The following is a 56,806-nucleotide window of genomic DNA, read 5'->3' on the forward strand; positions in this document are numbered from 1 at the left end:
ATTTGATATCTCAATCCCGATCAATATCTTGCTGGATATCAGGACGCCAGCAGAGTTACGCGATGCGCTGCTGCCACAGCTGGAGAAGAGTTATGGGCCTCTATGATAAGTTCGCTCGCCTCGCTCGCCAGCGCGAACAGTTCCATCATTCGGGACTGACCCCATTCGGCACCTGTATTGATGAAATCTACTCCGCCACCGAGGGGCGAATTGGCACTAATAAGGTGCTTTTGGCAGGCACCAACAACTACCTTGGCCTGACGTTTAATCAGCAGGCCATAGCGGCCAGCCAGGCGGCAGTCGCCGCTCAGGGCACCGGCACCACCGGTTCACGCATGGCGAACGGCAGCTATGGCGCGCACCTTGCCCTGGAGCAGGAGCTGGCGCTATTTTTTGACCGCCCCACCGCCATCGTATTCTCCACTGGCTATACCGCCAATCTGGGCATCATCAGCACGCTGGCCACCCCGGACGCCGTGGTGCTGCTGGATGCCGATAGCCATGCCAGTATCTATGATGCTTGTGCCATGGGTGGCGCCACGATTATCCGCTTTCGCCATAACGATGCCAGCGATCTGGAGCGCCGCATGCTACGCCTTGGCGAGCGCGCGCGTGAAGCCATTATTATTGTTGAAGGTATTTATAGCATGCTGGGTGATGTGGCCCCGCTGGCAGAAATTGTCGACATCAAGCGGCGCCTTGGCGGCTACTTAGTGGTGGATGAAGCGCACTCTTTCGGCGTAATGGGCGCCAGCGGGCGCGGCCTGGCGCAGCAGCTCGGCGTTGAGCAGGATGTGGATATCATCGTAGGGACATTCAGTAAAAGCCTGGCATCCATCGGGGGATTTGCCGTCGGCGGCGCAGCCATGGAGGTTCTGCGCTATAGCAGCCGCCCATACATTTTCACCGCCTCGCCCTCACCCTCCAGTATTGCCTCGGTGCGCTCCTCATTACGCACTATTGCGCAAAAACCCGAGCTGCGCCAAACGCTGTGGAGTAACGCCCACCGCCTTTATCACGGTCTTGCCGGGCTGGGGTATGAAATGGGGCCGCACATCAGCCCGGTGGTACCGGTAATGATTGGTTCGAAAGAGGACGGTTTACGCTTCTGGCGCGGGCTGATTGCACGTGGCGTCTATGTCAACCTGGTGTTACCGCCTGCCGCCCCCGCAGATATCACCCTGCTGCGCTGCAGCGTGAATGCAGCCCACAGCGACGAACAGATTGATACCATCATTCAGGCCTTTGCTGAGCTGAAGCGCTAATTTCCCCGTCAAAGTGAGAGCAGATAAGCTGTTTGATCGCAGTCAGTGGCGTTTATCAAAGCGATAAATCAGCAGCAAAGCGCCCAGCATCAGCAGCCCTGGCACTGCCAGCGTGGTGAGCGGGGCATTCAGCGCCAGCAGCAGCCCCAGGTTAACGATTATCTGATAGCTGATGTAGGTGAGCAGCCCGACTATTACCCCCAAGGCTAATCGGCTGCCCAGCCCGGGCGAACGCGGCGCGCTAAACGTAAAGGGAACGGCGAGTAAAATCATGGCGAGGGTTAACAGCGGGCGCCCCAGCTTTTGCCAGAGCGCCATGCGGTACTCTGCCGAGGGCTGACCGCTATCATGCAGGTAGTGAATATACTGGCGCAGCTGGTGGATGGAAAAGCTGCCGCCCGGCAGCGTGAGTTCGGCCAGGCTCATACGGCTAAAGATCGAGCGCCAGCGCAGACTTTCTGTCGATGTCAGGGTCTCTTTGCCGTTCTGCCAGCTCTTTAGCCTCACGCCGTGCAGTATCCAGCTGCCGTCTTTCAGCACCGTGGCTTTCGCGGCAAAAATATAGCTCGCCAGCGACAGGTCAGGAAGATAGTAAAATATCTCCACGCCCACGGGTTGCTGCCGGGCATCGAGGGTTTTCACTGTGGCAAATTCATTATCTTTCCTCGCCCACAGCGCGTTTCTCACCCCTCCGCTGTCAGGATCTTCAGCCACGGCCGCCGCTTTCAGCTGCAAAGCACGCTGCTGTAGCGGTGAAGCCACCCACTCATCAAGCGCGGCCAAAGCCACCGTCAGCATGACGCCAGCGGCCAGCGCGGCGAGAGAAATTTTGAAAATTGACCAACCCGCCACCCTCATCGCGGTGAGCTCCAGACTTTTTGATAATTGCCCCAGCCCGACAATGCCACCGATCAGCGCGATAAACGGTCCTAAATCAATCAGGCTTCTCGGCGATGTCATCAACACCACCAGCAATGCCTGGGTCCAGCGGTAGCCACCCGGGCTGACGTCATCAAGCTCGTTAATCAGGTTAAACGTGGTGAACAACGGCATTAACATGCCTGCGGCGGCGGCGAATCCGATAAAGATATGGCGAATTAAATAGCGGGTTAACAGCGTCATGGTCGGTATCTCTGCCAGAGCGAAAAGTCGCGCGCCATCAGCAGCAGCAGCCCGAGAAACATCATAACGGAGAGGATCCAGACGCCGGGTATCAGGGCAAACGTACCGTTGGCAACCAGCGTGCGGCTGAGATTACCGCCGTAGAAGATCAGGGTAAACAGCACCGTTAACGGCAGCAGCGTGGCAAAACGCCCCTGCCGCGGCTTAATGCGGCTGAGTGGAATAGCCAGCAGCGCCATCAATAGCGTGTTAATGCCACGACTTTCGCGCCACTGCAGCTCGGCCCGGTCGGCAGGATCGCCGGAGCCTGACAGGGTCAGGCTCGGGGCGGATTTACGCTTCAGGCCGGGGTTTTGCCGCAGCGGCTTAAGCTGCAGCTTCATATGACGGTAAATCATCTGGTTATCCCCCGCCCCCTGGTACTCCAACACGTCAGAGGTGCCCACGTGCAGCATTACGGAAGGTGCGTTCGGTGACGGGTTCAGCACCCTCACCGTGTGGGCCCGATAGACACGGCTGCTATGAGCGGACGGGGTGTAAATCAGCACATCGCAGAGCATGCTGTTAGCGGAGTCGACCTCTCCTGCCAGGATCATCCGGCCATCATCATTGACGTTAAATTTATTGGCAATAAGGTGGTTAACATCCAGTTCCGATTGCGACTGCTGCTCCAGCCGATAGATCTGCCCGTAAGCCCAGGGTCTGACAAACAGGGAGAGCAGCATCACCAGCATTGCCAGCGGAATGGCAAAAATCATCACGGCTTTGTAGAGGCGCAGTGGACTGGCCCCCGCGGCTAAAATCGCCGTGATTTCCGAGTCATTCCAGAGCTGACCCAGCGTGACGCCAACGGCAACATACAGCGCAACCGGCAGCAGCATTTCCAGCGCAATCAGAACCTTATAGCAGATGATATCGAACACCACTTTCAGCGCCAGGGTACCGCTCGCCGCATCGGTCAGGTAGCGTTGCGCGGAGTAGCTGGCAAAAATAAAGATCAGAAAACCTGCCAGAGTCAGCACTAAGCGCTGGGTCACACTCACGATATAGCGTTCTATTAGCAGCATGGTTTACGCGCCTCAAGGAGTAGCGGGCAGCGGCGCCGGTTGAGCATGGCTTGGGTTCAGCAGGTCATGCACGCTGCGCAGCAGCTGGCAGACCTCCTGCTCAGTCAGCGCGCCATCTTTTGCCCACTGGATATGCCCGTCTTTATCCAGCAGCAGAATCGTGGAGCTTGCTGGCTTAAGATGCCAGGTCTTTCGCCCCAGCCCCTGGCTGTCGATAATAAATTGTGCCCAGGGGTACTTTCTTTTATTTTTCTCGACTTTTCTGCCGACAAAAAAACCCGAGCCGGGAATTTCATCGTCGGTATTGACGATGGTTGTGGGTTGAAACTGTTTATCTGGAAATTGTGCGCGCTTAATCGCTTTAATCAGTAACGCATTTTTGTCCTTGGCGGAGGTGCGCCCAGCAATATACTGTAACACGCGTACTTTGCCCGCCAGCTGCGGACTCGACCAGGGGCCATAGCGGATATTATCTTTATCGAGCACCAGCTCGCCCCGCTCGCTTATGGTCAGCGGCGCCATCTGCTCACCGACAATAAAATTGTGTGCGCAGGCCATGAGTGGGCATAACAATAGCGATGTGAGTAGCAATCTGCTTAACGTCATCACGCTGCGCTTATCGCTAAAATCCGCGCACCGATCTTCACCATGGATAACGTTCAAGCCATAATGCCAGGCGCTGGCGAATATCGTCATCTAATCGTGCCGGTGAATCGTAGGCATTGCGCCCGGTCAGACTATCCCGCACCATCTCATCATGTCGGTCTCCCATTAGCCCATTTATAGCGGCTAAATAACGGGAAACCTGACGGAGGTGCAGGCTTTGCGGATTAAGGGTTCTGAGCGTGTCAAACCAGGAGACCTGCTGACTGATAATCTTACGTACCGTATGGAACTCCTTTCCGCTCAGCAGAGGTTTGCGAATAAATGCTCTCAATGCGTGCATCTCCCCCTGGCAATACGCAATAAAATCCTGCTCTGTGTCTAATTTTATCTGGCGCAACGAATGATTGACCATCTTCCACACCGGGGGGCTGAGATAAAATCGCAGAATGCGGGCGTAAAAAATAAGGTTCTTCTTATCATCATGGCGAAAGGCATCCTGTAATTTACCCAAAAAAACCGTCGTTTTACTGAACCACAGACTGGAGGCATGATGTTGACAATAAAGGCGCTGGGCAAAACGCAAATGCTTATAGCGCGCACGGATCAATTTATATTTTAAGCGCTCAGCTTCAGATAAGTGACCTTCATTCAGAAGCTTATTAATAAGGTCGAGTAGCTCCTCACGCGTAAAGCCCTCTTCCCAGTACTGCAGGCACAAGGCGTAATTATCCTGAATATTTTTCTGCGAGCCGTGTAAATCGATAACATCGGGCAGGCTGATATTTTCATCAACCAAATCATCCTCATCCACTGCCGCCAGCAGCTGCTGTAGCGTCTCCGGCGGAAATTTCCGCCACTCAATGTTACCGCTCATTAATGACTCTCTTTAGGCTTGGTGAAGGGTAATAAATGGCGATAGTGCCAGGCCCGCAGAGTAGGAATGAACGACAGCAGCACGTCTAAACACTGCCCTGCAAGATAGGCGTAAGCCGCACCTGACACGCCAAAAAAATGGGACAAAACAATTAACAACGCAATGTAACTGGCTGAAGAGAGCGTTTGTGCCACGAGGAAAACGCGTTGTTTACCCGCCATAAACAGCAGCGACTCCTGTGGAAAACCCAGCATAGAGACAACGATCGCGCCGAGCATGATCTCTATTAAGTGATAGGCCTGCAGATATTGCTCGCCAAAAACGGAGGAGATAACGGGTTTACCGACCACCATCACCAGCAGCGCCACCAACACGCCAATGCTGCCGGCTAAGCAGGCAGATTTCAGCCCCAGTAGCCAGGGCTGGCTGCTGCGCGGATCCAACCGCATCACTTCGGGGTAGAAGCTCTTTTCCATTAGCTTGGCCGGGGAGCCTGTCGCATCAAAAAAGGTCGTGGCAATTTTAAACAAGCCGGCCGCTGCCGGCCCTAACACTATCCCCACTAACACCGTACTGCAGGAGTTGCGCGCTGACCAAATTGAGTGGGCGAAGTTGGTGGTCCAGACAAAATTCCAGGCCCCTGCCAACCTGCTGGCAGGGGCAAATAAGCGAGGGCGCAGTGCGTGATGAATGTTTCTACGCCGCAGTTCGCGGGCGGCAAACCACCAGTAGAGCACTCCCCCGATCAGATTAGAGGCATACCAGGTGATAATGAAACCGGCGAAGCCCAAATCCCCCAGGTAAGAGATGATGCTGCCAGCAGCGCGCAATAGCGGCCTGACCGCCTGCTGGATCGCAATCAAATCAAAGCGGCCAACGGCGCGCAAAATTCCCGTGGGCGTCGATGCCGCCAGCGAAGGGATCATCGTGCAGTAAAGTATTGCCAGCCACAAGCTCTGCCTGTCAAGCCCTAGCGAGTGTGCCAGCAGCGGCAACAGCAGCATGCCAGCCACCACGGCAATGGCACCACTGGCGATATCAAGGGCAAAGGAGAAAGAGATAACATCGCGAAACTGCCGAATATTTTTATTATCTACCGCAGTTGCGCCATATTTAACCACCAGCTGCCAGGTCTGGAACTTAATAACATCGCTAATGCCTTTCGCATAGGCCTGAATAACCACCAGCACGCCAAACATCTGCGTCGACATACCTTTGCCCGCGCAGGAGAGTGCAACCAGCCCCAACAAAGCGCTCAGCGCATTACTGGAAGCCAGATAAGCCGCATTACGAAGAATGGTACGAAACACACCATCAGAGAACCAATGTTTCATGGAAATAGACCCACGTGCGAACCATATAGCCAGTTCAGGAAGTCACTCGCTGAGCGCCTTTTTAAGGTGAGTATGTTGAGCCACGGAAGAAACCAGCTTAAGCGCTTCGCTCAATACGCTGTTATAGGGCGCGCGGGAGTCAAGCACAAAAATCCGCGCATGATTGTAATTAATCTTTTGCATCACGGAGATTTTATCCCGTAGCTCTTCATAATCATGGTCTGGCTTGCGGGCAAGCGCCGTCTCGATATCAATATCCAGGCGAATAACCAGTTCAGGACGGTAGTTCGCCATTTTCTGGTATAAACGGCGTTCGCGCTCGGCAAGATATGTCATCCACCCACTGCTCACCCTTTCAATACCAATCCCTGGCCCATCATAGTAAAACCCTGAAACTTCCGCCTGCGGATAGCGATCGCTAATCACCAATACTCCACGCTTTGTCAGGCGCCGTACTTTGCGTAAATTCGCCATGCGGCGTAGTGAAAAAGCATACATAATCAGCGCGGCCCATAAGGGAGGTGCCTTGCTGCTCATACGTTGAGTTTCTGAGGATTTTTTTGCCAGCCGTCGCTCCAGCCAGACACCAATAATCGGCAGGCGCTTAATTTTGTCGCCATCCTCACCGGACAGCACACCTAAGTAGCGGCGTTCGCTCATCCCACGGGCTTGCATATTTTTGACTAAATCGGCCGTGAGCGTTGATTTACCGGTGCCGTCACACCCCACCACGGCAACTAACCCGGCGATATAGCTGGCAGAGGCGTCTTTATTGACGGGGGTTCTATTTATCGCCATGGGTTTCTCTCAAAGATCGTTAAAAGGCTGAATGCCGGGCGAAGCCAGAGACGCGTTTATCACGCGCAGTGATTTAGCTAAGATCTTGTCGGCGGCCTCAAGGCCATTTAAGTCGCAAATCGTCGCGCCGTTGAAAGTCAGATGCGGAATAACCGCGCTCTTCTCGCGCAGTGAAGAGAGCGCGTGGTCGGGCTTGCGCGCATGCGCGGTCCCGGCATCCACATTCAAACGGATCAGCAGCAAAGGGGGATAGGAGGCCATCCACTGATAGATCTTTTTCTCGCGCTTTCTCAGTGCGCTTACCCACCAACTTCCGCCTGCTGTTTTGTCCAGCTGCGGACCGTCAAAACGAAACCCCGCCACTTCAGCCTGGGGATAGCGATCGGTAACCAGTAAACAGCCATTTTTACAGCGTGAAAGCATGCGCAGAAATTTATAAGCCCGCCAGCAGGAGAGTAAAAAAATCACCAATGCCGTTACTGCATCCGGTGGCTGAGCACGGCGATGGTGAACCTGGCTGGCTTTTTTTTGCAGATAATAGCCAAATGATGCGCCAATAATAGGAATTCGACTAATCCACTCGCTAATACGCCCGGAGGATTGCCCAAGATATAATAATTCTGTGGGTTCCTGTAACGAGAGATGACTCACCAGGCTTGCGGCTAGCGTTGATTTTCCTGCACCATCACAGCCAGTAATGGCAATAACCCTTACAGGAGCATGACGGCTAAAATGAGGCGCCTGACGATTCACATAAAAACCAATATCCAAAAAATTTGCCCAATGCTAATAGATCTTTTCACCTATCGATTTGCGTATAAGTGCGGTAGCAGAACTATTTATTTTTATCGCTATTTACACCGCGCTCGCTTGAAGCGAATGCAATTAGAGCGTATTTTTTCCAGGTGCAATTTAAGGAAGAAAGTTATGCAATCCAAAATGCCCCCGCTTATCGCGGTTATTGGCAGTGATGGTTCAGGGAAGTCCACCGTGTGCGAACATCTGATTAAGCATTTAAATAAATACGGGCCATCGGTCAGAGTTCATCTCGGTAAGCAGGCCGGTAATGTGGAGCGTGCCGTGATTAAACTTCCCCTGCTGGGGAAAATGCTGGCCACAACCATCCGTCGTAATAAAGTCAAAACCGCCAAAGTGCTGCCAGGAACATTGCCAGCGGCAGTGATAATGTTTTTTGTGCTGAGGCGACTATGGCGCTTCAGGCATATGCTGGCCTGTCGCCGCCGCGGATTGATCGTGGTCACCGACCGTTTTCCGCAGGTACAGTTGCCAAACACCTATGACACCACTGTTTTCCCCGCCGCTGCCTCGGGCAGCTGCGCTGTTAACTGGCTGGCCCGGCAGGAACGCCGCGCATTTCACTGGATGGCGCAGCAAAAACCGGATCTGGTGATTAAACTCCATGTTGACCTCGAGGTGGCCTGCGCCCGCAAGCCCGACCATCAGCCTGAATCGCTCGCGAAGAAAATTGCTGCCACGCCGCTGCTCACATTTGAAGGGGCACAGATTGTCGATATTGATGCGAATCAGCCGCTAAAAAAGGTGCTTGAAGCGGCAGTAAAAGCCGTCGCAGATTTTATGACAGCTCGCTCAATAGCCCTGGCCTGTGAACACCCGTCGGATAAACATTCGAGCACCTGAACCCTGTTGCGAACAAGCCTGGCCAGCAGCTAAGAAGAATCCCAGCCTGCGGCTAAAACCCACAGTAAGCAGAGTCAAATGCGTATAATGCCAGCCAGGAATCGTTCTCTAACAGCGGGTGGATCTTTTCATGTCAACACGATTATTTACTGTTTCTGCGGCAATCCTTGGTGGATGTGCCCTGTTTACCCCTTTGCTCACCTTCGCCGCTGATGACATTGCGCCAGCACCGATTGTAATTCAGGGAGCAATGCCCATTGAAGCCGAGCATTTTGCGGCCAGGCTCGACAACGCCAGGCTACAGCAAATCGGCGAGTGGCGTTTCTGGAAAGGCACCGTTGAGGGTTACCCGGTTATCGTTTCCGAAACCCTGAAAGGCATGTCGAATGCTGCTGCTGCCACCGCACTGGCGGCCGTGGAGTTCAAACCCGTCGCGATTATCAATCAGGGTACTGCAGGCGGCCACGACCCGGCGCTCAACGTCTACGATATTGTGGTCGGCAAATACTCGGTCAACCTGGGCGCGTTCAAAACCCCAGCCCAGGCAGCAGGCCAGGGCAGCCATGCCCTTGACTGGAAGCCAATGGATTTGCTGGCGTCAAAAGGCAGCGCGGGCGAGGATAAGAACGCGCACAGCATCCGTCAGTTTGCCGCCGACCCGCTGCTGCTGAAAGCCGCAGAACAGGCAATGCCAAAGTATAAAAACGGGAAAGTTGTCGAAGGCGTTATCGGCTCTGCCGACGTCTGGAACAGTGAACTAGACCGCATTCGCTTCTTCCATGAGCATTACCAGACGTCAGTTGAAGAGATGGAAACGGCCTCCGCCGCGCAGATCGCCTCCCTGTTCAATATTCCGTTTATCGGCATCCGGGTGCTGTCAAATAACATCACCAATAATGGCAAATACGATGCGAAAACCGGCCTGGTCTGCCAGGACTATGTTTACGAGGTGTTGAAAGCCTGGATCAAAGATAGTCACGCCCAGCAGTAACCCTTTACCACCACCAGTCGGGGACCAGCCCGCCTGGTGATGGTGGCCACGAGCGAAATCTTAATTAATAATCAGAGTTAATCAGCACTCTTTCGCCAAATGCACCGTTCCGCGGCAGCGGCAGGTTGGAGGAGTTCAACGCTCTGAGCACCCGGATCCCTTCTGCCCCAGCGGCGCGGGCATCGGTAATGTCGCTATCCGCATCACCGTAATAAATTTGAATATGGTGGCTGCGAATATCATTCACCTTCGCGCCTTTGCCTGGCGCGGTGAAAATCACCGGGTTCATCTTATCGGCTGCAATCCCAAAGTCTTTGGCAATCTGCGAGCTGATCGTTTCATGGCCGCTCTTCGGCTTGGGTCGCCCGGTGATAAACCAGATACGATCGCCGCGCTCAAGATGCAGTTTTATTAACGCTTGCGCAGATTTTTTTGGCACCGAAAACGCATCCCACCCGTTGCTCACCTGCTCCCAAAACTCATCATTTTTGAGAAAGTCATTGCTGCCGGGAGAAAACATCTGCTGGCCGTGATAGAAGGCAGGTGTTGAGTAGAACACCGTATCATCAATATCAAAGCCAACATCAATCGGCGCTTTACCCTGCAGCCCTTCGGCGATCTGAGCGGTGGTGATCCAATGAATCGCATACTGCTGATTAAGCTGTTGTAGCGTGGCTCCCGCCTCACTCACCTCTGGCACCTCTGCAGCGCTCCAGGCCGGGGCAGTTGAGAAGAGTGAAGCCAGCAGCAGCAAGGCCGGTTTATGACGTAAAAACAGGGACATCTCTCATCCTTATTGTGGCGTTAGAACAGGTTAAAAGCGTAGTCGATTTGGAAATCAATCGAATGATTTATCGCGCGTTTAGGTTTCCCTTCTGCGCTGAGAATCGGGCGATTTTTTTGATTCTGATAATTCCAAGATGGCCCACCAGAGAGTTGGAAACTGAGTTTTTTCATCGACGACGGCTGCCATTTTGAGAAGAGAATAGTTTCGCCGCGCCGGATAGCATGATCCCGATACTTAATGCCCCAGCCGAAGGCGCTCTGCAGCCCCAGCTTGATTTCCGGCGTCACGAGATATTCAGTCGTCCAGGCCACCATTTTCTCATTGTTGACGACATAGTCATTGCCCCAGGCATCGGCCATCGAAGAGAACCGCCCACGGCTGTTTTTCGCCATATGGCGCTCAAAATAGCCAAGGCGATCGCTGGATTTCGCTTTGGTATAAGAAGCGCCAATCTTATGTTTCCAGCTTTTCTCGCGCCACTCAACATAGACGGACGGATGCCAGGCATCATTGTTGAACGGCCGATAATCTGCACTCATCGCTTTCCAGTTTTTCAACGCATGATTGTAATACAGCATACCTAATACATTGACCTGATTGCCGGACAGCGCCGCAGGATGCCAGCCCAGTTCAAGCCCATGGCGTTGCAGGTACTGCTGGCTTTCGCCAAAGAAGTAGAGCGCACTGTACCCCGGCTGTTTGTACAGCAGCTCGCCGGTTGAGAGGTGGCCGATCTCTGTTTTGCGGTCCGCCGTGGTGAAGTGGATCTGCTGCGGTGCGCCTCTGTCGCTATAGCGCGTCAGCCAGGCGCCGCGCAGTACCCACGGCCCCGCGCCGCTGTCCATGCGCCAGCCCTGATAGGTGCTGGGAATAGTGCGACTGGAGTTAGTTATCGCCCCCCACTGATGGACGATTTGCCAGCCGGAATAGAGTTTTAAATAGCTGTCGTCGCCTTCCAGCTTCGCTTTAGCCAATAGCTGGCCCAACTTATGGAACCCGCTGGCGTGGCCGTTATGGTTATACAGCACACTGCGCCCGGCGAAGTCATCGCTGGCCGCCAGTTTATACACCTGATAATAAGAGGCATCAAGCCCGATAATATCGGCGAAATAGCCGGAGTTGTAGTCCAGCGATATTCCCTGCCCCCAGGCTGTCTGCACCGAGCTATCTCCAGAATCTGAAGTATTCAGATTCTTAAATTGATTCCTGAAGGAGATTTCCGCGTGACTGTCGGTGATAAAACGACTTAATGAGTCAGTTAACTGCAAGGAGGAAGTTTCGAAGGCGCAGAGTGGCAGCGGCGCCAGCGTGAATAGCGCAGCAGAAAACAGGAACGTAGGTTTACCGGATAGCGTCAATAACATGTGTGAAATCCTTTTCTTATTGATTAATGGCTGAACTCCTGTCAGCGGGCGGCACAATAATATCAAAACGTTCCGCAGGTAAAGTGATAAACCTCACAATTAACCATTATTACTGGAAAAATTCAGCACCATTAAACAACTATTAAAGCTATTATTATCGTTTGTCGTTACTTATTACGGCATGCTTGTGATATTTCTGGCGTAATAAATTGCGGGCGTACCGAAATAAAAGGTCCCTCCATTCGTTGTAGAGGTCGACCACTGAGGGATCCCCAGAAATGACTTCCATCGCTAAACGTCCGCTAACCGGTCTGAGCTCAGCCTGAGCACGCCGGAACGGCAAAAGACGCTCCCTGCGGGTTTTAAACCGCGACGCTGAGGCTTTGGGTGCAAGGAGGGAGGGCTGATTGCAGCAGGCCCACGGCCAGGGATGGCCGTGAGCCAGGCTACAGGGATGTATTCATGCCGGTGCGGTAAGCAGCCCTCCCTCCTGAAACCGGGCACCTGTCATCCCGCAACCATATTCAAATCAATTTTTATGGAGATTCCTCAGGGATCGACCCTCTGTACCGGTCGACCCGTCAGCGTCAGTGCAGGGTCGGAAACAGGGAGACCACATTGCTGCCGTCAGCCGCGGAAAATCGGGCGTTATAGCGCAGGCGGAAGTCATGCATCTCCTGCGCATCGGGTTCAATCTCACGCAAAAAATTCAGCGCCAGCCGCACATGTTCGGCGCCGATCTCGGTTGGCAGGTAGGCTTTGCGCAACACGCCGCGCCAGAAGGCGATGCTCTCGTCCGACTCATCGACAATAAACACCTGGTAGATAAACAGCACGCTGGCGGCATTGGCGAGGTGGCTCTCATTTTCCACCGTCAGATAGTCAACGAACTCCTCGCCTGCGCTTTTCCCCATCAGGCTAATCAGCGACTCGACGTACACCGGGTCGAGATTGAGCCGCCGGGTTAACGCCTTCGCCGCACGGCGCGGGCGCGAATTCAGCACGCGAAAACCAATAATAAACACCACTACCAAAGTTAAAAGCATCAGCCAGATCATGCACTATCCTGTTGAAAATGAAATCAGCCGCGCAGGGCGGAAGGCGTCATGCCGTATACGCTTTTAAAGCGATTGCTGAAATGACTTGAGGAGTTAAAGCCGCAGCGCAGCGCGATTTCGGTCAGCGGCAGCGCGCTGTGGCGCACCAGCTGTTCGGCCTGCGCCATACGCCGCTGCATCACATACTGGTGCGGGGCCAGCCGGGTCGACTGTTTAAACATGCGCGCAAAGTGAAACTCGCTCAGATCCGCGACCGCCGCCAGCTCCCCCAGCGTCAGCCCATTGCTCAGATTGGCATCAATAAACGCCAGCACGTTACGCAGCACAATGGGTGCCAGCCCGCCACGCACCGTTGGCAGCTGCCACTGTACTTCGCTGTAGTGCTGTAACAGGTGGGTCATCAGCAGCGTTGAGGCGGAGCTGAGCGTAAGCTGGTTGGCGTTCTGCCGCCAGTCGCTGCTCAGCAGGAAGTGGCGATAGAGCTGGGTAATGCGCTCATCCTGCTGGAACACTTTTTCATCCAGCGCGATGCTGGCCGGGCTGCGGTCCCAGATCTGCAGCGCCAGATTTTTCAGGTGCTGGTCGGTGCAGTAAAGGTGGACAAAAGAGAACTCGCCACGAATATCCCACGTTGACTCGCTGTCCTGCGGCATCAGGCAGAAGCGATCCGGCGCGCCGCCGTTCTGCCAGCCGGAGCGGGTCTTATGCCAGGTGTCAAAACCCGCCTCAACGTACAGGCTCAGCGTATGGTGGTCGCTCTTTTGCGTCACGCAGTCGAAATCATTGCGCCAGGCCGCCAGCTGGATCCCGGAGCCAAGCTGCACGTGGCCCTGCAGGCGCGCACGATGCTGACTGAGATTTTCAAAGGCCTGATAGACGTTTTTCATGGCAACCGATCGCAAATTGACAGGCGTTCAGTTTAAGGAGCCTGACCGCCGGATACCAGATGTTAGCGATTCGCCGGCAAAAAAAAGCGCAAGATTTTGCAAGTCACCACAGCCTGCTGCAAGTCAGCGGTGGGCAATCGGGCCACACTACGCGTAAATCCCAGGATATTGAGGTAGCCATGAACGCGTTATTGTATTTTTTAGTGGTGGTGATTTGGGGAACAACCTGGATTGCGATAGTGATGCAGCAGGGGGTGGTGTCAATCACCGTGTCCATTTTCTGGCGCTTTCTGCTGGCCGCCGCGGCAATGATGCTGGTGCTGGGCGTGCTGGGCCGCCTGCGCAAACTCTCCCTGCGCGACCACGCATTCTGCCTGCTTCAGGGCTGCTGTGTGTTTGGCTTCAACTTTGTCTGCTTCTATCACGCCGCCTCTTATATCAGCAGCGGGCTGGAGTCGGTGATTTTCTCCATGGCGGTGCTGTATAACGCCGTTAACAGCTGGCTCTTTTTCCGCCAGCGCCCGCACCCTAACCTGCTGCCCGCCGCCTTACTCGGCATTATCGGCATCGTCGCGCTGTTCTGGAACGATCTGGTCAGCACGCAAATGGCACCGCAGCTGCTGCTCGGGGTCGGCCTGAGCGCGCTGGGGACCTTCGGTTTTTCGCTCGGCAATATGATCAGCACCCGCCACCAGCGGCGCGGGCTGGAGACGCTCTCGACCAATAGTTACGCGATGTTTTACGGCGCCATGGTGATGGCGGGCATCAGCCTGTTTCACGGCGACCGCTTTATGCCGGAGCTGTCGGCGCGCTACCTCGGCTCGCTGTTTTATCTGGCGATATTTGGCTCCGTGATCGCCTTCGGTGCCTATTTTACTCTGGTGGGGCGCATCGGGGCCAGCCAGGCTGCCTACAGCACGCTGCTGTTCCCGCTGGTCGCCCTGACCCTCTCAACGCTGTATGAGGGCTACGTCTGGCACCTGAATGCAGCGATCGGGCTGGTGTTGATTCTGCTGGGTAACCTGGTGATGTTTGCCAGGCCGGGGCTGTGGCGATTTGCTCAGCGCCCCGCCTCTTCCTGACAACATCATGGTTAGTATGAGAAATATAATAATCACCGCTGAAATGAATATTGGGATAAATTAGACAGTGCTGTTAACCATTATTGTTGAAAAATTTTATTAATCGTTTCACATTATTAATAGCATAATCCTTGCCCGGTTAGCCGGGCGACAAATATCGGCACAGCACCTATACTTCCTTTGGTAGTAAATATATTTAACCAACGAAGTGGAGGTCTTTTTGACTATTTCTGATGAAGATGAACTGCACCACGTCATGATCGGCGAAGCCGCAATGAACCTAATCTTCAGCAGGGAAGAAGTGAGTACCGGTTCGCTCATCAACCAGCTACAGCACATGGCGCGACTGGAGGAAGATGATGACAGACTACTCAAGATTTGGGCGGCGCGGAAATGGCTGTTGCAACACAAACAGGGCAGCACTGACGCCTATAAAAAGCCGCACTGGCTAACCTCCGGGACGGAGCATGCAGACCCCGGCAACCGCGAGGCTGATATCCGCCTGCATCGTTTTTCCGATAGTGAAAATACGGAATCCTAACCGGCTGACCCGCCGGACACTTTCAACCTTAACGTCAGGGATGACGTTAACAGAAAACATCGGGCACGCCTCAACTAGTGAAAGCTCTCCAGCAGATAGCGGAACGCCTGCTGATAGATATCTTTGAGGCGTGATTCTGAGGCTTGCTCGCTGTGAGCGTGCAAGGTCAGCAGGACACTCTTCTTGTCCAGCGCTTTACCGCTGGCGATTAACTCGGATACTGCGCGTCCTATTACTGCATAAATTTCCGCTGGATAGTGGTGATCTTTGCCGTGCACGTGTACCCCTTGTGTGACTGGATGTACAGACAGTATAGCATTTGCCAGAACCGCTGCGCTTTCAGCACCACCACTCCGTAGTACACGCCGTACCACACGCGGATTTATGACTCTGTTTTCGGAGTCATCCGGGTTATGGCGAATCAACGCGCCACAAAAAAAATTAAAATAATTAAACCTTGCTAATGAAGACCAGCCATGTTTTTATAGCGTCATCGGTTTGGAATACAGACCTTATGAAGCAGTTTTAGTAAAGCAGTCCTCAGTTCAAGTGTTATCCATAGATATCCTTTCTCATGAGCCTCCTCCTAAGTGCCCAATAAGTAAAACTCTGAAAACAGGCCTTCTGCCACACTGTGTGGCTCAAAATTAAGGAAATATTTATGTCTAATAAAATGACTGGTTTAGTAAAATGGTTCAACGCTGATAAAGGCTTCGGCTTTATTTCTCCAGAAGACGGCAGCAAAGATGTGTTCGTACACTTCTCTGCAATCCAGGGTACTGATTACAAAACCCTCGATGAAGGCCAGAAAGTTGAATTCACCATCGAGAATGGTGCTAAAGGTCCATCAGCCGCTAACGTAGTCGGTCTGTAAGCCTTTCATTATTACCGGCTCACAATCGCGATGACGGCAACAGCCTGAGCAGATGAGTTGGAAATATGAGAAACGGGGAGTGCCTTGCGGCACTCCCCGTTTTCGTTTACGCGCCCCGCCCTCACTAATTCTCTGTTTACTCTGCCTTATTTTTTCCAAGACCCGGCTTGTATTCTTAATCCTCTCCCGCCGTCACAATGCCCGCAGATAAAGAGTGCTGCGGCGTAGCCATACCACTGCCGCTAAATCTTTGTCCTCACTGCGGGTATTCGCCCCACTTTTACTGATGTCGCGAATATTCACGCAAACACTCGCGTCGTTAGGGATTTGCCTGGCAATACTGGCATGACTATCAGAACGACCTTCTCTCTGCCTGGAAAAAAAGGATTAACAATATGATAAATAAAAAATTGATCGTTGCTGCTGTGCTGGCCGGTTCTGCTTTCGCTTCAGTGGCTCAGGCGGCTGACGGCACTATTAACTTTACCGGTACGATTATCGATACCGCTTGTACGGTAACCCCGGCAACCGCAAACCAGACCGTGGCGCTGGGGACCGTGAATAAATCGGCCTTTGGCGCAGCAGGCAGCAGCGCCAGTCCAACCAAATTTAGCGTAGTGCTGACCTCTTGCCCTGCAACGGCCACCACTGCAAGCATAAAATTTGATGGCCCAACCAATGCTGCCAACAGCAACCTGCTGGCCATTACCCCATCAGCGGGTACAGAAGCGCAGAATGTTGGGGTAGGTATTTACGAGCAGGATGCCTCAACGCTGATCCCAGTGGCGAGCGCCTCTGCCAGCAAGACGTTATCAACCACTACAGACACCACCTTCAACTTCGTCGCCAAATACGTTGCGACCGCTACGGGCGTGACTGCTGGCCCGGCGAACGCCGTTAGCGACTTCACTGTTTCGTATAACTAATTTGCACGCGAGTATTGAAGGATGTTGCTAAGCTCATGCAACCGGGCAGGGAAGCCGTTATTGAACCTGGCGACGTCATGACGTCGCCATCAAGCAGCAGTTGCTAAAAATTCTTAAGGGGGATGTCATGTTCAGCAAGTTGAAAACTTTTTGTGTAGCCGCTGCAATTCTCAGCACCGCGCAGTTTGCCTCAGCCGGAGTCATCGTAGGCGGAACGCGTGTGATCTACAACGCAGCCCAAAAAGAGACCTCAATTGCCGTGCGTAACCCGGAGAAAGCCACGCCCTATTTGATGCAGTCCTGGGTTGAGAACGCCTCCCCCACTGACACTAGCAAGGTACCGTTTATTATTACCCCGCCGCTATTCCGCCTCGATGCCGGGCAGGAAAATACCCTGCGCATCGTGCGCACTGGCGGGCAACTGCCTGAAGATCGCGAGTCGCTCTACTGGCTGAATATTAAATCGATCCCGGCCAGTTCAAAAGCCGATACGAACCAGTTACAGATCTCGGTCAAAACCCGCATTAAGCTGATTTATCGCCCTGCATCATTAGTCGCTAACGCACCGGATGCCTATAAAAAGTTAACTTTTTCCCGCCGGGGAAATCAGCTGCAGGTCACCAACCCCACGGCCTATCAAATCGCTTTTTACCGCGTGAAAGTCGGCGGCGTAGAGATCAAAGAGCCTGGCAGCATTACGCCATTTGGCACACTGAGCCTCCCCCTGCCTGCCGGTGCTTCCGGACAGGTCAGCTGGCAGACCATTAATGATTTCGGAGGTATTACTCCGGCGGAAAGCAAAGCCCTGTAATCACCACCGCTACACCCGTTAAACCTGCCCACTGCTTTTTTCAACCGCCATCATTTTATGACAGCGGGAGGGATCCCCTTGCTGTCATTCCTGAAGGGAACGCTTTGCCATGAACAAAAAATATTACAAAACTCATGCGGCCGCCATTACCCGGCCCGGCACCGCGCGTGAGGCCTTTATGCCATCACTGCTGGCGCTGGCTATTGCCGTATGTTCTGGCGCCGTTCAGGCTGATGACTATTTCAACCCAGCGGCGCTGGAGCTGACCCCGGAACAGGCCGGACTTGATCTAAGCAAGTTCTCAACTAATGGCGGCCAGATGCCGGGCAGCTACCTGGTGGATATTTACCTCAACGATAATAAGATCGAGACCCGTAAGGTAAAATTTGATGACCTTAACGGTAAACTGCAGCCCGAGCTGACCCCAGACCAGCTACGATCAATGGGGATTAAGCTGGAAGCTTTCCCTGCGCTGCAGCTGATGGCTGCGGATAAGCCGATAATCGGACTAAGCCAGTATATTCCCGACGCTGACAGCCAGTTCGATTTCAGCCGCCAGCGCCTGAATCTGAGTGTTCCTCAGGCTGCGCTGACTAGCGAAGCACGCGGCTATATCGCCTCCTCACAATGGGACCAGGGGTTGCCAGCCGCCCTGGTCAACTATAATTTCAGCGGTTCCAACACCCGCCGCGACGGGCGTCCCGGCAGCGACGACAATTATTATCTTAACCTGCGCACCGGCCTGAACTTCGGCGCGTGGCGTTTGCGCAACTATTCTACCTGGAGCGACGGCGGCGGTCAGCGCCAGTGGCAGAACGTCAATACCTATCTGCAGCGTGATGTCCAGGCGATGAAAGGCCAGATGACGCTGGGGGACAGCGCTTCGCCAGGGGAAATATTTGACAGCGTGCAGTTTCGCGGCGCGCAGATCGCCTCCGATGACAATATGTTCCCGGATAGCCTGAAAGGGTTTGCCCCGGTGGTGCGCGGCATAGCCCAGAGCAATGCCCAGGTAACGGTGCGCCAGAACGGCTACATTATTTATCAGACCTATGTCCCCCCTGGCCCCTTTGCAATCACTGACCTCTACCCGACTGCCTCCAGCGGCGATCTCGACGTGACCATCACCGAGGCTGACGGCAGTGAACGTCACTCGGTGCAGCCTTTCTCGGCGGTACCGGTGATGCTGCGTGAAGGGCGCCTGAAGTACGCCGCCACGGCCGGTGAGTATCGCTCCGTCATTCCAGATGCGCTGAAGCCTGGCTTTGCCCAGGGCACGCTGATTTACGGCCTGCCGGCCAATACGACTGTTTACGGCGGCCTGCTGGTTTCCGACCGCTATAGTGCACAGGTGGTTGGTCTGGGTCATGGCTTTGGCGATCTCGGTTCCCTCTCTGTGGACGTCACCCAGGCTAAAACCGAACTGCGCGACGGCAGCAACCACAGCGGCCAGTCATTCCGATTTCAGTACGCCAAAGATATTGAAGTCACTAAAACGACCTTTACCCTGGCAGGCTATCGTTACTCCACCAGCGGTTTTTATGACTTCAAAGAAGCTAACGAGCTGGGGACCACTTCCCTCGATGACTGGCGCCAGAGATATAACAAGCGCAGCAAGGCGCAGGTCAACATCAATCAGTCGCTGGCACAGTACGGCAACTTTTACCTGTCCGCCTGGCAACAGGATTACTGGCGTGAGTCTGGATATGAACGCAATCTCGGTGCGGGATACAACCTGAGTTACAACAGCATCACCTGGGGCGTGAGCTATACCTATAGCCAGTCGCCGGGCAATAACGCTAACGACCAGCAATTTGCTATTAATATCCAGGTGCCGCTGAGTAAGTGGCTGCCGAACAGCTGGGCAAGTTACAATATGAATACCACCAAGCGCGGCAGCACCACCCACCAGGTTGGGTTGAGCGGCACTACGCTGGCCGATAACAATCTGAACTATAACCTGCAGCAGAGCTATAGCAATCAGGGCGAAGGGGCCAGCGGCAATGTCAACGCCAACTATAAAGGGACGTATGGCGAAATGCAGGGCGGCTATAACTATGCCAAAGACTCTGAACAGCTCAACTACGGCCTGCAGGGTGGCATTGTGCTGCATCCTTACGGCGTAACGTTTTCACAGCAGCAGGGGGAAACCCTGGCGCTGGTACGCGCGCCGGGAGCCAGCGGCGTCAAAATTGAGAATAACACTGGGGTGCGCACCGACTGGCGCGGTTATGCCGTAGTGCCGTACGTCAGCACCTATCGTCAGAACCGCGTGGCGCTGGAAACTGAAAGCCTTGCGGAGAATGTCGACCTTGACGGCAATGTCCAGACCGTGGTCCCTACCCAGGGTGCCGTGGTGCTGGCCGATTTTAAGACCCGCGTCGGGCGCCGGGTGTTGATGACCCTCAGCTATCAGGGCCGCCCAGTGCCATTTGGCGCGACTGCGGCGCTGCGCCAAAATAATGACAACTCAGCCAACAGCAGTATTGTCGGCAGCGATGGTCAGCTCTATATGAGCGGGGTGCCGGATAAAGGCCAGCTGCGGGTCAAATGGGGCAATGCGGCTAATCAGCATTGTCAGGTTAACTTTGCACTACCTGACCAGGGTGCCACTACCATAACCGCAGCGGACTTTGTCTGCCGCTAAGCGAACAGGATGCACACCATGAGAATGAATAAACGAACGCGTTGTTTTTCGGCGGCATTAGGTATGATGTTCCTGCTGCCTGGCGCGGCGATGGCGGCTTGTACCTTAAAGTCAGGACCTGGCACTGGCACTATCAGTTTTGGTCGGGTTGTCGTTCAGCGCGATACGCCTGTGGGGACGATTTTGGCAACACAGTCTATTGTGTCTGGAGGAGCAACCTGGACCTGTGATGCTCGTTGGACTTATACAGGCAATCTCACACTGTTCTCAACGCTAAGCCCCTATGGTAACAGCGTATATTCAACCAATATTCCAGGTGTCGGTATGCGTATACATTTCGGGGCAGGGTTTAACAGTTATTTTCCGATCGGTTCCGTGTCTGGACCCGCTTCCTCATTTCAAGGTGGGACGATTGCTGCAGACCTGATTAAAACCTCTGCTGCTGCCGTAGGCAGCGGTAATCTCACCAATGGCGCGCTTGTTACATTTAAAATTGATGCCACGACGGTATATACATTGAATCTGTCCGGCACCAATACCATCGTCCCGGTTGCCTGCTCCGTTTCCAGCAGCGCCATTAATGTGCCAATGGGCAATGTGGCACGCAATCTCTTTACACATGTAGGGTATGCAGGCACCCCCGTTCCCTTCTTTATACCATTGCGATGTGATGCGGGTACCAGTGTGAAGCTGACAGTCGATGCTGTCGCCGACAGTTCAGCAGCACCAGGGGTGATCGCGCTGACTTCAGCAGGTTCAGCGGGCGTGGCGAGTGGTGTTGGGATTCAATTAACCTATAGCGGCGCACCGGTCACATTTGGCAGCCAGATGCCGATTCTGACGTCCCCTGGTGGCGTATTTAATATTCCACTGATTGCGCGCTATTACCAAACTTTACCCGCGGTGCAAGCCGGCACCGCCAACGCCCAGGCCACCTTCACCATGACCTACAACTAAATCCTTACTGTGTCTTGATAAGCTGTTGTTATCATCCTGTGTACGCTGAATGCCTGGCGTACACTTTTTTTTGCCATAAAAAAACGACGCGCAGAATCTTCTGCACATCGTTATTTGAGATAAAATTCTTGCTTATTTAAACAGATCGTCACGGTATTTAAATAACTCGAGGTCAGACCCTATCCCCAACTTTTTCATTCCCGTCTGCTTATGACCGCTAATGGTTTTTCGGCTGCGCTTCAGCTTGTCAGCAATATCAACAATTGCCATGCCGTCGAGGAAGCAGCGAATGACTTCTGCCTCGCGTGGGGTCAGCAGCTTGCTAAGTTTCGCCAGGTCGTTGTCCTGCGGCTGTGCCGTAAAGGCCATTTCCAGCAGTGCGTTGTCGCGTTTGCGAGTGGGCACCTGCGATAGCTCAACCGCAATATTCTCTGGCATATAGCGCTGCCCTGCCGCAACCCTGCGTACCGCATCAAAGTAGAACTGCGTCTCTTCGCGTTTGGTGATATAGCCTTTGATACCCAGCATAAATGCCGCGCGGATCACCGCCAGGCTCTCCATTGATGAAGAGAGCAGAATTTTCAGCTCTGGGTGGTGAGCCTGAATCTGTTTGATTAGCGACAGGCCATCCATCTCATCGCTGTTAAGGATATAGTCCAGCATCAGCACATCGGCATGATTATCACGCAGCCATGCCAGCAGTTCATGGCTGTAACCAAAGGTTGCCGCCATCATAATATCTTTCTCTTTGGCCGCAGCAACTTCAAAGGAGAAACGGATCATCGGATGATCGTCCAGCAGTACCACGGTAATTTTTTTATCGTTCAACAGGCTCATTAAGCAGACCTCTACAATGAGGGGGGCGTATTAGCCCCCCTAAAATTAATCTTATTATTTCTGGCCCTGGAGCCAGTGAAGCAGTTCCCCGGCGCTGGCATAACCGCGGAAAATCGCACTATAACCGTCAAAGCGATTGGTAATTTCCGCCACGCGATTGTTGTAGTAATCCGATTCTGAAGTTAGCACATCTAACAGCGTTCGTTTACCCAGGTGATACCACTGGTCGAAGAAGTCATGGCGAATGCGGTCAGATTCGGTGGTCAGGTTGCGGTACAGGTCCGCGCGCTGTAGCATCGAATGGGCATCCTGATCCGCCGCGCGCACGCGCTGCTGAAGATCGTCCAGCTGGTTCTCTGCCTGCTCGCGCTGCGCATAGGCACGCTGCACGGCTGCCTGCTCAGCGGCCTTGCCTGAACCGCCACGGAATACGCCCCAACTGACGTTGATACCGGTCTGCCAGGCTTCTTCACGCCCGTTATACTCATCGCGACCGGTGCTCTTACTGACTACCCAGTTGACCTGCGGCAGATTGGATGATTTCAGCGCTTTCGCTTCGTCGAACGACGCCTCAGCCTGCTCACGCGCCTGTGTCAGCGTCGGGTGATCGTTTACCTGCGCCATCAGTGCATTCAACGCGGCCGGGTTCAGATCCCACCGTTTTCCCGGTGGCAGTGCAACCTGGGCATCGCCCAGCAGGCGGGTGAGCAGAATCTCGCTATCACGCGCTTTCGCCACGGCGTTATCCAGCGCCGACTGCGCCTGTAACATGCGCCCGGTCGCCTGGGTCAGCTCGCTGCGACGTCCCGGGTCCTGAGCGACGATGCCACTCAGCATCGTCACCAGCTCATTCATCCGCGCCACATACTGCTCGCTCATCTCGATAATCAGGCGCTGTTTCGCCAGCTCAACCAGTCCGCCGCTCACCTGCCAGGCGAGGTCTTCACGCTGCGCATCGAGCTGTGAATCTGCCGCTTTCACCGCATGCTGCTTGCTGTCGATGGTGTGCGAGGTCTGACCAAAGTCATACAGATTGGTAGCAATATTAAGACCAATTGCCGGCGTGGTATTGGCATTACGGTTTCCCTTACCAAACTGCCAGCGGCGCGAGTCGGTGCTGATATCCACCTGCGGCAGGCGCGCGCCTTTGGCAGCCTTAACCTCTTCACGCGCGGCCTCGCTGGCAAACTGTGCGCTGCGCAGCTGTGGGCTGCGCTGTACCGCAATGGCTACCGCGTGGTAGAACGCGGCGCGGATATCGCGCTCAGCCGGAAGATGACGCTCGCCAGCGGCGACCGTTTTAGCCGGCGCGCTGTTGAACGTATTTGGCGCAACGGCCGCGTTGGCCGACGTCATCATCGGCATATTCAGGGCAGCCGCTACCAGTACCGCGCTAATACGCAGCGTCATTAAACAGATTTTCATTATTTAAATTTCCGTTATTATCTTTCGCGGAAGGCTTCACGCGCTTTGAATATTGGCTTGAGCAAATATTCGAGAATTGTTTTTTCACCGGTGCGGATTTCAACACTGGCAACCATGCCCGGAATTATTGGCAATTGTTTATTACCGACATTCAGGGTGCTGCTGTCAGTTAATACCATCACGCGGTAGTAGGTATCGTCCGGTCGACCGGCTGCGGATTTCACATCATCTTTAATCGTGTCCGGACTGATTAATTCCACTTTGCCTTTCAGGCCGCCGTAAATGGCGTAATCATAGGCAGTAATTTTTACCGTTGCCGCCAGTCCCGGGTGGAGAAAGGCCACGTCAGAGGGGCGAATTTTCGCTTCCACTAACAGCTGATCTTCTGACGGTACAATCTCCATAATATGTTCACCAGGCTGAATTACGCCGCCAATGGTGTTGACGCTGATATTTTTCACCGTGCCGTTAACCGGCGCGGAAAGGGTGGTACGGTCCATTACGTCAGCACGCCCAATCAGGTTTTCCGAAGTCTGCGATAGCTCCAGCTCCAGCTTGTTCAGCTCGGTGTTGGCTTCCGCCTGATAGCGGTTGCGGCGCTCAACAATCTGCGACTGCAGGTCGTTGGCCTGGCGCTGCATGCGTAACATCTCCACTTCAGAGAGCAGCCCACGCGCCGCCAGCGGCTGGGACATATGAATCTCACGCATCGACAGGTCATAGCTGCGCTGCAGCGCGCCGACTGCATCATTCAGCGCGCTTTTTCGCGCGTTGTAAGCTTTAGTTTCCTGCTCGACCACCGCACTGTCTTTCATCACCTGTTCGTCAAAGACCAGCGGCTGGCCATAAGCTTCGGCGCGCAGGCGGGCAATAGTTCCTTTCAGACCGACCACTTTGTTCAGGGCTTCACGGTAGCTGGCCTGGGCGCGGGTCGGATCAATTTTCAGCAGCACTTCGCCCTGCTTCACCACCTGCCCTTCGCGCACGTCCATTGAAGCCAGGATGCCGCCTTCCAGGCTTTGGATTACCTGCTCATGGCTGCGCGAGACGATTTTGGCCTCACCTTTGGTGATCTCCTCGACTTTGGCAAAGTGTGCCCAGGTAAGAAAACCGGTAATAACCGCGATAAAAATCAGCAGCACCAGATAGGAGCCGGGCGTTCTCTGGCTCAGTAACGAGGAGTGAATATCATTCATAAAAGCCGCATCGCTGGCGCTGATTGCCTGCTTGCGGCGCAGGGATAACTTAGCCATTATGCGCTTTCCTCGGTTTCTGCCTGTGCCACTGCGGCGCTATTTGCTGCCGGTGTCGCCGTGCTCACTTTGTTAGTGCTGGTCGCGCTTACCGGCGCTTCGCCACGCAGTTTTGCCAGCACGTTCTCTTTCGGTCCATCCATCGCCACTCTGCCGTTATCGATAACAATAATGCGATCGACCAGGGTCAGCAGTGACGGACGATGGGTGACCACCACCAGAGTCTGCCCTTCGCTGGCCGCATGCAGATGGCGTAAAAATTGCTGTTCTGTCTGGGCATCCATCGCGCTGGTCGGCTCGTCCAGCAGCAGCATCTGTGGACGGGTCAGCAGGGTTCTGGCCAGTGCCACCAGCTGACGCTGGCCGCCGGACAGATTACCGCCGTGTTCCCCCACCGGCAGGTGGATACCCTGCGGGTGGCGGGCGGCGATCTGGTCCAGCCCGGTCAGTTTCAGCACGCGCATCAACTCACTGGCTGAGGCATCGGGCACGCCAAGCATCACGTTTTCACGCAGCGAGCCGTAGAACAGGCGCGCATCCTGACTGACATAGCCCACGGTGTGGCGCCAGTCGGCCGGGTCAATCTGATTCACGTCGAGACCGGCGGCAAACATCTGCCCTTCCGTTGGCATATACAGACGGGCCATGATGCGCAGCAGCGTGGATTTGCCGCTGCCAATCGCGCCGAGAATCGCCACGCGCTCGCCGGCTTGAATATCGAGGCTGATGTTGTGCAGCACTTTCGGACTTGGGCGCATCGGCGGTGCCGGGTAGCTGAACTGCACCTCCTTCAGGGTTAAGCCGCCTTTAAGATCCGGGTCCGCCACATATTCCTGCTCTTCGTCGCGATCGACCGGCATGTTCATCAGTTTGCTCAGTGACGTCAGGGCAGCTTTTGCCTGCTGGTAACGTGTTGCCAGGCCAATCACCTGCCCCAGCGGAGCCGTTGCGCGGCCCGCCAGCATGACCGTACCTATCAGGGCACCCATGGTGAGTGTGCCGGCATCAATCAGGTACACGCCAATCACAATCAGTAACACGGTCTGGAACTGCTGCAGAAACGTTACCACCCCAGTCGCCAGCGAAGAGAAACGCTTGGATTTCGCTGCGCTGCCTGCCTGCAGGGCGCTGAAGTTCTGCCAGCGGCGCTGCATATAGGCCTGACCATTAACGGCCTTCAGGGTTTCCATACCTTCCACCGACTCAATCAGCACCCCTTGCTTCAGTGACGATTCCTGCAGATTGGCCTTCATGATTTTTGCCAGCGGCCACTGAATGATCACGCAGACAATAAGAATCAGCGGCAGCATCAACATCGGAACCCAGCCCAGCGGACCGCCGATGGTGAAGATCACCCCCATAAACAGCAGGATAAACGGCAGGTCAGCCAGTGCCGCCAGGGTAGCGGATGAGACAAACTCACGTACCGATTCAAACTCGCGCAGCTGGTTAGCAAAGGTGCCCGAGGATTGCGGTTTATGCTCCATCCGTACCGAAAGCGCCTGACGAAAAAGGATACTGCCGACAATCAAATCTGCTTTTTTGCCGGCGGTATCCAGCAGATAAGCACGCACATAGCGGGTTACGGCTTCAAACAGCATCGCCACGGTTACGCCAATCGCCAGCGACCACAGGGTGGTAAATGCCTGGTTCGGGATAACGCGGTCGTACACATTCATGGTGAAGAAGATGCTAGCCAGGGCCAGCACGTTAATTAATACCGAGGCCACAGCCCCGCTGCGGTAATAGCGTCGATAGCGCCACAGGGTGCTGAACAGCCAGTGTTTCTGATTTTCCGGTAACCCTTCTACTACGCGGCGGTCTACTTTCGCCTTTGGCTTAGTCATAATGGCGTAGCCGCTGAACCACGCTTCAATCTCCTCGTGTTCAATTTCCACCGGCTCTTTGCTGACTTCCGGCAAAATAACCTTGTAGAACCAGGTCAGCTTATTTTCCGCGTTTTTCTTTTTTACCCGGTCTAGCAAAATGCAGCCGCCGGAAGATTTGCGCACCAGAATAATTGGCGTCACTTCCAGCGGTAATTCCCACAGCTGCCGCTCGACCAGGCCTGAGGTGAAACCGTTATTTTCGAGTGCGTCCAGCGCCTGCGACGGCGACAGGAAAACGTCTTTGGCTAACCCTGCTACCAGCGCTTCCTGACTGCGCCCCATTCCATAGTGCTGGCAAATCCAGGCCACGCTTTGCAGCAGAGTATCGTCGATGCGCATTGTTACCTGCGCAAGCTGCTGCAATTCATCCTGCTGCAGATTGTGGGATTCATTCGCGTTCATCTCAATCTCTTGTTAATTAAAAGTCAGTTGTGGTGATACCAGAGCGTGAAGAGAGTGAGCAAAGCGTTGCCACTGACTTCGCCCCCTCGAGAAGTGAACAGAGAATATTAAATAGCAGGACTTTTCTGAATAGCGGATTACTTACCCGGACGTAGGAAAAGGATTACCTTTAAACGCGACTCACTGGCAGAAAATTATCCCCCTCGAGCCGACACGCCTTCTTCTTTATTTACTTTTCATCAGAACACATTTTTACGGACAAAATCTTCTCATCCAAGACATGGCCTGGTTCTTTTCTAAACCATTCCCTGCATTATCAGGAAAATTCTGAGGAACAGCCTCTGAATTTAATTCGTTCAATTCTCTCATCAGGACTCATGCATTATGAATTCACCTCTGCATCTGCTGGTTGTTGACGGCAAAACTATCACTAAGACGGCATCGCTGCCGCAGGCGGCCAAAGGCCAGCCGGTTCATATCAAAGCTATTGACGGCGGTAAATATCTGCTGTCCAGCGGTGAAAATCAGACCGCACCAGACCACATCGTGGTAAAACGCGTCGGTAAAGATCTGCAGGTCTTCACCCAGGATGGCGACGACACGCCGGAAATTATCATTGACGGCTTCTATGACCACCAGGGCGAGCTGTCCGGCATGACCGCCGACGGCACTTACCACACCTACGTCAACCAGGACGGCTCCGATCGCGACGCCTTCCTGCTGCTGGATGACAGCGGCGCATCCACGCTGATCCTCGGCAGTGATTCGACGGCGGGTCTCGAAGGCCTGGCGGCGGCGGCTGGCCTGAGCAACGGCATGATCGCCCTTGGTGCGCTGGCAGCTCTGGCAGCCCTGACCGGCATTGCGCTGGCCGCCAACAATCACGGCGGTGGCCATCACGAAAACGGTAACCACGCCCCGGTAGCTCCGGGGACGATTACCGCCACCGACAACGTCGGCAGCGTGCAAGGGAAGATCCCAGCCAACGGCAGCACCGATGATAGCCACCCGGTATTCGCCGGTAACGGCACTCCAGGCAGCACCGTCAACGTCTACGACAACGGCAAGCTGATTGGCTCCGCGCACGTAGCAAGCAACGGCAGCTGGGAGTTTAAGCCGGTCAGCGCATTGGCCGAAGGCCCGCACAACGTCAGCTTTAGTCAGGTTAACGCCGAGGGCGTCGAAGGCGCGAAAACTGCACCGATTTCGTTCAGCGTTGACCTTACCGCTCCGTCTACGGGCGACGACCTCAGCCTCGCCGACGGCAAAGGCCAGGACCTGACTCACGGCGGTATGACCAACGACGGTGATGTGCGCATGTCCGGCGGCGGCGCAACGCCCGGTGACGTGGTCAAGCTGTATGATGGCGACAAACCGATCGGCTCTGCGGTGGTTGATAAGGACGGCAACTGGACCGTACCCGGCACCATCGTCGGCGACGGCAAACACGACCTTAGCGTTGGCATCACCGATCCGACCGGCAACGAGAGCGCGCGCTCCCTGCCGATTCCGGTAGACCTCGATACTACCGCACCTGCGGCCCCTGCTCCGACCCTCACCGATGGCAACGGCACCGACCTGACCCACGGTGGCCTGACCAACAACGGCGATATGGATATGTCCGGCACCGGCGGTACCCCTGGCGACATCGTGAAGCTGTACGACGGCGACAAGCTGGTCGGCTCCACCACCGTCGACAAAGACGGCAACTGGACAATTCCCGACGCATTAATCGGCGACGGCACCCATGACCTCAGCGCCAGCTATACCGACCCGGCGGGCAACGAAAGTGCTAAATCTGCACCCATTGCTGTCGATCTCGACACGACTGCACCCGCTGCGCCAACGCCCCATCTGGAAGATGGCAACCACCTCGACCTGACCGCCGGCGGCCCGACTAACAACGGCAGCCTGGAGATGTCCGGCAGCGGCGGCACGAAGGGTGACATCGTTAAGCTGTATGACGGCAACACCCTGATTGGCTCTGCAGTAGTCGGCGACGGCGGCATCTGGACCGTACCCGGCGCCATTGCTGGCGACGGCATTCATCCGATCAGCGCCAGCTTTACCGACCCGGCGGGCAACGAAAGCGCCAAATCCGCACCGATTGCGGTCGACCTGGATACCGTGGCTCCGGCTGCGCCTGCGCCAACGCTGGAAGATGGTAACGGCCTCGACCTGACCCACGGCGGCCTGACCAATAACGGTAACCTGGAGATGTCCGGTAGCGGCGGCACCAAGGGTGATATCGTCAAACTTTACGATGGCGCCACTCTGATCGGCTCTGCGGTAGTCGGCGATGGCGGCGTGTGGACCGTACCAGGCGCGATCGGCGGCGAGGGTACCCATCCAATCAGCGCCAGCTTTACAGACCCGGCTGGCAATGAAAGCCTCAAATCTGCCCCTATAGCGGTTGACCTCGACACCATTGCCCCGTCAGCACCGGCTACGCCGACGCTGGAAGATGGCAACGCTAAGGATCTGACCGCAGGCGGTCTGACGAATAACGGCAACCTGGACATGTCCGGCACGGGCGGTACTGAAGGCGAGATCGTTAAACTGTACGACGGCAATACCCTGATTGGTTCCGCCATTGTCGGTCCGGGCGGCGTATGGGACGTTACCGGTCCGATTAGCGGCGACGGCACCCACCCGATCAGCGCCAGCTACACCGACAAAGCCGGCAATGAGAGCGCCAAATCGGCTCCTATCGCGGTTGACCTCGACACCACCGCTCCGGCGGCGCCAACGCCAACGCTGGAAGACGGCAATGATAAAGATTTGACCGCGGGCGGCGTAACCAACAACGGTAATATGGAGATGTCAGGCAGCGGCGGCATTGAAGGTGATATCGTCAAGCTGTACGACGGCAGTACCCTGATCGGTTCTGGTATTGTTGGCCCTGGCGGTGCCTGGACCGTTACCGGTCCGATTACCGGCGACGGCACGCATCCAATCAGTGCCAGCTTTACCGACCCGGCAGGCAATGAAAGCGCAAAATCCACGCCAATTGCGGTGGATTTGGATACTGTTGCTCCGGTAAAACCGGTGATTGTTAGCGCGGATGATACCACCGGCACCGTCACTGACCCGCTGCACAGCGGCGACTGGACCGATGAGAAGCAGCCGCTGCTGAGCGGTACATCCGGGGAAGAAGGGTTACGCGTTGAGCTGCGCGACCAAAGCGGCACACTGATCGGCACCGCGATCACTGGCCCTGGCGGAAGCTGGTCGGTTAGCCCTGACCTGGCGCTGGCCAACGGCGACTATAACTTTACCGTGCGCCTGATTGATGATGCAGGTAACAGTACCGACTCCGACCCGTTCGAACTGCACATTGATGATACGGTTCCGGCAGCACCGACAATCACCGACCTTGAAGATAACGTCGGCCTTGTAACCGGCAGCCTGGTATCAGGATCCATCACCGATGACACCACGCCGACCCTCAACGGCAGCGGTCCGGCCAACGGTCAGGTGGTACTAATGAATAACGGCACCCCGGTGGCAACGGTGGATGTGGATGGCAGCGGCAACTGGAGCTGGACACCAACCGCCGACATGGCTTACGACAACTATGCCTTTACGGCTCAGCCGATCAGTCAGGCGGGCGTCGTAGGTGCCGCCAGTAGCGAGTTCGACTTTAAGCTGGCGGCTACCGTGCTTGATCCGTTCACCAGTTATACCGAAGGCAGCACCGTTGCCAGCGGTACGCATATGAATGGATACACGATCAGCTATACGGGTAACCCTACTGTCATGGTGGGAGCTGTCGCCTGGTACCCTGCTGGCGGGAAAGTCTTACAGCTTAATGCAAGCTCTCTCAGCATGACGATGGAACTTAATCTTGACAACCCGGCTTATAACTTCTCGATCGAGACTGCTGGGGTGAATGTGGCGGGTACGGCGTGGCTGAACTTCTATGACACCAATAATACGTTGATTGGAACACTGCAATTAGCCACGGGTGCAATCAGCACCAACAGCTATACAGCTCCCGATGGTTCACTGATTGGCCGTGTTGAAATCGTTGCGGTCAACGAAGCAAGTGGTTTCATCGTAGATAACATCCAGTACTCCAAAGCCAACGCGGCAGATATCGCCGCAGCTCACAGCGCCGGCATCAGTAGCGTTGCAGACGAATCCGCTTCTCACGATGCAGAGCACGGCATCATGGCGGTGTCGTCCGTGACGGAAGAACATCACGATGCGGCGCAGCAGCCTCAGAGTGCCGTGGAGCATCATGACCAGCAGAACAGTATTCACGGTCAGCCGCTGAATACGCTGGTGATTGATCAGGCCGAGCAGCCAATCAATCTGAGCAATATTGTGCATCAGCAGCCGGAAGTAGATGTGATTGATATTACGGCTAAAGGGGACACCACGCTGAATCTCAACGTCAACGACGTGCTGGCGATGGGCAGTGAAGATCTGTTCCTGAACAACGGCAGTACCCAGCTGATGGTCAAAGGCGATAGCGGAGATAGCGTTAACCTGGAGAGCGTCAACGGCGATAAATCAACGGATCAGTGGAACGCCCAGGGTGAAGTGACCATGGATGGTACTACCTACAACGTCTATCAGAACAGCGACCACGAGGTTGATGTGCTGATCCAGCAGGGCGTTCAGGTTCATCAGCAGTAATTCCGTTGTGTTACAGGCCACCGCGCGTGGTCCTGTTTTGCCCGCCTCCTCTGGCGGGCTTTTTTTCCCTGCAATTTCCCCCGCCAGCTGAAACCAAGACCGGGCCTGGACTAACTCTTAACCCACTCAGGCACAATCAAAGAAATTTCTTAACACGCGGCTTTTTCTCACTTTTTTACAGGAACAATTCCAGATGCCCCCTTTTACTGACACCACTAATCTGCGAGAGTCACAGGCTCCTTCAGCGCTCTCCCCCACCGAGCCAGAGCGCGCCGACCCACAGGAGTGGGAAGATAGCGGCGATGATGACAACAACCGCTACGCGCGCTCCCTACAGGGCAGTGCCCCTGCTCGTGCCCTGTATACCGGCACTGACGTCAGCCACGAGTTGGTGTACCTGGTGAACGATCGCGCGCTCGATCCCATTGCCGTGGCGGGGAGTGACACTGCGCCCGTTACCTCCTTAGCCGAGACCCGCCCCGAAGACGTAAATCTACAGCAGGATGCACAGAGTTCTGACGTGCCAGCCAGCGACGCTTCCGCCACGAAGGCTGAAAATAGTGTCGTCCATCAGGAGGCTAACCACAGCGCTGACCCACAGGATAAAGGCGAGCCGCCGTTAAAATCACCCTCACAGCATGCCGCTGAAGCCAAAGTTGACGCCCACGACCGGCACGCAGAACAGCAGCATGGCGAGCATCATCCGCAGGCCGATCATAGCGCGGTAACCCAACATCACGCTGCCCCGGTGCAGGATAGTTATCTGGGCACCAGCCACCACGACCCGCTGCTGGCGGATATTATTTCGCTACACACCGTTCCAGCCAGCGTCGAGCCCGGCGCCAAGAGCGTTACGCTACTGCCGGGTCCCGGCGAGCTGCTGGTGCCTGCGCCAGAGCAGCTGTTCAGCGGTAATGCGATCGCCGACAGCACGCCAGCGTCCGCGCTTGAGCTGAACGACGTCGTGGGTGAAGAACCCCCAGCCAGTTGGAACAACCACCAACCCGCCTGCGATGACGGGATTGTGGCCGTAATGCCGCCAGTGACGCCAACCGAACCGGAACAGACTGAAATGCATCATCTGTTTTAACACCGCCCACTGAGCCGCCCCACGAGGGAGCAGGCGCAAACATGTTGCAATAATGATGAATCGATTTCTGCTAACTCTTCTGCTGTGTGCCGTCACGCTGTGGTCTGACGTCGTGGCAAGTACGCCAGCACCGCAAGTCCTGACGCTAACGCCGCGTATTGAAGTCACGCCGCCCGTGACAAACTTCACCCCTGATGTGACGGCCTGGCTGCGCTCGCATCCGGTAATAAAGGTCGGCGTATGGGGCCTGTCTCAACCTCCCGTCAGCGAGGGGATTGAGCGCGGCCAGCTGGCAGGAATCGATGCCGACTATTTGTCACTGCTGGAGTCGGCGCTGAACGTCCACTTCACATTACTCCACTATCGCAACAGTAGAGCCGCGCTGGCGGCCCTGAATAGTGGGGAGATCACGCTGCTGGCGGTGTGGAATAAAGCCATAACGTCGCAGGGCCGGGTACAGGCTTCACTGCCGTGGCTGCTCGACAGCCCGGTGCTGGTCAGCCGCCAGAAAATTGTCTCCGCTGCAGCAGGTATGTCTAACGCGCCACCTCATTTGCTTAACGACCTGCTGACTGATGCGGCAAACCTGACCGGCCGCACGCCGCTGGAAGAGAACAGCGGACAGCAAAATTATCATCACATTATCAACTCCGTGGCACTTGGCACTTCTGCACCCCAGTGGATGAACCGCGCCACGGCGAAATTTCTGACGCGCGACATGCAGGTCGAGCACCTCTGGCTGCTGCCCCATCCGACGCATGGCGATCTTAATCTTAGCTTCGGCGTCAGCGAGCGTTCGCCGCACTTACTGCGCGCCATTGATAGCGTGCTGAGCAGCCTGCCGCTGGTCAGTCGCCTGAGGATTGCGCAAAGTTGGGGGCTGGGTAATGACCATGTGATCAACCCACACGCTTTACAGCTTAGCGAACCGGAAAGCGCCTGGCTGCAACAGCAGAATGCCATCAACGTGCTGTTGGACAGCCGCCATGCTCCACTGAATTTTGTTGATGCCAACGGGCGACCCGCCGGGCTCTCCGTTGATATTTTACAGTGGCTGAGCCAACACTTCGGCCTGACGTTTAATTATAAAATCGCCCATAGCGATGAACAGATGGCCGAGCTGCTAGGGCAGTATAAGTCGGCGATAGTGGCCAGCGATCTGAGCGTGCCAGGGGAGAGTGAGGTGATGCCCCCTACCCTGAAGCAGAGCATGCCATGGCTGGTCAGCCCGGCTATTTTGCTGATGAAAAAGGCGGATGTTCACCCCATCTCAATGCACGAACTCAGCGGAGAGAAGATCGCCATTGAGCGTGGCAATCCCCTTATCCCGTGGTTGGAAACCTGGTTTCCCATGCTGCAGCTCACGCTGACAGAGACCTCCAGCCAGTCCGTCGATTTACTGGAAAATGACGCAGTACATGGCGCTATTTCAACCCTGTTTGCTGCACAATATTATTTGCAACAGAACAGCCATCGCGGTCTCTATCAGGCTCTGGCACTGCCTGCCAGGCCGATCAATGTTAGTTTTGCCGCGCGCGGTGACAATGCCCCAGCCATCGCCATCATTAACAAAGCGCTGCAGGCCACCTCACCGGAAACCCTGATCAAACTCGCCGCAACCTGGCGCGTAGAGCCGGTGGCAGAGGAAGATGAGCAGGACTGGTTCTCAGATTTAGGTTCACTGATGCTGCCCGTTCTGGCCGTTCTGGCCGTTCTGCTGGTTATCATTCTCAGTGCGTTGTGGATTAACCATCTACGCCACTCACTGCAGCGACTGCTCGACCGCCTCAGGCAAAATCGCATGCTGATAGCCCAGTTGCAGGCTGCCAAAGACAAAAATCAGCGTATGCTACAGGCGCATAACACCTTTATGAAAAGTATGAGTCACCAGGTGCGCACGCCGATCAATGCCATTATCGGCCTGCTTGAGCTGGAGTTACGTAAGCCGGGTAACGCAGCACGCCCCAATATCAATCTGCAAACTGCCTATGAATCTGCCTGCGAGCTGATGTCGCTGACCGGGGACGTGTTCGATATCTTTCGCGCGGAAACACCAGACCATGCGGGCAATTCACGCCTGGTAAACCTGTCCTCGCTGGTACAAAGTACCGTGGCGCTCTACCGCCAGCAGGCCGAAGAAAATTCCCAACGAATTCTCATCACCAATCGAATGAGAGAAACACAGTGTGAAACCGACCCCCTGCTGATTATCCGCGTGCTCTCTACGCTATTGCGTAATGCGGTGAAACACACCCCAGCCGGGGATATCGAAGTGATGCTGCTGCAGGGAAACATCAATGCTCAGGGCCAGCTTCCACTGGAGATAAAAGTCACTGACCGCGGAGCTGGGCTACCATTAAGCTGGGAAACAGATCTCCAGTTAGAGGAGTCCGCCAGTGAAACCGACCTGCACGGCACCGGGTTGAGCCTTCAAGCCTGCCGCCAGATGGTCGCGATGGCCGGAGGAAAACTGCGGATTGAGAGCGAAACAGGGCATGGCACTGCGGTCAGCCTGCATCTGAATGCCCGCTCAGCGCTTAAGCCCGCTACGCAGGTGCTCACGCCGACATCATTGAATATTCTGGTGGTGGATGATTACCCCCCGGCCTTACTGATACTCAACCAGCAGCTCAGCGCGATGGGTCACAAGGTCACTACTGCGGTTCACGGGCTGGAAGGCTTGAATTACTGGCAGAACGCGGGGGATTACTCGCTGATCATCACCGACTGCACCATGCCGGAGATGGACGGTTTTGCCATGACGCAGCGTATTCGCACCGAAGAGCAACAGCTTAATCTTGCGCCAATCCCGATCCTCGGGCTGACGGCAATGATTGGCGAGGAAGTGGCCCGCCTCTGCCTGGAGGCCGGAATGAATGAGTGCCTGACCAAGCCACTGTCATCTAATCATCTGCATCGTCTTATTACTCATTACACCACAGCCGGCGCTTTACACGCGACGGAATGAAGGAGACCCGTCCTGGTTTATCTATTGCGTTGCTATGAGAGAATTTAGTCTTCTAATTAAGGGAATAGCATGTCTACTAATGTAATTATCTATGATAGCCACCCGATTATTATATATGGCTTAAAGCATCTGTTGGCAAATATGGATTACACCATAACCTGCAGCACTTCAGAACCGAGTGAGTTTATTTATCAGGTTGAAACCCATATTCCCGACGTTATTATTTTCGACCCGGTTAACCTGCCAGAAGAACCTTTCAATAAGCTGTGTCGGATAAAACGCTTGAACCCGCACATCAAAGTTTTTGTACTGGCGGGAGGGGACAGCGCCTATCACCTGATTCGCGGCCATCGTCTGGAAATTCAGGGCTATCTGACCAAGTCAGACGAGCTGGAGAGAATTGTAATACTGCTTGAGCGAATGAAAAGTGACAGACATATCTTCGCACACTCGCCACTTCAGGTCGGCAGCACCAATAAAGATCTGCAGTTAATACTGACATTCACCAACCGGGAATTGCAAATTCTGCGCGAACTGGCCAGTGGGAAAACGAATAAAACTATTGCCAGCGAGCTTTTACTCAGCAGTAAAACTATCAGTACCTATAAACGCAGTATTATGACAAAACTGAAAACGGATAAAATCCGCGACGTGGTGGATTTTGCCCGTCGTAACGGTTTTTAGCATGGCCTGTTTAACTCCTCTGCTGCTTCCGTTTCAAGCTGAGCCAGGTAGTCATTAAGTATCCTGATTAACTGACTGTACTGTGTAGCTAATCTACCTTCATGAGCTTCAGGCTGGCGACAATTGACTTCCAGCTGAATGCAGGCATCCGCTAAGTCATTTCGCCCGGCAATCCTGACGCTGCCCGCGATACGGTGCGCCAGGTCGGCAACCTCACCAGGCTGCTCGGCAAGATGCAGCACCGCCATCCGCTCAAGATCCGCCTTCAGGGTGGTGATCATCAGGTTGCGCATAGCGATTTTAATCTGACGGTCAACTTCATCATTAGCATTTTCGATACTGCTGTCAGGCTCAACGCTTTCGGCACGTTGGTTTTGCTCAATGCTGATACTCTTTTTCACGCTTTGAACATGTTGACGGCTTACGTTAATAGCCCGCAGTGCGGCAGCCAGACTGTTGATCGAGCAGGGTTTAAACAGGCAGCTGTTCATACCCGCCCGCAAACACCGCTCGGTGATTTCATGCATGGCATTGGCGGTAAAGCCCATTATCCAGCTGGGTTCGCGCTGCTGCTCCTCTTCCGATTCACGAATAATCTCCGTCAGCTGATAGCCATTGATCCCCGGCATATTACAGTCGGTGATAATCACATCGAAGCGATTCTCCTGCCAAAGTTTTAACGCGGCGTAGCCGTCACTTGCCAGTTGGGTAGTTTGCCCGAGCCATGCCAACTGCTTTGCCAGCAGCATACGATTGGCGGCATTATCATCTACCACCAGCACGTGGAATATCGGCAGCCCCTGCTCCGGCTGCTCACTAACGCTACTCTGCTCAGCTATCTGAGCAACAAGCGGCAGCTGTAGCGTAGCGCGTACCCGCGTGCCCATACCCTTTTCGCTGTTTAACGTCAGCGAGCCCTGCATATTTTCGCAAATGGTGCGGCTGATATATAGCCCCAGCCCGGTGCCAGCACGGCGATTTTCCGCCTGGCTGAAAGGCTGGAACAGCGCCGCCTGGCTGGCTGCCGCAATCCCAATACCGCTATCCTGTACCTCAATACAGTAATATACGCAGCCATTATCCCGGTCGATACTCTGTTGCAGTGAAAGCGAGACGCCGCCGCGATCGGTGAATTTGATTGCATTGCTGAGTAGATTCGCCAACACCTGCTTAATTCGCAGCGGGTCGGCCATGACATCCACTATCGGCTCTTCCGGGTAGAGTTTGTTGAGAGTAATATTTTTATCAATCGCCAGGCCCTGATAAACCTTCAGCATGTTGTCGATCACCTTGCCAAGGTTGATCGTTTCAGGATTGAACTCCAGATGACCGCCCTCAATACGGCTGATATCAAGAATATCGCCGATCAGCCCGACCAGGCTCTCAGCTGATTCATAGGCCACTTCCAGCGCCTGCAGATCGATCTGGTTATCGCGCCCTCTTTTCAGCGCCATATCCAGCATGCCGATAATGGCGTTCATCGGCGTGCGGATTTCGTGGCTCATGGTGGAGAGGAATACCGATTTGGCACGGTTTGAGTCCTCGGCGCGCTCTTTGGCATCGCGCAATTCGGCAAACAGCGCCTCACGTTCGGTAATATCCATCCATCCGCCAATCACCCCCATCACCTTGCCATCACTGTCGTGCCAGGGCTGGATCCACTGGTAGACCGTCAGACCAATTGAGGAGTCCGGGTTACCATAGAGATCGTAGCGGCGGTCCTCAACGATCGGCTGATCGGTAGCAATCACCTCAAGCATTTGCTGATGATAGAAGCTGGCCTGCTCGGGGGAGCGCAAACCGGGTGATTGCTCCATGGTGGTACCCAGCGCTGCCTGATAATCGATTCCGGTCTCTTCCAGATAGCGCTGGTTACAGTAGATTAAACAGGCGTTATTGTCGCGCAGCGATACCGGGAAAGGCATGCTGTTCACCACTTCACGCAGTTGTGAAAGCTGGTTATTCAGCTGTCGACGCAGCTCGGCTTTACGTTTGATCTGCTGGCGTAAATAGAGCGCCCAGCCGGTGATAATAGCAATGATCAGCAGAGTAAAAAGCCCGCTGGCGATCAGCACTTCACGATAGCGTGACCAAAAATTATCCACCACGATAAAGTCACTGGGCCGCCAGCGATTGGCAAGGCTTTCCATCTCAGAGGGAGGAATACTCAGTAGAACCTTATCGAGAATATTGCGTAATACCGGATCGGCCCGCCCGACGCCAAAAGAGATCCAGGCGGGCGTATCCCCAATCGTACCTACGATTTTCAGCCGGTTAGCATACTGGGTTTTAATGTGGTAATCCGCCATCATCAGGATACTGACTGAGGCATCGGCCCGCCCTTTGGCGACGCTGGCTAACAGCTCGGATTCGTTCTCCACCGCCACAATATTAATTTCAGGATAACGGCTGCGCACCAGCGACTCAACGTTGGTGTTGTGCACCAGTGCCAGGCGTTTACCGCGCAGATCGGGCAGTGAGTGAATATCATTATTATCTTTGCGCACCGCCAGGGCGAAGGCACTGCGCAGATAAGGCCGGGTAAAGAGAATCTGCTTGCTGCGTGCCTCGCTCGGGGTCAGGGAGGCGAGCATATCGGCTTTGCCGCTGTTCACCCCGTCAACCAGCTGCTGCGTGGTGTCCACCGTAGAAAAATGGAAATGCATACCGGTTTTTAACGCAATAACCGATAGCAGGTCACCCACCATGCCATGCAGAGTGCCATTGTTATCAACAAAAGAGATGGGCGCAGCGTTATCCTGGCCATACAGCAGCACGTTAATATGCTGATGATCTGCCATCCATTTTTTTTCTTCTGGCGTAAAACTGAGCGGTGATGCCGTCTGCCCCACCTCCACCAGATTAGTCTGCCACAGCCGCTGTAGCCGATCTTTCTCCTCCTGAGGAATGGCCGCAAGCGCTTCATTTACCAGCGTAACCAGGATCGGCTGTTGGCGGCTCAGCGCGAAACCGACCAGACGATCGGGCAGCTGGCTGTAACGCTCAAGGCGCACGTTGTTGAGAAAGTTGCGGCTGAGCGAGTAGCTGTTGCCAATAAAGACCTTTTCCTGACCGAAAGCCACAGCGCTAAGGGCATCCTGATAATTATTGTAAAAGCGAAAATTTGCCTCGGGGTAGTATTTCTTCAGCGTGGTAAGCGGTAAAAAGTCTTTCACCATCGCCACATTGATGTTGCGCAGATCGTACGGCAGCGTCTGAATATCATTGATATTGACCCCCAGCACCGGTTTTTCCACTGCATAAGGAAGGGAAAAATCATAGTCCGGGTCATCGCTGAATCCCGGTACTGAGGGGATAAGGTCAATCTCTCCTTTAGCCAGCGCCTGCCACAGCATCTTGCTGTCGTCGTATTGTTTGACGACCACTGGCAGCCCGAGCTGTACAGCCACCATGCTGATATAATCGGCGCTGACGCCTTCATACTCCTGGCGCATATTGCGCATGCCAAACGGCGGCATGTCATAACGTAATATGCCTATCACCAACTGTTTACGCTGGTGCAGATACTGCTGCTGCGTAACGCTAAGCTTTAGCGGTTTGAATTCGTGAAGCGCTGCGCGTGACAGCAAATGAAATTCTGCTGCCCATGCAGGCGTCAGTATCATTACACAGGCAGCCAGCAGCATGGATTGAAACAGGCGCATCATCGCGTCAGTCATTGATCAGGGCATTGTTGCGGGCAAAATCAATCAGCTCGATCAGCGTGCTGGCATTAAGTTTGATTTTAAGACGATGTTTATACGTGCTGATGGTCTTTTCACTCAGCAGCAGCTGCTCGGCAATCTGCTTATTGCCAAAGCCCCGCCCTATCAACATCAGTACGCTAAGTTCGCGATCAGAAAGTTGCTTAAGCGGATCCACATCGGCCGCGGCTCCGTAGTTATGGCTGCTCTGGGGAAAATAGCTAATGCCGCGCATGACCAGCTTGATAGCGTCCGTCAATTCAGCGAGATCGTCAGTTTTAGTGACAAAACCATCTGCGCCGGTCTGCTGGCAGCGCTGGGCAAAGTGCGCTGTCGCCTGCGAAGTCAGCACCAGGATCTTCAGCGGGATGGCCATCGAACGTAAGCGCTCAATCACCTGGAAACCGTCAATCTTAGGCAACCCGATATCCAGCAGGACTAAATCTGGCTCCAGCTCACGTACTTTTGCCAACGCATCGACGCCGTTATCCGTTTCAGCGACCACTTCCAGACCATGCTTTTCCAGCAGCATTTTTACCGCAAAGCGGATGACAGGATGATCGTCAACAATGATCACTTTTTTCATAAGAATTCAGTTTCCTGGATAAGCAAACTCTCCCCATAAGGGGTGAAGAAGGGCGCTACCATAGCTGGTTAATACAGATTTAACTGTAGGATATTACTTATCCTTTAGGCTATAAAAAAGTTAATTTCCCGAAAAAAAACCTTAGTTATTAGATGGTTTTTGATAATTCCCGGTGAAAAATGACCTTGTTAAGCTGTTAAACCAATGGCGGCAAAAATAGTAAAGCCATTGCCGGATCTATTTAATCGGACTTAACTCAAATAATTCAGTTCGCTAGTGAAAAATACCCTCTATATATAATTAAAGGCAGAACCAGACGACCCTGGTGTTGGTTGCTCAGTTCGCGCCCCCGCCATCAAACCTTGCGAACGCTGAGCTCGCCACGCTGATACCGCTGCACTAAGAAAAAGGGTAGCGAAATCGACCAATCCCCCCCCTGGACACCGGCGTGATAGCGATACTGCTGGCCGCCCATCATCAGCTCCACCGCCTGCTGCGCCCCGTCCGCCAGCGTGCTGCTCCCGGCTGCGCAGGAATAACCGACATTGCTGCCGACGTGAAAGGCATCGGTTTGCCAGCGGATGGGACCATGCGCCGGCCACGGCTGCGCGTGGTGGAAATTAAATAGCTCGTCGTGATTAAGGATGCTTTCACGCACCGTCGGCCACAGCACCGCTTTCAGGAAGTACTGATCGGTGAAGCGCTCGGCGCCCTGGTAGCTGGCGATAAAGTTCTGGATCAGCGGTTCCACCCGCGGGAATACCCCGTTCACCCCGCCCCACATTCCGGCCAGCAGCAGCTCGGTATGGGTGAAGTAGTCGCGCATATGATGGAAATGATACGGCGAGGCGAGCCACGCTTGCACGGCAGCGCTTTCACGCTCCGATACCAGCGAGTCGGCATCGCGCACGATAAAGCGCTCCACCAGCGGATCGTCCATCACCAGGAAACGCCATAGCGTAGGGAAGATATCTTTATCACCGGACATATCGCGCAGCTGAGCTCCCGCATCCCTCAGACGCTGCCAGACGTGCTCAGGCACGCTGTCATCCAGATAGACGCGGCATCTCCAGTGCGGATAGAGTTCGGCTGCCGCTTTAATGTTTTCAACCAGCGTTTCACAGTAGCGCGGCTGGGCACCGTATAAACTGAAAGCGATAATATTCTTGTCACGTGCCTGAGTATTGAAGGGTTTTATCGGCCCGAGCGGCCAGCGCTGCCCGTGACGAAACTTATCATCCGCGGCCCGGAGCGAGCGATGGCCGTAGCGCTGCAGCTCCTCTGTTTTACCCAGCCAGCCGCACACTTCAGCCAGCCCGTCGAGCCAGGTTTCAGAAGCCTGCTGCCGAAACGGCGATGCCTCAATGCGCTGATAGGTTTTATACGCCTGGCTGTAATTGCCTTCGCGCATCAGCGCCAGCGCGTAGTCGCTCAACACCGACATATTGCCCGGCATCATCCTCAGCACTTGCTCGCAGCACTGGCGTGCCCGTGGGTAATCCAGCTGCGCCATGGCCTGGCGGAACTGCGCGGCGATCTGCTGGCATTTTTGCACCATAGCAGCAGAGGGAGCAACGGGCTTGCGCCCTGAAGATTGGATACGCGGCGGCATAATTTTCACTCACAAAGACCAGAAATTTCCGATAGTTTAAACGCCGCTTGCTTTTTCCTTCACAAGACTGGTCTTGGAATACTTTTTGTTTACAATAATCCCCGCCGCATTACCGATAGTTTCCGGACGCTGTACAGCTATCCTGTACACCCAGAGCATCAACATAACCCTATGATAATCATCACTTAGCACTTTTTGCACAAAAATGAAAAGCATAAATATTCACTATTTCTGTACAACGCGTCAAAAGATGTATAACTTTGCATTCAGAAATATTTGACCATAATTTGAACTTTACGACTGAGGGGCATTTAACATGCGTCAGGACAATTCCAACCCGAAGATTGAAAATGACATCAGCCGTTACTTTAATGAAGCCATCCTGCCCTCCCAGCAGGAAACTCTTGGCCAGATAGTGGTTGAGATTTTACGCTCAGGACGTAACCTTAACCGCAAAGCCATCTGTTCAAAGCTGCTAACGCGCCTTGAACTGGCGACCGGACACGAGCAGGAACGCCACTATCAGGAACTGATTGGGCTACTGTTTGGTCGCGGGGACTGAGTTTTAAGCAATATGTTTGCTGAATTACCACTTTTTAGTGTGCGTTACGTTACAGCTCAGTCCGACAATCTGACCGGCCCGGACGCCTGACTTGAGCAGGCGTTTTATGACCGGCATGCAGGTACCTGGATAACAGGTTTCTGTGGGCATCTTCGATGTCCCGCTTCACTGATTCAGAGACGTTGGTATGTATAAAAACGAAGAAGAGAAATTAGCCGATATTGTGATGGGCGAGGCTGTCATGGTCCTGCTCTCAAACGATGCTGCCATCAGTAAAACTGCACTTATCAGACAGTTACAGGACATGGCGGCAGCAGAAAAAGAAGGGCTGCGTCAGCGCGCCTGTCGGCGTGCTATCGCCGAAGTCAGACAATCTCAGGCCCAGGAGCAGAACCGCCAGACGCATGAGATCCGCGACCGCGATAATGTCACCCATCTTTTTACCAGTGAAGGCCCGGCTAACGGTGCAAAGAAACATTAAGACTTTTCTGTGAGTTAACTACACTTGGTTAAGTTTTTTACCTGCTGACGCCCGCGAACCCAGCCGTTCTCGTCAGTGCGTTTTCATCTCGGAGAATTTCTCCTATTAAGAAGGCTACCTCTATGCAGCAGCAATCAACAGAATCCGAAATCGTCGCCTGGTTTCAAGGAGGAGGAGAAAAGTACGCCCAGGAATCTCAGGCGCTCGGCGGCGTGATCAGGGATCTGATCGCTACGGGTCAACTGGTTAATAACAAGGCGATCATTCTGAAGCTGATTGAGAAGCTGGAAACCACTTCTGACGTGGTTGAGCTAGACGTTTACCGCCAGGTGCTGGAAGTGGTGGTTGGCCTGACCCCGGACGACGCGTAACTCTCAGGGTTAACATGGCCGTTTTTATTCAGGCGGCCTGCAAAATTTCAGTTTTCATCTACACTTACAGGTTGTTGACTTTATTCACCTATAAGGAAATTAACGATGAAACAGAACATCTTTAAAACCACTGTGATTGCCGCACTCTCCGTATTTGTGCTGGCGGGTTGTTCCTCTAACCAGACGCTCAATACCACCGATGGCAGAACCATTGTCACCGACGGTAAGCCGCAGATTGATAATGATACCGGTCTGGTCTCTTATAAAAATGCGCAGACGGGTAAAACCGAACAGATTAACCGCGATCAGGTTAAGAACATGAGTGAACTGGATAACTAACTCGCTTAAAGCCCCGCCAGGGGCTTTTTTGATCCCCTCAGGGCACTTACCGCCCCCTTGCTCTCACCACCCCTGCCCTTTACATTACTGGCTGCGCTTTGCAAAACTCTGCGGAAGAGGATGTCTGATGTCTCGCTACCCACTCGCGCTGTGCGCCCTGCTCTTTTCGGAGTGCCCATGAACGCCCCACAGCAAGCGAAAGCGCTGCGCAAGCGCCCGATGAAACTCAGTACCTCCGTCAGCCTGATGGTCAGTGCGGTGATCGCCACGGTGCTGCTGATCGTCCATCTGTTCTATTTTTTTCAGATCAGTGACGTAACGCGCGATGCGGTGAAAGATAAAGCGCTGGCGGTGGCGCGCACGCTGGCGGATTCGCCCGATATCCGGCTTGGGCTGACACAGTCGCCAGACAGCGACATTATCCAGCCGCTGGCCATGGCGGCGCAGCGCAGCAATGACCTGCTGTTTGTGGTGGTGACCAATATGGACGGCGTGCGCTTCTCGCATCCGAAGAAAGAGCTGATCGGTCAGCATTTTATCGGCAACGACCTCATCCCTGCCCTGTCCGGCCGCGAGAATATCGCCATTAACCACGGCAAGCTGGCGGAAGCACTGCGCGTCTTTACGCCGGTATATGACAGCCAGCATAAGCAGATTGGCGTGGTGGCAATAGGCATCTCGCTGAGCGAAGTGGTACAGCAGGTGAATAAGAGCCGCTGGAATATCCTGTGGACCGCCCTGTTCGGCATGCTGGCCGGCGCGCTGGGCACCTTCCTGCTGGTGCGGGCGGCCAAGAGCATTCTGTTCGGGCTGGAGCCTTATGAAATATCCACCCTGTTTGAGCAGCGTCAGTCGATGCTGCAGTCAATGAAAGAGGGGGTGATTGCCATTGACGATTGCTCGCAGGTGACGTTGATCAACCACGCGGCGCATCTGCTGTTTCGCGAGACCGGCGCGCAGGCCGCAGAGCGCGATATCAGTGCGGTGGTGGCCGACTCCGGCCCGCTGATCGCCAACCTGCATGAGGTACTGCAAACCGGCAGGCCGAAGCGCGATGCCGAGATTGATTTCAAGGGTCACCCGCTGCTGTGCAACACCATGCCGGTACGCAGCAATGGCGCCATTATTGGGGCGATCTGCACCTTCAGGGACAAAACCGAGGTCAGCCAGCTGATGCAGCGCATGGACGGCCTGGTCAACTATGTCGATGCCCTGCGCGAGCGCTCGCACGAATTTATGAATAAGCTGCACGTGATCCTCGGCCTGCTGCACTTAAAAAGTTATGGCAAGATGGAGGATTATATTCTGAAAACCGCCAATAATTACCAGACGGAAATCGGCTCCCTGCTGGGGAAAATTAAGTCTCCGGTGATTGCCGGATTCCTGTTAAGCAAGATGGGCCGCGCCTCCGATACCGGCAACCGGCTGATTATTAGCGATGAGAGCCTGCTGGCCGACAGCGGGAATGAACAGCAGGTGGCGGCCCTGATCACCGTACTCGGCAACCTGATTGAGAACGCGCTGGATGCGGCGGGCGATCAGGGCGAAGGCGAAATCAGCGTGCTGCTGCACAGCCAGAACGGCTGGCTGACCTGCGTGGTCAGCGACGACGGCCCGGGCATTGCAGAAGAGCAGCTGGAGGCGATTTTCGCGCGCGGCGTGTCGTCAAAAGGTGAACAGCGCGGCGTCGGGCTGTTCCTTGCCCGGCAACAAACCGAGAGCCTTGGCGGCAAAATTATTGTAGAGTCCGAACCTGGCGTTTATACGCAATTTTTTGTACAACTGCCCTGGGATATAGAGAGTAAAAGCGCATGATCAATGTTTTAGTCGTCGATGATGATGCGATGGTGGCAGAGCTGAACCGCTGCTATGTCGCACAATTACCCGGTTTTCACTGCTGTGATGTGGCCTCAACCCTGCAACAGGCGCGGGACCGGGTGCTGGATCCGGAATTCGCCATCGATCTGATTTTGCTGGATGTGTATATGCAGCAGGATAACGGGCTGGACCTGCTGCCGGTACTGCGTGAAGCGGGCCGCGCCATCGATGTGATTGTTATCTCCTCCGCCGCCGATGCCGCCACCATCAAGCAGTCGCTGCACTACGGCGTGGTTGATTATCTGATTAAGCCTTTCCAGTTTGCCCGTTTCGAAGAGGCGCTGACCGGCTGGAAGCAGAAAAAGACGCTGATGGATAACCATCAGTTCTACGAGCAGGCCGACGTTGATCAGTTGATCCACGGCAATCCTGCCGCCGCGGAGGATCCCAAGCGCCTGCCGAAAGGGTTAACGCCGCAGACGTTACGCACCCTGTGCCAGTGGATTGATGCGCATCCCACGGAGGAGTTTTCCACTGACGATCTGGCAGCGGCGGTGAATATTTCTCGCGTCTCCTGCCGTAAATATCTGATCTGGCTGGCGCAGGTCAATATTCTGTTTACCAGCATTCACTACGGCGCCACCGGCCGCCCGGTGTACCGCTATCGCCTGCAGGCGGAACACAGCGCGCTGCTTAAGCAGTATTGTCAGTAAGACGGTAGCGGGCGTCTGACAGCGTAAAGCGGAACTGGCGCTGCGATGAGCAGATCACCTGACGATCGCGGGTAACGAAGATGGCCTCAATGTGCGGATAGTCGCCAAGGTAGGCGAGGCCTTTTTCGACGCCCATGCCGTACATCAGGGTGGTCCAGATATCACCGTCAATCGAGTTTTCAGAAACAATCGTGACGCTCAGCAGCTCGTTATCCAGCGGGTAGCCGCTCTGCGGGTCGAGAATGTGATGGTATAAGCGCCCGTCGAGCTCGAAGTAGCGCTCGTAGATCCCCGATGTCACCACCGATTTTCCCGTGACGTTTATCACACCGATCAGCTCATCATCGCGGCCAAACGGCTGTTTCAGACCAATGCCCCACGCCTGCCCGCCACTGTCACCCAGCGTCTGCACATTGCCGCCGAGATTAATCAGCGCGTGCGCCACCTGCTGCTGGCGCAGATAGTCACGCACCACGTCGGCAATGTAGCCTTTGGCAATTGCGCCGAGGTCAATTTCCATACCGGCCTGCTGCAGAAACACCGAACGCGCCCCGGCATCAAGGATCACCTGATGAGGATCGGTGAGCGCCAGCAGGCCACGCAGCTCGTCGGCGGGCGGTACGCTGCTGCCGCGAAAGCCGATTTTCCAGCGTTTGACCAGCGGGCCGATGGTGCAGTTAAAGCAGCTGCCCGGCAGAACGCTGACCGCTCTGGCGCGGGCAATGAGGTCAAACACCGGCTGGCTGACTACCACCGCATGCTGACCGGCGGCGTGGTTAATCGCCATCACTTCCGACGCATTGCGGTTAACGGTTAAGCTGTTTTCCTGCTGCTTAATCAGCCGAAAGACGTTGCGCGCCAGGGTTTCATCGTGGTCGAACAGCTTGAGCAGGATGGGCGAGCCCATCATCACGGCGGAATAGGTGTAAGAACCTGCAGGCATGGTGCCATCCTCCTGGCAAAACGGGCGAGGCATGCCTCGCCCCTACGGATGGTTGCGCGTTAAACCGCAGGGGTCGGGCATGCCCCGCCCCTACGGATGGCTGCGCGTTGAACCGTAGGGGTCGGGCATGCCTCGCCCCTACGGATTGTTGCGCGTTGAACCGCAGGGGTCGGGCATGCCTCGTCCCTACGGATGGTTGCGCGTTAAACCGTAGGGGTCGGGCATGCCCGACCCGTCGTTGATTACTATTTTGCGTAATTCGCCGCGTTACGCCCGGCCAGGATCCCGAAAATAATGATATCTGCGACCGCGTTACCACCGATGCGGTTAGCACCGTGGATGCCGCCAACCACCTCACCCGCCGCCCACGCGCCGTGGATCACCTGCTTCTGCGCGTCGAGCACCGCGGTATCGGTGTTGATGGTGACGCCGCCCATCGTGTGGTGGACCCCCGGGGCGATGCGGATAGCATAATAGGGCCCCTTGTTCAGCGGGTGACGCAGCGCGGTGGTGCGCCCGAAATCCTCATCCTTCTGCTGCGCAACAAATTCATTGTAGCGCCCCAGCGTGGTTTGCAGCGCTTCCTGGTCCATATTCAGCTTCACCGCCAGTTCGTGCGGAGTCGGGGCGCTAATCACAAACCCTTTGGCGATATATTCGTCGGCGGCTTTATTGGCCGCACGCACCTGGTCGTCAAAGATAATCCAGGCACTTTTTTCCGGCAGGGCAATGATCTCCGCCGACACTTTGTCGCGCGTTTCCATCTCATTATAGAAGCGCTGACCGGCCTGGCTGACCAGAATCGCCCCGCCGCCGCGAATCGCTTCGGAGACCAGGTAAGAAGTGGTCTGCTCAACGGTAGGGTGGATCTGAATTTCGCCCATGTCGACGGTATCTGCGCCAATCTGTTGCAACAGGGCGATGCCGCTGCCGGTGGCGCCTTTATGGTTGGTGGTCACAAAGCCGTCCAGCTCAGGGCGGTATTTCACCACCATTTCGCGGTTGGCGCTGAAGCCGCCGGTGGCAACAATTACGCTTTTGGCGTTGAGAATGCGGCTGTCGTTGTACTCATCCACCACCTTCACGCCGCTTACCGCGCCGTTTTCAACCAGAATTTCGGCCACCGACGTTTCCAGCAGCACTTCAATTTCACGCTGATTGACGTTTTTCACCAGGCCGCTAATCAGGAAGCCGCCGACCGCTGAACGGTCCGCCGGACGGTGGGTACGGTCGATGCTCATGCCGCCGGTAATGGTGATGTCATTAAGTTCAATGCCGTGGCCTGCCAGCCAGTCGATGGCTTCCGGGGCCAGATCGACAAACTCGCGCAGCAGTGCAGGATTGTTTTTAAACTTGCCGCCTTTCAGCGTCTCTTCATAGAACAGCTCTTTACTGTCCTCAATGCCTTTCAGCTTCTGGAAACGGGTTTCCGCCGCGTTCATCCCGACCGAGGCTTTGATGGTGTTGCCGCCAATGGTGGGCATCTTCTCGATGATCACCACGTGCGCCCCGGCTTCAGAAGCCTGAATCGCCGCCGCCAGACCTGCGCCACCGCTGCCGACCACCACCACATCGTAATTCTGCGGTGCCTGCGGGTTGCCGCCCTCTTCAATCACGTGCTCCTTGCTGGAGGTGGTCAGTGCGCGGGAGACCGCTTTTTTCAACGCCTCACTCTGGGTCGTCGCCCCGGTGATCGCATCCACGTGGGGGCTGTTAGCCACCAGCATGCGGGTACGCAGGCTTTCAAAGGTGGTGGTGAAATCGACGTCCAGCGTGTCGTCCGGCACCAGGGTGATATCGGTGATACGGTCGGTGTCGAGCACCACGTTGATACGCAGCTTCAGCGCTTCGGCTTCCACTTTTTCCTGATAAACCCCGGCCTTGTATTTACGGCCGCCGGTGCTGACGTCGCGGATCATTGCATCGACCAGCGAGAAGCGCCACAGCGGTTCCGGGATGTTAAGCGCTTCACGCTGGGTGCTGTCGATAAACAGCTCCAGGTGGTCATTTTTGATAATGCGGTCGGCCCAGTCCGGGTAAGCAATACAGGCTTTACCCACGGCAACCAGGTCGAAGCCGTGCTCCAGCGCGCTTTCCGCATCGGCTTTATTCACCACGCCGCCGACGCCAATCACCGGCACTTTGGCCAGGGTTTCAGAGCGCTGCGCAAGGTATTTAGTAATAAGTGGAGTGGGGTCTTCGCGGTCGACAATCGACGGGCGCAGCAGCTGGCCGACGGAGAAGTGGACATAGTCGAGACCGCGCGCCGCCAGTTTTTCCAGCAGGTAAAGCGTGTCATCCCAGCGGATGCCAGGGACTTCCAGCTCTTCCGGCGAGAAGCGATAGCCGATAATAAAGGATGGCGCGGCAAAGCGTTGCGCCATTTTATGGGTGATCTCCAGCACTTCCAGCGGGAAGCGTGCGCGGTTATCGCGGCTACCGCCCCACTTGTCGTCGCGCTGGTTAGAGTTTGGCGAGTAAAACTGCTGAATAAGATAGGTGTTAGCACCGTGGATTTCGACGCCGTCGAAGCCCGCTTTAATAGCGCGGTTCACCGCATCACCGAACTTGGTGATCATCACCTCCACTTCTTCTGCCGTCAGCGCCTGTGGGGTGGTGGCGCCTTCACGCGGCGCGGCAATGGCGCTGGGTGCCACGGGGGTTCTGCCGCCAATCAGCTCAGGCTCCACCATGCGGCCGCCGTGGTAAATCTGCAGAATCGCTTTCGAACCTTTTGACTTGATCGCGTCAGCAATTTTGCTTAAACCGGAAATTTTGTTGTCGCTGTCGATGGCGATGGCACCGGGGAAGGCCGGGCCTTTCGGATCGATAAAGCAGCATTCCACAATCACAGTACCAATGCTGCCCGCGCGATCGCGATAGTACTCAACCAGCTCGCTGGTCACCGTACCGTCATAAAATCCCGTACAGGTGGTCATCGGCGCCATGAGTAAACGGTTTTTCAGTACGGCGCCGTTAGGCAGAGTCAGCGGGTTAAGGATCGGGGTGATGGTATTCATTTAGTGAACTCCGAAATTTAAAAGTTTTGAATTCTTTGGCGACCGTTTTCTTATAATTATTCTGTGGTCCGATGTCATGAAACCAATATACCAATTTCTTTAACTACAATAGTTATTTCTTTAGTTTTTTAACTTTTAAATAAATCCAGCCAATAATTCACGCAATGATGAGAGTAATTGTCATTCTAATTGTTAATCAATAGTTTCCAAAAATCAACCTTTCGTTCACATCATAATTAACACCATTAAATTCAGACTCTTACGAAAATGATACTGGCATTTTATTGTACCTGGCTTTACGTTATGCCACCCTAATCGACGCAATCCCCAAACCTGCCATCGTCTAATTAACGGCGATTGTTAAAAAATAAAATGACAGATTTATTTTTATTGATCTGGATCAAAGTCTATATTTAGAGAAGTATCATTATATTCTTATCCACCCAATAAATTAGCTCAGAATTTATTGAGACCAATGAAAAGTATTTTTGGACGTTTCGGTTAAACAACGATATAAATAGAAAAGTAAGTAAAAAAATCACCCGTCAGAAACCGGAATATCTACCGAATTCTTCTTAACTTGCAGATAAAAACTATGAAACCAACAGTGATGAGTGAACCCGCGAAGGCTGCTCCAGCCTCTTCGGGGCAAAAAAAACACCTGATCATGCTCTTTCTGCCAGTACTGGTCGCGGTACTGCTGTTACTGGTGCCGGTCCCGCAAGGACTGGAGCCATATGCCTGGCACTTCTTCGCCATCTTTGTCGGCGTGATTGTCGGTTTGATCTTCGAACCGCTGCCGGGGGCCGTTATCGGGCTGACCGGCGTGGTGGTGATCGCACTGTTCAGTCAGTGGCTGCTGTTCAGCCCCGCTGAGCTGGCCGACCCGAAATTCAAAACGGCTACTCAGGCATTTAAGTGGGCGGTTAGCGGGTTTGGAAACTCCACCGTCTGGCTGATCTTCGGTGCCTTTATGTTTGCCGCTGGCTATGATAAAACCCAGTTCGGCCGCCGCCTGGCGCTGATTCTGGTGAAGTATCTTGGCCGCCGCAGCCTGACGCTGGGCTACGCCATCACCTTCGCGGATCTGCTGCTGGCCCCGTTCACCCCGTCGAATACCGCGCGCAGCGGCGGCACTATCTACCCGATTATTGCCAACCTGCCGCCGCTGTACGGTTCAAAACCCAATGACCCAAGCGCGCGCAAAATCGGTTCTTACCTGATGTGGGTCGCCATTACCGCCGCCTGTATCACCAGCTCGATGTTCCTGTCGGCGCTGGCACCTAACCTGCTGGCGCTGGCGCTGGTGAAAAGCATTATCGGCTTTGATATCTCCTGGGGCATGTGGTTCCTCGCCTTCCTGCCGCTGGGTATTATCCTGCTGCTGACCATGCCGCTGCTGGCTTACTGGTTCTACCCACCGGAAGTGAAGTTCAACGACGAAGTGCCACGCTGGGCGATTAGCGAACTGGAAAAGCTCGGCAAGCTGACCCGTAACGAAATCCTGCTGCTGGTGTTCGTGGTCTCTGCCCTGCTGATGTGGATCTTTGCTACCGCCTGGATTGAACCGGCGATGGCCGCCCTGCTGGTGGTCGTGCTGATGCTGTGGACCGGCGTACTGAACTGGAACGACATCACCAGCAACAAACCGGCGTGGAATACCTTTGCCTGGTTCGCCACCCTGGTGGCGCTGGCGGATGGCCTGGCACGCGTTGGCTTTATCGCCTGGCTGGGTAAAGAGGGTGGCCAGCTGCTGCAGGGCTATGACCCGCAGGTCTCTGCCGTGGTGCTGATGATTGCCTTCTTCCTGCTGCACTATCTGTTCGCCAGCACCACCGCGCACACCACCGCGCTGTTACCGGCTATGCTGACCATCGCGGCCTCTATCCCGGGCATCAATATGCCGGTGTTCTGCCTGATGATGTGTACTTCGCTGGGTGTGATGGGGATTATCACCCCTTACGGCACCGGTCCAAGCCCGATTTACTACGGTAGCGGCTATCTGCCAACCAAAGACTACTGGCGCCTTGGCACCCTCTTTGGCGCCATCTTCCTCTGCGCGCTGATGCTGATTGGCTATCCGTGGATGGTGATGATGTTCTGATGATTTTCATCACAGAGCCACGATGAACCATGCAGATGTTGCAACAATGTAATACCATTCCCTACCCGCCGGTCTCGCTCCTGAGACCGGCAGGATAAAAACAACGAATTATCGCCAGTGATGTTGTGCGCCAGAGCCCGGCGGCAACCGGTCATTAAGTGAGAAAACAATGTCGAATAAACCTTTCTACTACCAAAATCCCTTCCCTCTTGCCAAAGAGGATACCGAATACTATCTGCTGACTGACCAGCACGTCTCCGTGGCGGAGTTTGACGGCCAGCAGATCCTGAAAGTGGAACCGCAGGCGCTGACGCTGCTGGCGCAGCAGGCGTTCCACGACGCCTCCTTTATGCTGCGCCCGGCGCACCAGCGCCAGGTGGCGGCAATTCTGGCCGACCCGGAAGCCAGCGAGAATGACCGATACGTGGCGCTGCAGTTCCTGCGTAACTCTGAGATTGCGGCCAAAGGCATTCTGCCGACCTGCCAGGACACCGGCACCGCGATCATCACCGGTAAAAAAGGCCAGCGCGTCTGGACCGGCGGCGGCGATGAAGCGGCACTGTCGCAGGGCGTGTACAACACCTACATTGAAGATAACCTGCGCTATTCACAGAATGCCGCGCTGGATATGTACAAAGAGGTGAACACCGGCACCAACCTGCCTGCACAGATCGACCTGTACAGCGTTGACGGCGACGAATATAAGTTCCTGTGCATCGCCAAAGGCGGCGGCTCGGCGAACAAAACGTATCTCTACCAGGAGACCAAGGCGCTGCTCTCCCCGGGTAAGCTGAAAGATTACCTGACCGACAAGATGCGCACCCTCGGCACGGCAGCCTGCCCGCCTTACCATATCGCCTTTGTGATTGGCGGCACGTCGGCAGAAAGCACGCTGAAAACCGTTAAGCTGGCTTCGACCCACTATTACGACGGCCTGCCCACCGAAGGTAACGAGCACGGTCAGGCGTTCCGCGACGTGGCGCTGGAGCAGGAGCTGCTGCGTGCCGCGCAGGATCTCGGCCTGGGCGCGCAGTTTGGCGGTAAATACTTTGCCCACGATATCCGCGTAATCCGTCTGCCGCGCCACGGCGCATCCTGCCCGGTGGGCATGGGGGTTTCCTGCTCGGCTGACCGTAACGTGAAGGCGAAGATCAATCGCGACGGTATCTGGATTGAGAAACTGGAACATAATCCGGGCCAGTATATTCCTGCCGAGCTGCGCCAGCAGGGTGAAGGCGAAGTGGTCCACGTTGACCTCAACCGCCCGATGAAGGAGATCCTCGCCCAGCTGTCGCAGTACCCGGTTTCGACCCGTCTGTCGCTGAGCGGCACCATCATCGTGGCGCGTGATATTGCCCACGCCAAGCTGCAGGAGCGTATTGCCAGCGGTGAAGGCCTGCCGCAGTACGTGAAAGATCACCCGATCTACTACGCAGGACCGGCCAAAACCCCGGAAGGCTACGCATCAGGCTCCCTCGGCCCGACCACGGCGGGTCGCATGGACTCCTACGTCGATCAGCTGCAGGCCAACGGCGGCAGCATGATCATGCTGGCGAAAGGTAACCGCAGCCAGCAGGTGACCGATGCCTGCCATAAGCACGGCGGCTTCTACCTCGGCAGTATCGGCGGCCCGGCTGCCGTACTGGCGCAGCAGAGCATTAAGAGCCTGGAGTGCGTGGAGTACCCGGAACTGGGTATGGAAGCGATCTGGAAAATCGAAGTTGAAAACTTCCCGGCCTTTATTCTGGTCGATGATAAGGGCAACGATTTCTTCCAGAAGATCCATGACACCCAGTGTGCAAAATGCGTAAAGTGAAGTCTGAATAGTTGTTTTACGCCTTCCCTCCGGGCGGCCCCTCTCTCAGGGGCCGCCCTTTTTATTGCATCCAGCCCGCCAAATTATGATTTTTTATGCAAAATTATCAATTATTCAGTCATTATGCGTTGTCGCGCTACGCCAAATCTTTCATAATCGCACCACATCCTAATTTTTAAGGCGAAGGTCGTAATGAGTCAGAGATATCGCGTGTTTATTGACGGTCAGGCGGGCACCACCGGATTGCAGATCCAGCAGCGTCTGGTGAACCATCCGCAGATTGACATGCTCAACATTGATGAGGCGCAGCGTAAAGATGCCCGCGCCCGCCAGGCACTGATGAAACAGGCCGATGTCACCATCCTTTGCCTTCCCGATGCCGCCGCGCGTGAAGCGGTAGCGCTGGCAGATGAAGTCGGCGCACGCGTACTGGATGCCAGCTCCGCGCACCGCGTGGCAGACGGTTGGGTTTACGGCCTGGCGGAACTGGCTGCCGATCAGCGAGAGAAAATTCGTGCTGCCAGCCACGTCTCAAATCCTGGCTGCTATGCCACCGGCGCTATCGCCCTGCTGGCCCCGCTGACTCAGGCCGGTGTGCTGCTGGCCGATCGGCCGCTGGCGATCAATGCGGTTTCCGGCTACAGCGGCGGCGGCAAGCAGATGATTGAAAAGTACCAGCAGGCGGGAACCGGCTACGCGGCTTACGGGCTGGGCTTTGATCATAAGCATCTGAAAGAGATTCAGGCATGGAGCGGGCTGAGCAGCCGCCCGATCTTCCAGCCTGCGGTGGGTGATTATGCCCAGGGGATGCTGGTGTTTATCCCGCTGAACGACGTTGACGGTGAACCGCTGCAGCAGGCGCTGGCGCAGTTCTATGCCGCTCAGCCATTTATCAAGGTGCATGAGCTGAACCAGCTGGATGCCGACAGTGCGCCGTATCTGCTGCCGGAAGCGCTGAACAATACCAATAATATGGAGCTGTTCGTTTTCAGCCATGCAGAGCAGCGCCAGAGCATTCTGGTGGCCCGCCTCGATAACCTCGGCAAAGGTGCCTCCGGTGCCGCGGTGCAGAACCTCAATATTATGCTGGGCCTGAACGAAGAGACCTGCGTGAACCTGTAATGGGTGGTGATTTTTTGTTCACCCACGACGAATACCGTATACCTGTAGGGGTTGACCTTCTTTTTCGGTCAACCCGTTTCTGACCCCGCCGCCGCTGGCCGACCAGAAAATCGGTCGGCCACGACGAAAACCAGTAAAACCGTGACGGTTTTCGTAATTCCTCTGAAAACAACCGCACAACGCTTTACCCCAACGACCTGCCGTGTCTACTGTGCCGTTTGAGGAGGATTAATCATGCTAAAACGGAAATCGATGCGTCTGCCCCACTATCCCTATCACCACCCCGGCGCCTATTTCGTCACTCTGGTGACCCACTGCAGGCAGCATCTCTTCGGTGAAATGCAGAATGAGAACTTGCTGGCGAATCACCTGGCTGACGCCGTTAACCGCCACTGGCAGGCATTGGCGCTGCGCTTTCCCGGCATTCAGCTGGATGAATTCATCATCATGCCCAACCACCTGCATGGCATTATCTGGCTGACTCAGAGTCAATCCTGTTCGCTGAGCACCCTGATGGCGCTTTTTAAAGGCAGCGTCAGTAAAGAAGCCAACCGCCTGCATACCATCTGGCAACGGGGGTTTTATGACCGGGTTATTCGTAATCAAGATGAGTTAGATAACATCCGCACCTATATCAGAAATAATCCCCGGCAGTGGCATCTTGACCGTCTCAACCACGACGAATATCGCCTACCCCGTAGGGGTTGACCCGCTTTTCCGGTCAACCCGTTTCTGACCCAGCCACCGCTGGCCGACCAGAAAAGCGGTCGGCC

Annotated in this window: 46 protein-coding genes (1 of these 46 cut by a window edge); 25 read left to right on the forward strand and 21 right to left on the reverse strand. The window is 54.9% G+C overall.

Annotation, left to right across the window (positions count from 1 at the left end; translation table 11 throughout):
- Positions 1–106: the end of an acyl carrier protein gene (locus QLG07_RS04390; protein ID WP_048918533.1), read on the forward strand. 155 nt of this gene lie to the left of the window's left edge; only the last 106 of its 261 coding nucleotides appear in the window; its start codon lies off the left edge, out of view; it ends in the stop codon at positions 104–106.
- Positions 93–1,265 carry an aminotransferase class I/II-fold pyridoxal phosphate-dependent enzyme gene (locus QLG07_RS04395; protein ID WP_282468571.1) on the forward strand — a complete coding sequence of 391 codons (1,173 nt, stop codon included), beginning with the start codon at positions 93–95 and terminating at the stop codon, positions 1,263–1,265. The genes QLG07_RS04390 and QLG07_RS04395 overlap by 14 nt, the downstream gene beginning before the upstream one ends.
- Before the next feature lie 42 nt (positions 1,266–1,307).
- Here the strand turns inward: QLG07_RS04395 and lptG are convergent, their stop codons facing one another.
- From lptG to QLG07_RS04430, 7 genes are read right to left on the reverse strand one after another with little or no spacing between them, the layout of a single operon-like run.
- A complete protein-coding gene (gene lptG / locus QLG07_RS04400) occupies positions 1,308–2,387 on the reverse strand; it encodes an LPS export ABC transporter permease LptG (RefSeq protein WP_282468572.1) in 1,080 nt (359 codons plus the stop codon).
- Positions 2,384–3,454, reverse strand: a complete 1,071-nt coding sequence (lptF, locus tag QLG07_RS04405) for an LPS export ABC transporter permease LptF (RefSeq protein WP_282468573.1) — start codon at positions 3,452–3,454, stop codon at positions 2,384–2,386. Before lptF ends, lptG begins: the two co-directional genes overlap by 4 nt.
- 12 nt (positions 3,455–3,466) lie before the next feature.
- Positions 3,467–4,060, reverse strand: coding sequence for a YtfJ family protein (locus QLG07_RS04410; RefSeq protein WP_282468600.1), 594 nt, complete (start codon positions 4,058–4,060; stop codon positions 3,467–3,469).
- 37 nt (positions 4,061–4,097) lie between these two features.
- Entirely contained in the window at positions 4,098–4,922 is an 825-nt protein-coding gene (locus QLG07_RS04415) for a hypothetical protein (protein WP_282468601.1), read from the reverse strand.
- Positions 4,923–4,933: 11 nt separating this feature from the next.
- On the reverse strand, positions 4,934–6,268 hold the full coding sequence (locus tag QLG07_RS04420) for a lipopolysaccharide biosynthesis protein (RefSeq protein ID WP_282468574.1): 1,335 nt from the start codon (positions 6,266–6,268) through the stop codon (positions 4,934–4,936).
- Positions 6,269–6,310: 42 nt separating this feature from the next.
- On the reverse strand, positions 6,311–7,066 hold the full coding sequence (locus tag QLG07_RS04425) for a hypothetical protein (RefSeq protein ID WP_282468575.1): 756 nt from the start codon (positions 7,064–7,066) through the stop codon (positions 6,311–6,313).
- A 9-nt stretch (positions 7,067–7,075) separates the two neighbouring features.
- Positions 7,076–7,819 (reverse strand): hypothetical protein, encoded by a 744-nt coding sequence (locus tag QLG07_RS04430; protein ID WP_048918542.1) that lies wholly within the window; start codon positions 7,817–7,819, stop codon positions 7,076–7,078.
- A 174-nt stretch (positions 7,820–7,993) separates the two neighbouring features.
- Here QLG07_RS04430 and QLG07_RS04435 point away from each other — a divergent pair, with 174 nt between their 5' ends.
- Together QLG07_RS04435 and QLG07_RS04440 are read left to right on the forward strand one after the other, a co-directional pair.
- A complete protein-coding gene (locus tag QLG07_RS04435) occupies positions 7,994–8,725 on the forward strand; it encodes a dTMP kinase (RefSeq protein ID WP_282468576.1) in 732 nt (243 codons plus the stop codon).
- Positions 8,726–8,855: 130 nt separating this feature from the next.
- Positions 8,856–9,716 (forward strand): 5'-methylthioadenosine/S-adenosylhomocysteine nucleosidase, encoded by an 861-nt coding sequence (locus QLG07_RS04440; protein WP_187497724.1) that lies wholly within the window; start codon positions 8,856–8,858, stop codon positions 9,714–9,716.
- A gap of 64 nt (positions 9,717–9,780) precedes the next feature.
- On the opposite strand, the gene aphA is transcribed toward QLG07_RS04440, so the two are convergent.
- From aphA to QLG07_RS04460, 4 genes are all read right to left on the reverse strand, one after another.
- Complete coding sequence (gene aphA / locus QLG07_RS04445; RefSeq protein ID WP_099754425.1) at positions 9,781–10,500, reverse strand: acid phosphatase AphA; 720 nt, start codon at positions 10,498–10,500, stop codon at positions 9,781–9,783.
- Between the two features lie 20 nt (positions 10,501–10,520).
- A complete protein-coding gene (locus tag QLG07_RS04450) occupies positions 10,521–11,867 on the reverse strand; it encodes an OprD family outer membrane porin (RefSeq protein WP_282468577.1) in 1,347 nt (448 codons plus the stop codon).
- A gap of 587 nt (positions 11,868–12,454) precedes the next feature.
- Entirely contained in the window at positions 12,455–12,925 is a 471-nt protein-coding gene (locus tag QLG07_RS04455; protein WP_282468578.1) for a DUF1198 family protein, read from the reverse strand.
- Between the two features lie 23 nt (positions 12,926–12,948).
- Positions 12,949–13,812, reverse strand: coding sequence for a helix-turn-helix domain-containing protein (locus QLG07_RS04460; RefSeq protein WP_187497868.1), 864 nt, complete (start codon positions 13,810–13,812; stop codon positions 12,949–12,951).
- A gap of 179 nt (positions 13,813–13,991) precedes the next feature.
- On the opposite strand from QLG07_RS04460, the gene QLG07_RS04465 reads away from it, so the two are divergent.
- Positions 13,992–14,894 carry an EamA family transporter gene (locus tag QLG07_RS04465; RefSeq protein ID WP_282468579.1) on the forward strand — a complete coding sequence of 301 codons (903 nt, stop codon included), beginning with the start codon at positions 13,992–13,994 and terminating at the stop codon, positions 14,892–14,894.
- Positions 14,895–15,114: 220 nt separating this feature from the next.
- Entirely contained in the window at positions 15,115–15,435 is a 321-nt protein-coding gene (locus QLG07_RS04470; RefSeq protein WP_282468580.1) for a hypothetical protein, read from the forward strand.
- Positions 15,436–15,509: 74 nt separating this feature from the next.
- Here QLG07_RS04470 and QLG07_RS04475 read toward each other — a convergent pair whose 3' ends face one another.
- A complete protein-coding gene (locus QLG07_RS04475; protein WP_048917284.1) occupies positions 15,510–15,713 on the reverse strand; it encodes a hypothetical protein in 204 nt (67 codons plus the stop codon).
- A 383-nt stretch (positions 15,714–16,096) separates the two neighbouring features.
- Here QLG07_RS04475 and cspA point away from each other — a divergent pair, with 383 nt between their 5' ends.
- The 5 genes from cspA (at position 16,097) to QLG07_RS04500 (ending at position 21,650) form a co-directional block, all read left to right on the forward strand.
- Positions 16,097–16,309 (forward strand): RNA chaperone/antiterminator CspA, encoded by a 213-nt coding sequence (cspA, locus tag QLG07_RS04480; protein WP_048917283.1) that lies wholly within the window; start codon positions 16,097–16,099, stop codon positions 16,307–16,309.
- Positions 16,310–16,704: 395 nt separating this feature from the next.
- The gene (locus tag QLG07_RS04485) at positions 16,705–17,235 is read left to right on the forward strand and encodes a fimbrial protein (RefSeq protein WP_348994605.1); all 531 of its coding nucleotides are present in this window, start codon (positions 16,705–16,707) and stop codon (positions 17,233–17,235) included.
- 127 nt (positions 17,236–17,362) lie between these two features.
- On the forward strand, positions 17,363–18,046 hold the full coding sequence (locus QLG07_RS04490; protein ID WP_282468581.1) for a molecular chaperone: 684 nt from the start codon (positions 17,363–17,365) through the stop codon (positions 18,044–18,046).
- A gap of 109 nt (positions 18,047–18,155) precedes the next feature.
- The gene (locus tag QLG07_RS04495; protein WP_282468582.1) at positions 18,156–20,693 is read left to right on the forward strand and encodes a fimbria/pilus outer membrane usher protein; all 2,538 of its coding nucleotides are present in this window, start codon (positions 18,156–18,158) and stop codon (positions 20,691–20,693) included.
- A gap of 18 nt (positions 20,694–20,711) precedes the next feature.
- On the forward strand, positions 20,712–21,650 hold the full coding sequence (locus tag QLG07_RS04500; RefSeq protein WP_282468583.1) for a fimbrial protein: 939 nt from the start codon (positions 20,712–20,714) through the stop codon (positions 21,648–21,650).
- A gap of 132 nt (positions 21,651–21,782) precedes the next feature.
- Here QLG07_RS04500 and QLG07_RS04505 read toward each other — a convergent pair whose 3' ends face one another.
- From QLG07_RS04505 to QLG07_RS04520, 4 genes are read right to left on the reverse strand one after another with little or no spacing between them, the layout of a single operon-like run.
- Entirely contained in the window at positions 21,783–22,487 is a 705-nt protein-coding gene (locus QLG07_RS04505; protein ID WP_282468584.1) for a response regulator transcription factor, read from the reverse strand.
- A gap of 54 nt (positions 22,488–22,541) precedes the next feature.
- On the reverse strand, positions 22,542–23,912 hold the full coding sequence (locus tag QLG07_RS04510; RefSeq protein ID WP_282468585.1) for a TolC family protein: 1,371 nt from the start codon (positions 23,910–23,912) through the stop codon (positions 22,542–22,544).
- Between the two features lie 17 nt (positions 23,913–23,929).
- Positions 23,930–25,165 carry an HlyD family type I secretion periplasmic adaptor subunit gene (locus QLG07_RS04515; RefSeq protein ID WP_282468586.1) on the reverse strand — a complete coding sequence of 412 codons (1,236 nt, stop codon included), beginning with the start codon at positions 25,163–25,165 and terminating at the stop codon, positions 23,930–23,932.
- On the reverse strand, positions 25,165–27,456 hold the full coding sequence (locus QLG07_RS04520; protein WP_282468587.1) for a type I secretion system permease/ATPase: 2,292 nt from the start codon (positions 27,454–27,456) through the stop codon (positions 25,165–25,167). Before QLG07_RS04520 ends, QLG07_RS04515 begins: the two co-directional genes overlap by 1 nt.
- Positions 27,457–27,840: 384 nt before the next feature.
- Between QLG07_RS04520 and QLG07_RS04525 the strand changes: the two genes are divergently transcribed.
- From QLG07_RS04525 to QLG07_RS04540, 4 genes are all read left to right on the forward strand, one after another.
- Positions 27,841–32,100, forward strand: coding sequence for an Ig-like domain-containing protein (locus QLG07_RS04525; protein WP_282468588.1), 4,260 nt, complete (start codon positions 27,841–27,843; stop codon positions 32,098–32,100).
- A gap of 193 nt (positions 32,101–32,293) precedes the next feature.
- A complete protein-coding gene (locus QLG07_RS04530; protein ID WP_282468589.1) occupies positions 32,294–33,190 on the forward strand; it encodes a hypothetical protein in 897 nt (298 codons plus the stop codon).
- 52 nt (positions 33,191–33,242) lie between these two features.
- Positions 33,243–36,158 (forward strand): transporter substrate-binding domain-containing protein, encoded by a 2,916-nt coding sequence (locus tag QLG07_RS04535; RefSeq protein WP_282468590.1) that lies wholly within the window; start codon positions 33,243–33,245, stop codon positions 36,156–36,158.
- A gap of 69 nt (positions 36,159–36,227) precedes the next feature.
- On the forward strand, positions 36,228–36,842 hold the full coding sequence (locus tag QLG07_RS04540) for a response regulator transcription factor (protein WP_282468591.1): 615 nt from the start codon (positions 36,228–36,230) through the stop codon (positions 36,840–36,842).
- On the opposite strand, the gene QLG07_RS04545 is transcribed toward QLG07_RS04540, so the two are convergent.
- The 3 genes from QLG07_RS04545 to QLG07_RS04555 all read right to left on the reverse strand — a co-directional run bounded on the left by QLG07_RS04545 (position 36,839) and on the right by QLG07_RS04555 (position 42,690).
- Complete coding sequence (locus QLG07_RS04545; protein WP_282468592.1) at positions 36,839–40,522, reverse strand: transporter substrate-binding domain-containing protein; 3,684 nt, start codon at positions 40,520–40,522, stop codon at positions 36,839–36,841. The genes QLG07_RS04540 and QLG07_RS04545 overlap by 4 nt on opposite strands.
- Positions 40,515–41,132, reverse strand: a complete 618-nt coding sequence (locus tag QLG07_RS04550; protein ID WP_187496904.1) for a response regulator transcription factor — start codon at positions 41,130–41,132, stop codon at positions 40,515–40,517. Before QLG07_RS04550 ends, QLG07_RS04545 begins: the two co-directional genes overlap by 8 nt.
- 355 nt (positions 41,133–41,487) lie before the next feature.
- Positions 41,488–42,690 carry a tetratricopeptide repeat protein gene (locus QLG07_RS04555; RefSeq protein WP_282468603.1) on the reverse strand — a complete coding sequence of 401 codons (1,203 nt, stop codon included), beginning with the start codon at positions 42,688–42,690 and terminating at the stop codon, positions 41,488–41,490.
- A 370-nt stretch (positions 42,691–43,060) separates the two neighbouring features.
- On the opposite strand from QLG07_RS04555, the gene ycgZ reads away from it, so the two are divergent.
- The 6 genes from ycgZ to dcuR all read left to right on the forward strand — a co-directional run bounded on the left by ycgZ (position 43,061) and on the right by dcuR (position 47,028).
- The gene (gene ycgZ / locus QLG07_RS04560) at positions 43,061–43,306 is read left to right on the forward strand and encodes a regulatory protein YcgZ (RefSeq protein ID WP_048916274.1); all 246 of its coding nucleotides are present in this window, start codon (positions 43,061–43,063) and stop codon (positions 43,304–43,306) included.
- A gap of 187 nt (positions 43,307–43,493) precedes the next feature.
- Positions 43,494–43,787: a hypothetical protein gene (locus QLG07_RS04565; RefSeq protein ID WP_053110430.1), complete on the forward strand. Its 294-nt coding sequence runs from the start codon at positions 43,494–43,496 to the stop codon at positions 43,785–43,787.
- A gap of 122 nt (positions 43,788–43,909) precedes the next feature.
- Positions 43,910–44,158: a biofilm/acid-resistance regulator YmgB/AriR gene (locus tag QLG07_RS04570; RefSeq protein ID WP_048916275.1), complete on the forward strand. Its 249-nt coding sequence runs from the start codon at positions 43,910–43,912 to the stop codon at positions 44,156–44,158.
- Positions 44,159–44,263: 105 nt separating this feature from the next.
- Positions 44,264–44,497 carry a YgdI/YgdR family lipoprotein gene (locus tag QLG07_RS04575; protein WP_048916276.1) on the forward strand — a complete coding sequence of 78 codons (234 nt, stop codon included), beginning with the start codon at positions 44,264–44,266 and terminating at the stop codon, positions 44,495–44,497.
- Positions 44,498–44,674: 177 nt separating this feature from the next.
- Positions 44,675–46,312, forward strand: coding sequence for a sensor histidine kinase (locus QLG07_RS04580; RefSeq protein WP_282468593.1), 1,638 nt, complete (start codon positions 44,675–44,677; stop codon positions 46,310–46,312).
- Positions 46,309–47,028, forward strand: a complete 720-nt coding sequence (gene dcuR, locus QLG07_RS04585) for a two-component system response regulator DcuR (RefSeq protein ID WP_048916278.1) — start codon at positions 46,309–46,311, stop codon at positions 47,026–47,028. Before QLG07_RS04580 ends, dcuR begins: the two co-directional genes overlap by 4 nt.
- On the opposite strand, the gene QLG07_RS04590 is transcribed toward dcuR, so the two are convergent.
- Together QLG07_RS04590 and QLG07_RS04595 are read right to left on the reverse strand one after the other, a co-directional pair.
- Entirely contained in the window at positions 47,009–47,971 is a 963-nt protein-coding gene (locus tag QLG07_RS04590; protein WP_282468604.1) for an FAD:protein FMN transferase, read from the reverse strand. The two genes, dcuR and QLG07_RS04590, sit on opposite strands and share 20 nt — an antisense overlap.
- Before the next feature lie 245 nt (positions 47,972–48,216).
- On the reverse strand, positions 48,217–50,991 hold the full coding sequence (locus QLG07_RS04595; protein ID WP_282468594.1) for a flavocytochrome c: 2,775 nt from the start codon (positions 50,989–50,991) through the stop codon (positions 48,217–48,219).
- A 595-nt stretch (positions 50,992–51,586) separates the two neighbouring features.
- On the opposite strand from QLG07_RS04595, the gene QLG07_RS04600 reads away from it, so the two are divergent.
- From QLG07_RS04600 to QLG07_RS04615, 4 genes are all read left to right on the forward strand, one after another.
- Positions 51,587–53,095 carry an anion permease gene (locus QLG07_RS04600; RefSeq protein WP_282468595.1) on the forward strand — a complete coding sequence of 503 codons (1,509 nt, stop codon included), beginning with the start codon at positions 51,587–51,589 and terminating at the stop codon, positions 53,093–53,095.
- Positions 53,096–53,264: 169 nt separating this feature from the next.
- Positions 53,265–54,911 carry a class I fumarate hydratase FumA gene (gene fumA / locus QLG07_RS04605; protein ID WP_048916283.1) on the forward strand — a complete coding sequence of 549 codons (1,647 nt, stop codon included), beginning with the start codon at positions 53,265–53,267 and terminating at the stop codon, positions 54,909–54,911.
- A 192-nt stretch (positions 54,912–55,103) separates the two neighbouring features.
- Positions 55,104–56,033 (forward strand): N-acetyl-gamma-glutamyl-phosphate reductase, encoded by a 930-nt coding sequence (gene argC / locus QLG07_RS04610; protein WP_187496910.1) that lies wholly within the window; start codon positions 55,104–55,106, stop codon positions 56,031–56,033.
- Between the two features lie 234 nt (positions 56,034–56,267).
- The gene (locus QLG07_RS04615) at positions 56,268–56,741 is read left to right on the forward strand and encodes a transposase (RefSeq protein ID WP_099754155.1); all 474 of its coding nucleotides are present in this window, start codon (positions 56,268–56,270) and stop codon (positions 56,739–56,741) included.
- Positions 56,742–56,806: the final 65 nt, after the last annotated feature.

This window comes from Erwinia sp. V90_4 (assembly GCF_029967685.1).
GTDB lineage: Bacteria > Pseudomonadota > Gammaproteobacteria > Enterobacterales > Enterobacteriaceae > Erwinia > Erwinia aphidicola.

Coding starts and splice junctions, on each gene's coding strand:
- QLG07_RS04515 (WP_282468586.1), bottom strand. CDS start 25,165: ATGGCTAAGTTATCCCTGCGCCGCAAGCAGGCAATCAGCGCCAGCGAT.
- QLG07_RS04600 (WP_282468595.1), top strand. CDS start 51,587: ATGAAACCAACAGTGATGAGTGAACCCGCGAAGGCTGCTCCAGCCTCT.
- QLG07_RS04550 (WP_187496904.1), bottom strand. CDS start 41,132: ATGAAAAAAGTGATCATTGTTGACGATCATCCTGTCATCCGCTTTGCG.
- QLG07_RS04460 (WP_187497868.1), bottom strand. CDS start 13,812: ATGAAAAACGTCTATCAGGCCTTTGAAAATCTCAGTCAGCATCGTGCG.
- QLG07_RS04565 (WP_053110430.1), top strand. CDS start 43,494: ATGTATAAAAACGAAGAAGAGAAATTAGCCGATATTGTGATGGGCGAG.
- QLG07_RS04615 (WP_099754155.1), top strand. CDS start 56,268: ATGCTAAAACGGAAATCGATGCGTCTGCCCCACTATCCCTATCACCAC.
- QLG07_RS04505 (WP_282468584.1), bottom strand. CDS start 22,487: ATGAGCCTGTTGAACGATAAAAAAATTACCGTGGTACTGCTGGACGAT.
- aphA (WP_099754425.1), bottom strand. CDS start 10,500: ATGTCCCTGTTTTTACGTCATAAACCGGCCTTGCTGCTGCTGGCTTCA.
- QLG07_RS04575 (WP_048916276.1), top strand. CDS start 44,264: ATGAAACAGAACATCTTTAAAACCACTGTGATTGCCGCACTCTCCGTA.
- QLG07_RS04545 (WP_282468592.1), bottom strand. CDS start 40,522: ATGACTGACGCGATGATGCGCCTGTTTCAATCCATGCTGCTGGCTGCC.
- QLG07_RS04495 (WP_282468582.1), top strand. CDS start 18,156: ATGAACAAAAAATATTACAAAACTCATGCGGCCGCCATTACCCGGCCC.
- QLG07_RS04425 (WP_282468575.1), bottom strand. CDS start 7,066: ATGGCGATAAATAGAACCCCCGTCAATAAAGACGCCTCTGCCAGCTAT.
- fumA (WP_048916283.1), top strand. CDS start 53,265: ATGTCGAATAAACCTTTCTACTACCAAAATCCCTTCCCTCTTGCCAAA.
- QLG07_RS04455 (WP_282468578.1), bottom strand. CDS start 12,925: ATGATCTGGCTGATGCTTTTAACTTTGGTAGTGGTGTTTATTATTGGT.
- QLG07_RS04580 (WP_282468593.1), top strand. CDS start 44,675: ATGAACGCCCCACAGCAAGCGAAAGCGCTGCGCAAGCGCCCGATGAAA.
- QLG07_RS04540 (WP_282468591.1), top strand. CDS start 36,228: ATGTCTACTAATGTAATTATCTATGATAGCCACCCGATTATTATATAT.
- QLG07_RS04490 (WP_282468581.1), top strand. CDS start 17,363: ATGTTCAGCAAGTTGAAAACTTTTTGTGTAGCCGCTGCAATTCTCAGC.
- QLG07_RS04535 (WP_282468590.1), top strand. CDS start 33,243: ATGATGAATCGATTTCTGCTAACTCTTCTGCTGTGTGCCGTCACGCTG.
- QLG07_RS04485 (WP_348994605.1), top strand. CDS start 16,705: ATGATAAATAAAAAATTGATCGTTGCTGCTGTGCTGGCCGGTTCTGCT.
- QLG07_RS04530 (WP_282468589.1), top strand. CDS start 32,294: ATGCCCCCTTTTACTGACACCACTAATCTGCGAGAGTCACAGGCTCCT.
- argC (WP_187496910.1), top strand. CDS start 55,104: ATGAGTCAGAGATATCGCGTGTTTATTGACGGTCAGGCGGGCACCACC.
- QLG07_RS04555 (WP_282468603.1), bottom strand. CDS start 42,690: ATGGTGCAAAAATGCCAGCAGATCGCCGCGCAGTTCCGCCAGGCCATG.
- lptG (WP_282468572.1), bottom strand. CDS start 2,387: ATGACGCTGTTAACCCGCTATTTAATTCGCCATATCTTTATCGGATTC.
- QLG07_RS04395 (WP_282468571.1), top strand. CDS start 93: ATGGGCCTCTATGATAAGTTCGCTCGCCTCGCTCGCCAGCGCGAACAG.
- QLG07_RS04595 (WP_282468594.1), bottom strand. CDS start 50,991: ATGAATACCATCACCCCGATCCTTAACCCGCTGACTCTGCCTAACGGC.
- dcuR (WP_048916278.1), top strand. CDS start 46,309: ATGATCAATGTTTTAGTCGTCGATGATGATGCGATGGTGGCAGAGCTG.
- lptF (WP_282468573.1), bottom strand. CDS start 3,454: ATGCTGCTAATAGAACGCTATATCGTGAGTGTGACCCAGCGCTTAGTG.
- QLG07_RS04525 (WP_282468588.1), top strand. CDS start 27,841: ATGAATTCACCTCTGCATCTGCTGGTTGTTGACGGCAAAACTATCACT.
- QLG07_RS04440 (WP_187497724.1), top strand. CDS start 8,856: ATGTCAACACGATTATTTACTGTTTCTGCGGCAATCCTTGGTGGATGT.
- QLG07_RS04420 (WP_282468574.1), bottom strand. CDS start 6,268: ATGAAACATTGGTTCTCTGATGGTGTGTTTCGTACCATTCTTCGTAAT.
- QLG07_RS04590 (WP_282468604.1), bottom strand. CDS start 47,971: ATGCCTGCAGGTTCTTACACCTATTCCGCCGTGATGATGGGCTCGCCC.
- QLG07_RS04465 (WP_282468579.1), top strand. CDS start 13,992: ATGAACGCGTTATTGTATTTTTTAGTGGTGGTGATTTGGGGAACAACC.
- QLG07_RS04450 (WP_282468577.1), bottom strand. CDS start 11,867: ATGTTATTGACGCTATCCGGTAAACCTACGTTCCTGTTTTCTGCTGCG.
- QLG07_RS04500 (WP_282468583.1), top strand. CDS start 20,712: ATGAGAATGAATAAACGAACGCGTTGTTTTTCGGCGGCATTAGGTATG.
- cspA (WP_048917283.1), top strand. CDS start 16,097: ATGTCTAATAAAATGACTGGTTTAGTAAAATGGTTCAACGCTGATAAA.
- QLG07_RS04510 (WP_282468585.1), bottom strand. CDS start 23,912: ATGAAAATCTGTTTAATGACGCTGCGTATTAGCGCGGTACTGGTAGCG.
- QLG07_RS04410 (WP_282468600.1), bottom strand. CDS start 4,060: ATGACGTTAAGCAGATTGCTACTCACATCGCTATTGTTATGCCCACTC.
- QLG07_RS04435 (WP_282468576.1), top strand. CDS start 7,994: ATGCAATCCAAAATGCCCCCGCTTATCGCGGTTATTGGCAGTGATGGT.
- QLG07_RS04570 (WP_048916275.1), top strand. CDS start 43,910: ATGCAGCAGCAATCAACAGAATCCGAAATCGTCGCCTGGTTTCAAGGA.
- QLG07_RS04520 (WP_282468587.1), bottom strand. CDS start 27,456: ATGAACGCGAATGAATCCCACAATCTGCAGCAGGATGAATTGCAGCAG.
- ycgZ (WP_048916274.1), top strand. CDS start 43,061: ATGCGTCAGGACAATTCCAACCCGAAGATTGAAAATGACATCAGCCGT.